Source organism: Georgenia wutianyii (assembly GCF_006349365.1).
Taxonomy (GTDB): domain Bacteria; phylum Actinomycetota; class Actinomycetes; order Actinomycetales; family Actinomycetaceae; genus Oceanitalea; species Oceanitalea wutianyii.
Genome location: NZ_CP040899.1, coordinates 2,345,308 through 2,402,527, shown reverse-complemented (window position 1 = coordinate 2,402,527; position 57,220 = coordinate 2,345,308). Strand labels below are relative to the sequence as shown.

At 72.9% G+C, this 57,220-nt stretch carries 53 protein-coding genes, 1 tRNA gene and 3 rRNA genes (1 of these 57 cut by a window edge); 48 read left to right on the top strand and 9 right to left on the bottom strand.

Annotated elements, in window-relative coordinates; genetic code table 11:
- The 6 genes from argH to rrf form a co-directional block, all read left to right on the top strand.
- Nucleotides 1-1,399: the 3' portion of an argininosuccinate lyase gene (argH, locus tag FE251_RS10605; RefSeq protein ID WP_139071919.1), read on the top strand. 38 nt of this gene lie to the left of the window's left edge; 1,399 of the gene's 1,437 nt are visible here — the last part of the coding sequence; the start codon falls outside the window, past its left edge; the stop codon is at nt 1,397-1,399.
- On the top strand, nt 1,396-2,010 hold the full coding sequence (locus FE251_RS10600; protein ID WP_139071920.1) for a DNA-3-methyladenine glycosylase: 615 nt from the start codon (nt 1,396-1,398) through the stop codon (nt 2,008-2,010). Before argH ends, FE251_RS10600 begins: the two co-directional genes overlap by 4 nt.
- 149 nt (nt 2,011-2,159) lie before the next feature.
- Nucleotides 2,160-3,428 (top strand): tyrosine--tRNA ligase, encoded by a 1,269-nt coding sequence (gene tyrS, locus FE251_RS10595; RefSeq protein WP_139948742.1) that lies wholly within the window; start codon nt 2,160-2,162, stop codon nt 3,426-3,428.
- Between the two features lie 711 nt (nt 3,429-4,139).
- Nucleotides 4,140-5,661: ribosomal RNA gene (locus tag FE251_RS10590) — 16S ribosomal RNA — on the top strand.
- A gap of 299 nt (nt 5,662-5,960) precedes the next feature.
- Nucleotides 5,961-9,075 (top strand): 23S ribosomal RNA (locus FE251_RS10585).
- Nucleotides 9,076-9,152: 77 nt separating this feature from the next.
- Nucleotides 9,153-9,269, top strand: a 5S ribosomal RNA gene (gene rrf / locus FE251_RS10580).
- The 16S, 23S and 5S rRNA genes sit together here, the layout of an rRNA operon.
- Before the next feature lie 5 nt (nt 9,270-9,274).
- Here rrf and FE251_RS10575 read toward each other — a convergent pair.
- On the bottom strand, nt 9,275-11,032 hold the full coding sequence (locus tag FE251_RS10575) for a hypothetical protein (RefSeq protein ID WP_139948741.1): 1,758 nt from the start codon (nt 11,030-11,032) through the stop codon (nt 9,275-9,277).
- A 12-nt stretch (nt 11,033-11,044) separates the two neighbouring features.
- Here FE251_RS10575 and FE251_RS15535 point away from each other — a divergent pair, with 12 nt between their 5' ends.
- The 13 genes from FE251_RS15535 to FE251_RS10510 all read left to right on the top strand — a co-directional run bounded on the left by FE251_RS15535 (nt 11,045) and on the right by FE251_RS10510 (nt 25,435).
- The gene (locus FE251_RS15535) at nt 11,045-12,430 is read left to right on the top strand and encodes a hypothetical protein (RefSeq protein WP_168202708.1); all 1,386 of its coding nucleotides are present in this window, start codon (nt 11,045-11,047) and stop codon (nt 12,428-12,430) included.
- On the top strand, nt 12,427-13,497 hold the full coding sequence (locus FE251_RS10565) for an HAD-IIA family hydrolase (protein WP_139072107.1): 1,071 nt from the start codon (nt 12,427-12,429) through the stop codon (nt 13,495-13,497). The genes FE251_RS15535 and FE251_RS10565 overlap by 4 nt, the downstream gene beginning before the upstream one ends.
- 90 nt (nt 13,498-13,587) lie before the next feature.
- Complete coding sequence (locus FE251_RS10560; protein WP_139072108.1) at nt 13,588-13,785, top strand: hypothetical protein; 198 nt, start codon at nt 13,588-13,590, stop codon at nt 13,783-13,785.
- A 1-nt stretch (nt 13,786) separates the two neighbouring features.
- Nucleotides 13,787-14,611 carry a TlyA family RNA methyltransferase gene (locus FE251_RS10555; protein ID WP_139072109.1) on the top strand — a complete coding sequence of 275 codons (825 nt, stop codon included), beginning with the start codon at nt 13,787-13,789 and terminating at the stop codon, nt 14,609-14,611.
- Nucleotides 14,608-15,450, top strand: a complete 843-nt coding sequence (locus FE251_RS10550) for an NAD kinase (protein WP_139072110.1) — start codon at nt 14,608-14,610, stop codon at nt 15,448-15,450. Before FE251_RS10555 ends, FE251_RS10550 begins: the two co-directional genes overlap by 4 nt.
- Nucleotides 15,447-17,129 (top strand): DNA repair protein RecN, encoded by a 1,683-nt coding sequence (gene recN / locus FE251_RS10545; RefSeq protein ID WP_139948740.1) that lies wholly within the window; start codon nt 15,447-15,449, stop codon nt 17,127-17,129. The genes FE251_RS10550 and recN overlap by 4 nt, the downstream gene beginning before the upstream one ends.
- Nucleotides 17,126-18,337, top strand: coding sequence for a putative cytokinetic ring protein SteA (steA, locus tag FE251_RS10540; protein WP_139072112.1), 1,212 nt, complete (start codon nt 17,126-17,128; stop codon nt 18,335-18,337). Before recN ends, steA begins: the two co-directional genes overlap by 4 nt.
- A 7-nt stretch (nt 18,338-18,344) precedes the next feature.
- Complete coding sequence (locus FE251_RS10535; protein ID WP_139948739.1) at nt 18,345-19,421, top strand: copper transporter; 1,077 nt, start codon at nt 18,345-18,347, stop codon at nt 19,419-19,421.
- A 29-nt stretch (nt 19,422-19,450) separates the two neighbouring features.
- Nucleotides 19,451-20,242, top strand: coding sequence for a hypothetical protein (locus FE251_RS10530; RefSeq protein ID WP_230976398.1), 792 nt, complete (start codon nt 19,451-19,453; stop codon nt 20,240-20,242).
- Between the two features lie 16 nt (nt 20,243-20,258).
- Nucleotides 20,259-21,890 carry a murein biosynthesis integral membrane protein MurJ gene (gene murJ, locus FE251_RS10525; protein WP_139072115.1) on the top strand — a complete coding sequence of 544 codons (1,632 nt, stop codon included), beginning with the start codon at nt 20,259-20,261 and terminating at the stop codon, nt 21,888-21,890.
- A gap of 13 nt (nt 21,891-21,903) precedes the next feature.
- Entirely contained in the window at nt 21,904-22,983 is a 1,080-nt protein-coding gene (locus tag FE251_RS10520) for a glycosyltransferase family 4 protein (RefSeq protein WP_139948737.1), read from the top strand.
- A gap of 14 nt (nt 22,984-22,997) precedes the next feature.
- The gene (locus FE251_RS10515) at nt 22,998-24,809 is read left to right on the top strand and encodes a CTP synthase (protein WP_139948736.1); all 1,812 of its coding nucleotides are present in this window, start codon (nt 22,998-23,000) and stop codon (nt 24,807-24,809) included.
- A gap of 2 nt (nt 24,810-24,811) precedes the next feature.
- A complete protein-coding gene (locus tag FE251_RS10510) occupies nt 24,812-25,435 on the top strand; it encodes an NUDIX domain-containing protein (protein ID WP_407925295.1) in 624 nt (207 codons plus the stop codon).
- 4 nt (nt 25,436-25,439) lie between these two features.
- On the opposite strand, the gene FE251_RS10505 is transcribed toward FE251_RS10510, so the two are convergent.
- Entirely contained in the window at nt 25,440-26,117 is a 678-nt protein-coding gene (locus tag FE251_RS10505) for a DNA alkylation repair protein (protein ID WP_139948735.1), read from the bottom strand.
- 2 nt (nt 26,118-26,119) lie between these two features.
- On the bottom strand, nt 26,120-27,091 hold the full coding sequence (locus FE251_RS10500) for a COX15/CtaA family protein (RefSeq protein WP_230976397.1): 972 nt from the start codon (nt 27,089-27,091) through the stop codon (nt 26,120-26,122).
- A gap of 117 nt (nt 27,092-27,208) precedes the next feature.
- Here FE251_RS10500 and FE251_RS10495 point away from each other — a divergent pair, with 117 nt between their 5' ends.
- From FE251_RS10495 to FE251_RS10445, 12 genes are all read left to right on the top strand, one after another.
- Entirely contained in the window at nt 27,209-28,531 is a 1,323-nt protein-coding gene (locus FE251_RS10495) for a glutamate-5-semialdehyde dehydrogenase (RefSeq protein WP_139072120.1), read from the top strand.
- A 75-nt stretch (nt 28,532-28,606) separates the two neighbouring features.
- Complete coding sequence (locus FE251_RS15530) at nt 28,607-28,762, top strand: hypothetical protein (RefSeq protein ID WP_168202595.1); 156 nt, start codon at nt 28,607-28,609, stop codon at nt 28,760-28,762.
- A 2-nt stretch (nt 28,763-28,764) separates the two neighbouring features.
- On the top strand, nt 28,765-29,400 hold the full coding sequence (gene nadD / locus FE251_RS10490; protein ID WP_139072121.1) for a nicotinate-nucleotide adenylyltransferase: 636 nt from the start codon (nt 28,765-28,767) through the stop codon (nt 29,398-29,400).
- A gap of 17 nt (nt 29,401-29,417) precedes the next feature.
- Nucleotides 29,418-30,614: a hypothetical protein gene (locus FE251_RS10485; RefSeq protein WP_139948734.1), complete on the top strand. Its 1,197-nt coding sequence runs from the start codon at nt 29,418-29,420 to the stop codon at nt 30,612-30,614.
- Complete coding sequence (gene rsfS, locus FE251_RS10480; RefSeq protein ID WP_139072123.1) at nt 30,604-30,996, top strand: ribosome silencing factor; 393 nt, start codon at nt 30,604-30,606, stop codon at nt 30,994-30,996. The genes FE251_RS10485 and rsfS overlap by 11 nt, the downstream gene beginning before the upstream one ends.
- Nucleotides 30,993-31,607, top strand: a complete 615-nt coding sequence (locus FE251_RS10475; protein WP_139948733.1) for a histidine phosphatase family protein — start codon at nt 30,993-30,995, stop codon at nt 31,605-31,607. Before rsfS ends, FE251_RS10475 begins: the two co-directional genes overlap by 4 nt.
- A gap of 131 nt (nt 31,608-31,738) precedes the next feature.
- Nucleotides 31,739-31,811, top strand: a tRNA-Ala gene (locus FE251_RS10470).
- A 123-nt stretch (nt 31,812-31,934) separates the two neighbouring features.
- Nucleotides 31,935-32,252 (top strand): ArsR/SmtB family transcription factor, encoded by a 318-nt coding sequence (locus FE251_RS10465; RefSeq protein ID WP_139072125.1) that lies wholly within the window; start codon nt 31,935-31,937, stop codon nt 32,250-32,252.
- Nucleotides 32,245-32,685, top strand: coding sequence for an SRPBCC family protein (locus FE251_RS10460; protein WP_139072126.1), 441 nt, complete (start codon nt 32,245-32,247; stop codon nt 32,683-32,685). Before FE251_RS10465 ends, FE251_RS10460 begins: the two co-directional genes overlap by 8 nt.
- 33 nt (nt 32,686-32,718) lie before the next feature.
- Complete coding sequence (locus FE251_RS10455; RefSeq protein WP_139948732.1) at nt 32,719-32,904, top strand: nuclear transport factor 2 family protein; 186 nt, start codon at nt 32,719-32,721, stop codon at nt 32,902-32,904.
- Nucleotides 32,901-33,221: a TfoX/Sxy family protein gene (locus FE251_RS10450; protein WP_168202707.1), complete on the top strand. Its 321-nt coding sequence runs from the start codon at nt 32,901-32,903 to the stop codon at nt 33,219-33,221. Before FE251_RS10455 ends, FE251_RS10450 begins: the two co-directional genes overlap by 4 nt.
- Before the next feature lie 99 nt (nt 33,222-33,320).
- A complete protein-coding gene (locus tag FE251_RS10445; RefSeq protein ID WP_139948731.1) occupies nt 33,321-34,178 on the top strand; it encodes an aldo/keto reductase in 858 nt (285 codons plus the stop codon).
- Between the two features lie 8 nt (nt 34,179-34,186).
- Here FE251_RS10445 and FE251_RS10440 read toward each other — a convergent pair whose 3' ends face one another.
- On the bottom strand, nt 34,187-35,944 hold the full coding sequence (locus FE251_RS10440) for a lipase family protein (RefSeq protein ID WP_139948730.1): 1,758 nt from the start codon (nt 35,942-35,944) through the stop codon (nt 34,187-34,189).
- Between the two features lie 86 nt (nt 35,945-36,030).
- Between FE251_RS10440 and FE251_RS10435 the strand changes: the two genes are divergently transcribed.
- From FE251_RS10435 to FE251_RS10410, 6 genes are all read left to right on the top strand, one after another.
- Nucleotides 36,031-36,720 (top strand): NAD-dependent deacylase, encoded by a 690-nt coding sequence (locus FE251_RS10435; protein ID WP_139072130.1) that lies wholly within the window; start codon nt 36,031-36,033, stop codon nt 36,718-36,720.
- Nucleotides 36,721-36,764: 44 nt separating this feature from the next.
- A complete protein-coding gene (locus FE251_RS10430; RefSeq protein ID WP_139948729.1) occupies nt 36,765-38,495 on the top strand; it encodes a sensor histidine kinase in 1,731 nt (576 codons plus the stop codon).
- Between the two features lie 108 nt (nt 38,496-38,603).
- Nucleotides 38,604-39,185, top strand: coding sequence for an alternate-type signal peptide domain-containing protein (locus tag FE251_RS10425; protein ID WP_139948728.1), 582 nt, complete (start codon nt 38,604-38,606; stop codon nt 39,183-39,185).
- A 43-nt stretch (nt 39,186-39,228) separates the two neighbouring features.
- On the top strand, nt 39,229-39,735 hold the full coding sequence (locus FE251_RS10420; RefSeq protein ID WP_139948727.1) for an alternate-type signal peptide domain-containing protein: 507 nt from the start codon (nt 39,229-39,231) through the stop codon (nt 39,733-39,735).
- A complete protein-coding gene (locus tag FE251_RS10415) occupies nt 39,732-40,631 on the top strand; it encodes a hypothetical protein (RefSeq protein ID WP_139948726.1) in 900 nt (299 codons plus the stop codon). Before FE251_RS10420 ends, FE251_RS10415 begins: the two co-directional genes overlap by 4 nt.
- 3 nt (nt 40,632-40,634) lie before the next feature.
- Nucleotides 40,635-40,970 (top strand): Hpt domain-containing protein, encoded by a 336-nt coding sequence (locus FE251_RS10410; protein WP_139948725.1) that lies wholly within the window; start codon nt 40,635-40,637, stop codon nt 40,968-40,970.
- Nucleotides 40,971-40,976: 6 nt separating this feature from the next.
- Here the strand turns inward: FE251_RS10410 and FE251_RS10405 are convergent, their stop codons facing one another.
- Nucleotides 40,977-41,693 (bottom strand): response regulator transcription factor, encoded by a 717-nt coding sequence (locus FE251_RS10405; protein ID WP_230976625.1) that lies wholly within the window; start codon nt 41,691-41,693, stop codon nt 40,977-40,979.
- A 104-nt stretch (nt 41,694-41,797) separates the two neighbouring features.
- Here FE251_RS10405 and FE251_RS10400 point away from each other — a divergent pair, with 104 nt between their 5' ends.
- The 4 genes from FE251_RS10400 to FE251_RS10385 all read left to right on the top strand — a co-directional run bounded on the left by FE251_RS10400 (nt 41,798) and on the right by FE251_RS10385 (nt 46,065).
- Complete coding sequence (locus FE251_RS10400; RefSeq protein ID WP_139948724.1) at nt 41,798-42,598, top strand: fructosamine kinase family protein; 801 nt, start codon at nt 41,798-41,800, stop codon at nt 42,596-42,598.
- A gap of 41 nt (nt 42,599-42,639) precedes the next feature.
- Nucleotides 42,640-42,984, top strand: coding sequence for an ArsR/SmtB family transcription factor (locus FE251_RS10395; RefSeq protein ID WP_139948723.1), 345 nt, complete (start codon nt 42,640-42,642; stop codon nt 42,982-42,984).
- 21 nt (nt 42,985-43,005) lie between these two features.
- Nucleotides 43,006-43,983, top strand: a complete 978-nt coding sequence (locus FE251_RS10390; RefSeq protein WP_139948722.1) for an SRPBCC family protein — start codon at nt 43,006-43,008, stop codon at nt 43,981-43,983.
- Nucleotides 43,984-44,106: 123 nt separating this feature from the next.
- Nucleotides 44,107-46,065 (top strand): collagen-binding domain-containing protein, encoded by a 1,959-nt coding sequence (locus FE251_RS10385; RefSeq protein WP_179954753.1) that lies wholly within the window; start codon nt 44,107-44,109, stop codon nt 46,063-46,065.
- A gap of 40 nt (nt 46,066-46,105) precedes the next feature.
- Here FE251_RS10385 and FE251_RS10380 read toward each other — a convergent pair whose 3' ends face one another.
- On the bottom strand, nt 46,106-46,792 hold the full coding sequence (locus FE251_RS10380) for a TetR/AcrR family transcriptional regulator (RefSeq protein ID WP_168202706.1): 687 nt from the start codon (nt 46,790-46,792) through the stop codon (nt 46,106-46,108).
- A gap of 66 nt (nt 46,793-46,858) precedes the next feature.
- Here FE251_RS10380 and FE251_RS10375 point away from each other — a divergent pair, with 66 nt between their 5' ends.
- The 5 genes from FE251_RS10375 to FE251_RS10355 all read left to right on the top strand — a co-directional run bounded on the left by FE251_RS10375 (nt 46,859) and on the right by FE251_RS10355 (nt 51,727).
- Nucleotides 46,859-47,788, top strand: coding sequence for a metal ABC transporter solute-binding protein, Zn/Mn family (locus tag FE251_RS10375; RefSeq protein WP_139948720.1), 930 nt, complete (start codon nt 46,859-46,861; stop codon nt 47,786-47,788).
- A complete protein-coding gene (locus FE251_RS10370) occupies nt 47,785-48,528 on the top strand; it encodes a metal ABC transporter ATP-binding protein (protein ID WP_139948719.1) in 744 nt (247 codons plus the stop codon). The genes FE251_RS10375 and FE251_RS10370 overlap by 4 nt, the downstream gene beginning before the upstream one ends.
- Nucleotides 48,521-49,390 carry a metal ABC transporter permease gene (locus FE251_RS10365; protein ID WP_139073766.1) on the top strand — a complete coding sequence of 290 codons (870 nt, stop codon included), beginning with the start codon at nt 48,521-48,523 and terminating at the stop codon, nt 49,388-49,390. Before FE251_RS10370 ends, FE251_RS10365 begins: the two co-directional genes overlap by 8 nt.
- Nucleotides 49,387-50,391: a metal ABC transporter permease gene (locus tag FE251_RS10360; RefSeq protein WP_139073767.1), complete on the top strand. Its 1,005-nt coding sequence runs from the start codon at nt 49,387-49,389 to the stop codon at nt 50,389-50,391. The genes FE251_RS10365 and FE251_RS10360 overlap by 4 nt, the downstream gene beginning before the upstream one ends.
- A gap of 67 nt (nt 50,392-50,458) precedes the next feature.
- Nucleotides 50,459-51,727: an MFS transporter gene (locus tag FE251_RS10355; protein ID WP_223147532.1), complete on the top strand. Its 1,269-nt coding sequence runs from the start codon at nt 50,459-50,461 to the stop codon at nt 51,725-51,727.
- 3 nt (nt 51,728-51,730) lie between these two features.
- Here the strand turns inward: FE251_RS10355 and FE251_RS10350 are convergent, their stop codons facing one another.
- Nucleotides 51,731-52,459, bottom strand: a complete 729-nt coding sequence (locus FE251_RS10350) for an SDR family NAD(P)-dependent oxidoreductase (protein ID WP_139073768.1) — start codon at nt 52,457-52,459, stop codon at nt 51,731-51,733.
- Nucleotides 52,460-52,597: 138 nt separating this feature from the next.
- Between FE251_RS10350 and FE251_RS10345 the strand changes: the two genes are divergently transcribed.
- Together FE251_RS10345 and FE251_RS10340 are read left to right on the top strand one after the other, a co-directional pair.
- Complete coding sequence (locus FE251_RS10345) at nt 52,598-53,653, top strand: zinc-dependent alcohol dehydrogenase family protein (RefSeq protein WP_139948718.1); 1,056 nt, start codon at nt 52,598-52,600, stop codon at nt 53,651-53,653.
- 516 nt (nt 53,654-54,169) lie between these two features.
- A complete protein-coding gene (locus tag FE251_RS10340) occupies nt 54,170-54,376 on the top strand; it encodes a hypothetical protein (RefSeq protein WP_139073770.1) in 207 nt (68 codons plus the stop codon).
- A gap of 25 nt (nt 54,377-54,401) precedes the next feature.
- Here the strand turns inward: FE251_RS10340 and FE251_RS10335 are convergent, their stop codons facing one another.
- Nucleotides 54,402-55,085 (bottom strand): hypothetical protein, encoded by a 684-nt coding sequence (locus tag FE251_RS10335; protein WP_230976396.1) that lies wholly within the window; start codon nt 55,083-55,085, stop codon nt 54,402-54,404.
- Nucleotides 55,086-55,131: 46 nt separating this feature from the next.
- Nucleotides 55,132-57,186, bottom strand: coding sequence for a serine hydrolase (locus FE251_RS10330; protein WP_139948717.1), 2,055 nt, complete (start codon nt 57,184-57,186; stop codon nt 55,132-55,134).
- Nucleotides 57,187-57,220 lie beyond the last annotated feature (34 nt).

The window sequence follows — 57,220 nt, the reverse complement described above, 5'->3', positions numbered from 1 at the left end:
CAGCGGTGGGCCGGCCGACGCGCTCACCGAGCTGTCGCGCTCCACGCAGTTCGACTGGCGGCTCGCGCGCCACGACATCGCCGGCTCCCGGGCGCACGCCCGTGCGCTCGCGGGTGCCGGGCTGCTCGACCAGGCAGAGCTCGACGGGATGCTCGCGGCGCTCGACCGCCTCGAGGGCGACGTCGTCTCCGGCGCCTTCGGGCCGCGGCCGGAGGACGAGGACGTGCACACCGCGCTCGAGCGCGGGCTCATCGAGCGGGCCGGGCCCGCGCTGGGCGGCAAGCTGCGCGCGGGCCGCTCCCGCAACGACCAGATCGCCACGCTCGTGCGCTCCTACCTGCGCGAGCAGGCGCGGCTGCTCGCCGGCGGGGTGCTCGACGTCGTCACGGCCCTCACCGAGCAGGCGGCCGCCCACCCGGGCGCGGTCATGCCGGGGCGCACCCACCTGCAGCACGCCCAGCCGCTGCTGCTGGCCCACCACCTGCTCGCCCACGCGTGGCCCCTGCTGCGTGACGTGCAGCGGTGGGTGGACTGGGACGCCCGCGCGGCGGTCTCGCCCTACGGCTCCGGCGCGCTCGCCGGCTCGTCCCTCGGGCTGGACCCGCGCGCCGTCGCGGCGGACCTCGGCTTCAGCGACTCGGTGGAGAACTCCATCGACGGCACCGCCGCGCGCGACGTCGTCGCCGAGTTCGCGTTCGTCGCGGCCATGGTGGGCGTCAACCTCTCGCGGATCAGCGAGGACGTCATCATCTGGGCGACCAAGGAGTTCGGCTTCGCCCGGCTCGACGACGCGTTCTCCACCGGCTCCTCGATCATGCCGCAGAAGAAGAACCCCGACGTCGCCGAGCTGGCGCGCGGCAAGGCCGGGCGCCTCATCGGCGACCTCACCGGTCTGCTCGCCACGCTCAAGGGCCTGCCGCTGGCCTACAACCGCGACCTGCAGGAGGACAAGGAGCCCGTGTTCGACGGCGTCGACACGCTCTCGGTGCTCCTGCCTGCGGTCTCGGGCATGGTCGCCACGCTGACCTTCGACACCGCCCGCATGGCCGAGCTCGCGCCCCAGGGGTTCTCCCTGGCCACCGACATCGCCGAGTGGCTCGTGCGTGAGGGGGTCGCCTTCCGCGACGCGCACGAGATCGCGGGGGAGTGCGTGCGGGTGTGTGAGGCCGCGGGCAAGGAGCTGTGGGACCTCACCGACGACGAGCTCGCCGCGATCTCCCCGCACCTCACCCCGCAGGTGCGTTCCGTGCTCAGCGTCGAGGGCTCGGTCGCCTCGCGCAACGGCCGCGGCGGCACCGCCCCGGACCGGGTCGCCGAGCAGCTCACGGCCGCGCGGGCCGAGCTCGCGCGGCTGCGTGAGTGGGCAGGGACCCAGCCCGGGGGGCCGGCCACCGCGTGACGACGCTCGACCTCACCGCCCCCTCCCTCGAGGTGGCACCCCGCCTCCTCGGCGCGCACCTGACGGTGCGCTCGGAGGAGGGGGCGGTGACGGTGCGTCTCACCGAGGTCGAGGCCTACGACGGCGCCGACGACCCGGGGTCCCACGCGTACCGGGGCCTCACCCCGCGCACCGAGGTGATGTTCGGCCCGGCGGGCCGGCTGTACGTCTACTTCACCTACGGCATGCACTGGTGCGCGAACGTCGTGTGCGGGCAGGACGGGCGCGCGAGCGCGGTGCTGCTGCGCGGCGGGGAGGTCGTCGAGGGCCTGGAGCTCGCGCGCTCCCGGCGCCCGGCCGCCCGACGCGACGTCGACCTCGCGCGCGGCCCGGCCCGGATGGCCCAGGCACTCGGGCTCACCGGCGCCGACAACGGACTGGCGCTCGCTGCCGGAGGGCGGGCCGAGCTGGCCGCCCCGGCGGACGTGGTCCCTGAGCCGGTGACCGGACCGCGGGTCGGGGTCGCCGGGCCGGGTGGGGACGGCGAGGTGTTCCCGTGGCGGTTCTGGCTGCCCGGCGAGCCGACCGTCTCGGTCTACCGCCCCGGCACCCGCCGCCCCCGCCGCACCTGACAGCACTCCCGCCCCGCCGTCTCCCGCCGCCGCCTCCGGCCGGCACCTCCCGCCGAGAGCTGGATCGTGCACCGGCACGGCGGGAGGAGGGGGCACACTAGATGCCGGGGCCGACGCCCGGCCCGACCGACCCAGGAAGGTACGCACACGTGAGTGACATCCTCGAGGAGCTGGAGTGGCGAGGGCTCATCGCCCAGACCACGGACCGGGACGCCATCGGCGCCGCCCTCGCCGCAGGACCCGTCACCTACTACTGCGGCTTCGACCCCAGCGCGCCGAGTCTCCACCACGGGCACCTCGTCCAGCTCATCACGCTGCGCCACCTCCAGCTCGCCGGCCACCGGCCGATCGCGCTGGTCGGGGGAGCGACCGGGCTCATCGGTGACCCGCGGATGTCCGGGGAGCGCACACTCAACGACCGCACCGTCGTCGCCGAGTGGACCGACCGGCTCCGTGCCCAGATCGAGCCGTTCCTCGACTTCGAGGGCGACAATGCGGCCCGCATGGTCAACAACCTCGACTGGACCTCCGGGCTGAGCGCGATCGACTTCCTCCGGGAGGTCGGCAAGCACTACCGGCTCGGCACGATGCTCGCCAAGGACACCGTTGCGCGGCGCCTCGCCAGCGACGAGGGCATCTCCTTCACGGAGTTCAGCTACCAGATCCTCCAGGGCATGGACTTCCTCGAGCTCAACCGCCGCTACGGGTGCACCCTGCAGACCGGCGGGAACGACCAGTGGGGCAACCTGCTCTCCGGTGTCGAGCTCGCCCGCAAGGCCGACGGCACGACGGTCCACGCCCTGACGACGCCGCTCATCACCAAGGCCGACGGCACGAAGTTCGGCAAGACCGAGGGCGGGGCTGTCTGGCTCGCCCCGGACATGATGAGCCCCTACGCCTTCTACCAGTTCTGGCTCAACACCGAGGACGCCGACGTCGAGCGGTTCCTCAAGATCTTCACATTCCGCACCCGGGAGGAGATCGCCGAGCTCACCGCCGCGGTGGCAGAGCGTCCGCAGGCCCGCGAGGGACAGCGCGCCCTGGCCCGCGACGTCACCACCCTCGTCCACGGCGCCGACGCCACCGAGCGGGTGGAGCGCGCGTCGCAGGCGCTCTTCGGACGGGGAGAGCTGACCGACCTCGACCCCCAGACGCTCGGGCACGCGGTGGCCGAGCTGCCGCGGGGGGAGGCGGTCGTGGGGGAGTCCAACGTCGTCGACCTCCTCGTGGCGACCGGTCTTGCGAACGGGCGCTCCGCCGCCCGTCGCACGGTGGCCGAGGGCGGTGCGTACCTCAACAACGTCAAGGTGACCGACGAGGACCGGGTCCTCGCCCCGGAGGACCTGCTCGCCGGACGCTGGGTGCTGCTGCGCCGCGGTCGGCGCAACCTCGCCGTCGCCGAGGTCGCCGCTCCCTGATCCAGCTCGCACCACCAGATGCCCGCCGGCACGCCCGGCGGGCATCTGTCGTACCCGGGGGACCGCGCCGCCCGGGTGGTACCGGGGCGCGCAGTCCGCCACCGGGGCGCCGCGCCCTGTGAACGAGGTCTCAGGGGCGAGATCTGGGCACAGGTCGCGGCGTCGACGCCGACGAAGGGCAGAAAAGTGCAGGTCACGCGGGGTTTCGGTGGCCGGCGGAACCAGGCTGGAGGCGGTTTGACGTCGGTGTGGGGACGACGTAATGTTTCACCTCGTTGCCCCCCAGGGAGACACGGACACGAGGCCGAGAGGCCGGTGGCCGGTCCCGGAGAGGCAGCCCCTCACAGTGACCGCGGTTCGACCGCGGACGGCTGAGGGCCCGGAGGCGGGGATCACACCGACTGAAGTTGTGTGTGGGAACGCCGGCGGGTAAAGTTGAACGGCCAGCCCCGGACGGGGAGGCGACCAGCAGGTCCGTCTTCCGCGGTGTGTGTCTGTTTCTTGAGAACTCAACAGTGTGCCAAGTTTTTTGATGCCATTTGGATCTGATGGCGTCCGGTCTTTCGGGGCTGGGTGTTTGAGGGTCTGTTTGTTTGGTTGCCTGCTCGCGGTTTCCTTTCCGTGGGTGGGTTTGCCTGGATTGCCTGCCGGCTCTTGTGGTTGGTGGGTGTCTTCGTATGGTTGTTACCCCTTCGGGGGTGGCGCTAGACATTTACGGAGAGTTTGATCCTGGCTCAGGACGAACGCTGGCGGCGTGCTTAACACATGCAAGTCGAACGATGATGCCCAGCTTGCTGGGTGGATTAGTGGCGAACGGGTGAGTAACACGTGAGTAACCTGCCCCTGACTTCGGGATAACTACGAGAAATCGTGGCTAATACCGGATATGACGCGTGCCCGCATGGGTGTGTGTGGAAAGATTTATTGGTCAGGGATGGGCTCGCGGCCTATCAGCTTGTTGGTGGGGTGAAGGCCTACCAAGGCGACGACGGGTAGCCGGCCTGAGAGGGTGACCGGCCACACTGGGACTGAGACACGGCCCAGACTCCTACGGGAGGCAGCAGTGGGGAATATTGCACAATGGGCGAAAGCCTGATGCAGCGACGCCGCGTGAGGGATGACGGCCTTCGGGTTGTAAACCTCTTTCAGTAGGGAAGAAGCCTTCGGGTGACGGTACCTGCAGAAGAAGCGCCGGCTAACTACGTGCCAGCAGCCGCGGTAATACGTAGGGCGCAAGCGTTGTCCGGAATTATTGGGCGTAAAGAGCTCGTAGGCGGTTTGTCGCGTCTGCTGTGAAAACGCAAGGCTTAACCTTGCGCCTGCAGTGGGTACGGGCAGACTAGAGTGCGGTAGGGGAGACTGGAATTCCTGGTGTAGCGGTGGAATGCGCAGATATCAGGAGGAACACCGATGGCGAAGGCAGGTCTCTGGGCCGTTACTGACGCTGAGGAGCGAAAGCATGGGGAGCGAACAGGATTAGATACCCTGGTAGTCCATGCCGTAAACGTTGGGCACTAGGTGTGGGACCCATTCCACGGGTTCCGTGCCGCAGCTAACGCATTAAGTGCCCCGCCTGGGGAGTACGGCCGCAAGGCTAAAACTCAAAGGAATTGACGGGGGCCCGCACAAGCGGCGGAGCATGCGGATTAATTCGATGCAACGCGAAGAACCTTACCAAGGCTTGACATACACCGGAAAAGTGCAGAGATGTGCTCCCCGTAAGGTCGGTGTACAGGTGGTGCATGGTTGTCGTCAGCTCGTGTCGTGAGATGTTGGGTTAAGTCCCGCAACGAGCGCAACCCTTGTCCTGTGTTGCCAGCGGGTTATGCCGGGGACTCATGGGAGACTGCCGGGGTCAACTCGGAGGAAGGTGGGGATGACGTCAAATCATCATGCCCCTTATGTCTTGGGCTTCACGCATGCTACAATGGCCGGTACAAAGGGCTGCGATACCGCGAGGTGGAGCGAATCCCAAAAAGCCGGTCTCAGTTCGGATTGGGGTCTGCAACTCGACCCCATGAAGTCGGAGTCGCTAGTAATCGCAGATCAGCAACGCTGCGGTGAATACGTTCTCGGGCCTTGTACACACCGCCCGTCACGTCATGAAAGTCGGTAACACCCGAAGCCGGTGGCCCAACCCTTGTGGGGGGAGCCGTCGAAGGTGGGACTGGCGATTAGGACGAAGTCGTAACAAGGTAGCCGTACCGGAAGGTGCGGCTGGATCACCTCCTTTCTAAGGAGCTCACCACATCCTCGCCCGCTTCGTCGGGGCCTACGGGGGTGTCAGGTGCCACGCGGATGCCGAACGAGTGTCCGGTGGTTGCTCATGGGTGGAACATCGAAGGCTTGGCATGCTGTTGGGTCCTGAGGGAACAGGCGCCCGCGCCGGCCGTATGGCTGGTTGTGGGGGTTGTTGTCTCGACCGTGACCGCCTTCTGCTCGCCCCTGGTGCCCGTTGTGGTGTGGGGTGGGGGTTGGTCGGTGGGTTGCTTGAGAACTGTACAGTGGACGCGAGCATCTTTGATCTTTTGTGGTCAAGTTATTAAGAGCATTCGGTGGATGCCTTGGCACTAGGAGCCGAAGAAGGACGTGGTGGCCTGCGATAAGCCTCGGGGAGTTGGCTAACGAACCGTGATCCGAGGATGTCCGAATGGGGAAACCCAGCCGGGGTCATGCCCGGTTACCCGCGCCTGAATGTATAGGGCGTGTGGAGGGAACGTGGGGAAGTGAAACATCTCAGTACCCACAGGAAGAGATATTCCGTGAGTAGTGGCGAGCGAAAGCGGATGAGGCTAAACCGGGGGTGTGTGATAGACGGCAGTCGTTGCACCTCCGGGGTCGTGGGACCCGCCAACCAGGCCTGCCGGCCCGGTAGGGAGTGAGAAAGCGTCGTCATAGTCGAACGGTCTGGGAAGGCCGGGCACAGAGGGTGAGACCCCCGTAGACGAAATGGTGGCGCCTCCCGGTGGGGATCCCGAGTAGCACGGGGCCCGTGAAATCCCGTGTGAATCTGGCAAGACCACTTGCTAAGCCTAAATACTACCTAGTGACCGATAGCGGACAAGTACCGTGAGGGAAAGGTGAAAAGTACCCCGGGAGGGGAGTGAAATAGTACCTGAAACCGGATGCTTACAATCCGTCGGAGCCTCCGTAGCTGGGGTGACGGCGTGCCTTTTGAAGAATGAGCCTGCGAGTTAGTGGTATGTGGCGAGGTTAACCCGTGTGGGGAAGCCGTAGCGAAAGCGAGTCCGAACAGGGCGATTGAGTCGCATGCTCTAGACCCGAAGCGAAGTGATCTACCCATGGGCAGGTTGAAGCGCGGGTAAGACCGCGTGGAGGACCGAACCCACTTAGGTTGAAAACTGAGGGGATGACCTGTGGGTAGGGGTGAAAGGCCAATCAAACTTCGTGATAGCTGGTTCTCCCCGAAATGCATTTAGGTGCAGCGTTGCGTGTTTCTTGCCGGAGGTAGAGCACTGGATGGCCGATGGGCCCCAACAGGTTACTGACGTCAGCCAAACTCCGAATGCCGGTAAGTGTAAGCGCAGCAGTGAGACGGCGGGGGATAAGCTTCGTCGTCGAGAGGGAAACAGCCCAGACCACCGGCTAAGGCCCCTAAGCGTGTGCTAAGTGGGAAAGGATGTGGAGTTGCACAGACAACCAGGAGGTTGGCTTAGAAGCAGCCACCCTTGAAAGAGTGCGTAATAGCTCACTGGTCAAGTGATTCTGCGCCGACAATTTAGCGGGGCTCAAGCACACCGCCGAAGCCGTGGCACTGACACATGTTCCTCAGCTCTCGCCTACGGGCGGGTGTTCAGGGGTGTTGGTGGGTAGGGGAGCGTCGTGTGGGAGGTGAAGCTGCGGGGTGACCCAGTGGTGGATCCCACACGAGTGAGAATGCAGGCATGAGTAGCGAAAGACGGGTGAGAAACCCGTCCGCCGAATGACCAAGGGTTCCAGGGCCAGGTTAATCCGCCCTGGGTAAGTCGGGACCTAAGGCGAGGCCGACAGGCGTAGTCGATGGACAACGGGTTGATATTCCCGTACCGGCGAAACACCGCCCATACCGAGCCCGGTGATGCTAACCGCCCAACGCCGTCCTTGTGCCCTTCGGGGCCGGGGCCGGCCGCGCGCGGAACCCGAACCGGTATTAGGTAAGCGTATTAACAGGGGTGACGCAGACAGGTAGCCACCGCGTGTTTTATGGCTATGCACGTCCAAGGGAGCAGGGCGAGGTCCAGGCAAATCCGGACCTCATACAGCCTCAGACCTGATGGTGACCGCGAATGCGGGAAGCAGGGTGATCCTATGCTGCCAAGAAAAGCCTCGACGCGAGGTGTTAGCCGCCCGTACCCTAAACCGACTCAGGTGGTCAGGTAGAGAATACCAAGGCGATCGAGAAAATCACGGTTAAGGAACTCGGCAAAATGCCCCCGTAACTTCGGGAGAAGGGGGGCCTGAGGGGTGAAGCCACTTGCTGGCTAGCCCTTTCGGGCCGCAGAGACCAGGGAGAAGCGACTGTTTACTAAAAACACAGGTCCGTGCGAAGTCGCAAGACGATGTATACGGACTGACGCCTGCCCGGTGCTGGAAGGTTAAGAGGACGGGTCAGCCCTTCGGGGCGAAGCTCAGAATTTAAGCCCCAGTAAACGGCGGTGGTAACTATAACCATCCTAAGGTAGCGAAATTCCTTGTCGGGTAAGTTCCGACCTGCACGAATGGCGTAACGACTTCTCCGCTGTCTCAACCGTGAACTCGGCGAAATTGCACTACGAGTAAAGATGCTCGTTTCGCGCAGCAGGACGGAAAGACCCCGGGACCTTTACTATAGCTTGGTATTGGTGTTCGGGACGGCTTGTGTAGGATAGGTGGGAGACTGTGAAGCAGCCACGCCAGTGGTTGTGGAGTCATCGTTGAAATACCACTCTGGTCGTTCTGAACATCTAACCTCGGTCCGTAATCCGGATCAGGGACAGTGCCTGGTGGGTAGTTTAACTGGGGCGGTTGCCTCCCAAAATGTAACGGAGGCGCTCAAAGGTTCCCTCAGCCTGGTTGGCAATCAGGTGTCGAGTGTAAGTGCACAAGGGAGCTTGACTGTGAGACTGACAGGTCGAGCAGGGACGAAAGTCGGAACTAGTGATCCGGCGGTGGCTTGTGGAAGCGCCGTCGCTCAACGGATAAAAGGTACCCCGGGGATAACAGGCTGATCTTGCCCAAGAGTCCATATCGACGGCATGGTTTGGCACCTCGATGTCGGCTCGTCGCATCCTGGGGCTGGAGTAGGTCCCAAGGGTTGGGCTGTTCGCCCATTAAAGCGGTACGCGAGCTGGGTTTAGAACGTCGTGAGACAGTTCGGTCCCTATCCGCTGCGCGCGCAGGAAACTTGAGAAGACCTGTCCCTAGTACGAGAGGACCGGGACGGACGAACCTCTGGTGTGCCAGTTGTTCCGCCAGGAGCATGGCTGGTTGGCTACGTTCGGAAGGGATAACCGCTGAAAGCATCTAAGCGGGAAGCCTGCTTCAAGATGAGGTTTCCACCACCCTCGGGTGGGAAGGCCCCCAGCAGAACACTGGGTTGATAGGCCGGATGTGGAAGCACGGCAACGTGTGAAGCTGACCGGTACTAATTGGCCGACAACTTCACCACAACTATCAGGTCTTGTGATGACGCGTCCACTGTACGGTTCTGGAGCCACCCACACACGGGTGACATCTCCATAGAGTTACGGCGGTCATAGCGAAGGGGAAACGCCCGGTCCCATTCCGAACCCGGAAGCTAAGCCCTTCAGCGCCGATGGTACTGCGTGGGAGACTGCGTGGGAGAGTAGGACGCCGCCGAACACCCATTACCGTGTGGGCCGCAACCCTTGGGGTGCGGCCCACACGTGTTTCACCCACGGGTGTGCTTCAGGAAGGAAGCGATGAACGACCACAACGAGAACGAACGACGTGGCGAGGATCGTCCAGGGGCGCACCAGCGTAATCCCCGTGGTCGCGCCGCCGGACGTCCGTCGAGCGGCGGCAGCGCGCCGCGCTCCGGCCGGCCCTACGAGAAGGGCGGTCGCCCCGCACGGGGCGGCAGCACCGCACGCGGTGACCGCCCGCGTTGGAGCGGCGACCGCACGACCGACGCAGGTCGTGGCAGTGCGCCGCGTCGCGACGGCCGTGACGACCGGCGCCCGCCTGCCGGCGACCGCCGTGACAACGAGCGCGGGCAGCGCAGCTTCGGCGACGACCGCCCGCGGCGTCAGGGCGAGGGGTACCGCAGCGGCGGTGCCGGGCGTCCCGACGAGCGTCGCGGCAGCGAACGAGGCTTCGACCGCGGAGACCGGCGTGAGGGTGGCTACAACCGCCCCGCCGAGGGCCGTGGTGGCGAGCGTCGCGACAGCGGTTCCCGTGACTTCAACCGCGGCGAGCGTCGTGAGGGCGGCTACGGCCGCCCCGACGACCGTCGTGGTGGCGAGCGTCGTGAGGGTGGCTACGGCCGTCCGACCGAGCGTCGCGATGGCGCTTCCCGTGACTTCAACCGCGGCGAGCGTCGTGAGGGCGGCTACGGCCGTCCGACCGAGCGTCGTGAAGGCGGTCAGAGCCGTCCGACCGAGCGTCGTGAGGGTGGTGGTTACGGCCGCCCCGACGAGCGTCGTGGTGGCGAGCGTCGTGAGGGTGGTTACGGCCGCCCGACCGAGCGTCGTGAAGGCGGTCAGAGCCGTCCGACCGAGCGTCGTGAGGGTGGTGGTTACGGCCGCCCCGACGAGCGTCGTGGTGGCGAGCGTCGTGAGGGTGGTTACGGCCGTCCGACCGAGCGTCGCGATGGCGCTTCCCGTGACTTCAACCGCGGCGAGCGTCGTGAGGGCGGCTACGGCCGCCCCACCGAGCGTCGCGAAGGCGGTCAGAGCCGTCCGACCGAGCGTCGTGAGGGTGGTGGTTACGGCCGCCCCGACGAGCGTCGTGGTGGCGAGCGTCGTGAGGGTGGTTACGGCCGTCCGACCGAGCGTCGCGAGGGTGGCTACGGCCGTCCGACCGAGCGTCGCGATGGCGGTTCCCGTGACTTCAACGGCGGTGAGCGTCGTGAGGGCGGTTACGGCCGTCCGACCGAGCGTCGCGATGGCGGTTCCCGTGACTTCAACCGTGGTGAGCGTCGTGAGGGTGGCTATGGCCGTCCCACGGAGCGTCGCGATGGCGGTTCCCGTGACTTCAACGGCGGTGAGCGTCGTGAGGGCGGTTACGGCCGTCCCACGGAGCGTCGCGAGGGCGCTCCCCGCAGCTTCGACCGTGGTGAGCGTCGTGAGGGCGGCTATGGCCGTCCGACGGAGCGTCGTGAGGGTGGTCAGGGTCGTCCGACCGGGGGTCGTGAGGGTGGCTTTGGCCGTCCCGACGAGCGTCGTGGTGGCGAGCGTCGCGAGGGTGGCTTCGGTCGTCCGACCGAGCGTCGTGAGGGTGGCTATGGCCGCCCCGACGACCGCCGTGGTGGCGAGCGTGGCGGCCGCCGTGAGGGCGGCTACGACCGCTCGGCAGGCGGTGGGCACCGCACCGGTGGAGGTTTCGACCGGTCCGGCCCGCGGCACGCGTCCGACCAGGCGCCTCATGACGAGGAACTGCGTCACCCCGCGCCCCCCGTGGACGAGGACGTCATCCCCCAGATGCTCGACAAGGCCGCGCGGTCACGTCTGCGCACCCTGTCCAAGCTGAACTCCGACTGGGTGGCCGTCCACCTGGTCATGGCCGGCCGGACGCTCGACACGGACCCGGAGCTCGCCTACGAGCACGCGTCCGCAGCGGTCCGGCGTGCCGGTCGCGTCGACGTCGTGCGCGAGGCACTGGCCCTCACCGCCTACGCGACCGGACGGTACGCGGAGGCGCTGCGTGAGGTCCGTACGGTGCGCCGTCTCAGCGGTGTCGACGCGCACCCCGCGATCGAGGCCGACTGCGAGCGTGGCCTCGGACGCCCCGAGCGCGCGCTCGCGGTCATCGCCGAGGCCAAGGGGCGCGAGCTCAGCATCGAGGAGGCCGTCGAGCTCACCCTCGTCGAGAGCGGTGCACGAGCCGACCTCGGCGAGCACGACGCCGCGCTGCTCGTCATCGACAAGCTGCTCCCGCGCGTCCGCGAGCCCGAGTACCGCCGCCGGCTGATGCTCGTCCGCGCCGACAGGCTCGAGACCCTCGGTCGCACCGACGACGCCGCTGAGGCGCGGGCCGCCGCCGAGGCGATCGCACCCCAGGAGGAGGACGACGTCGTCGTCCTCGACCTCGGGGACGACGATGACGAGCAGGCCACGCCGGCGTCCGTCGCCGAGGCTGACGCGCCGGAGGACGACGAGCCGGAGGACGACGAGCCGGAGGACGACGAGCCGGAGGACGACGAGTCCGAGGCCGATGAGTCCGAGGCCGATGAGACCGACGAGGTCGAGTCCGAGGACGATGAGGCCGAGGACGTGTCAGGGGTCGACGAGCTCGAGGCCGGCGAGCCTGACGAGGTCGAGCCGGAGGACGACGAGCTCGAGGAGGAGGCCGAGGAGGTCGAGGTCGAGGTCGTCCTCGTCGAGGACTCCGCGCCGGACGCCGCGGTCGTCGACGTCGAGTCCGTGCCCGAGGCCGAGGTCGTGATCGAGGAGTCCGTCGAGATCGAGGAGTCCGCCCCGGACGCCGAGACGGTCGACGTGGAGTCGGACGTCGAGGTCGTGGACGCTGACGACGCCGAGGAGCCGCAGGTCGACGAGTCGGCCCCCGAGGCGGAGATCGTGGTCGAGGAGTCCGAGGTCGAGGTCGTCGAGGAGTCCGCGGTCGAGGCCGAGGAGACCGCCGAGGTCACCGACGCGGTCGAGGCCGAGGAGACCGCCGAGGTCACCGACGCGGTCGAGGGCGAGGAGACCGCCGAGGTCACCGACGCGGTCGAGGCCGAGGAGACCACCGGCCCCGACACCGTCGAGGAGGACCAGGAGTCCGACAACGGCTCCGAGCAGCTCGACCTCTTCGCGGACGGTGACCTGGAGGACCGCCGGTGACCGCGACGCTCATCGGTTCGCCGCCGCCGTGCGACGTCTACGACGTCGGTCTCTACGACCTCGACGGCGTCGTCTACCTGGGGGCCGAGGCGGTGGTCCACGCGGCCGACGCGATCGCGGCGGCCGCCGAGCGTGGCCTGCGTCCGCTGTACGTCACGAACAACTCCTCCCGTGAGCCGGAGGAGATCGCCGCCCAGATCGACGGCTTCGGCGTGCCCTGCTCACCCGAGCAGGTCGTCACCTCCGCCCAGTCGGTCGCCCTCCTCCTGCAGGAGGTGCTCGAGCCCGGCGCCCGCGTGCTGCCCATCGGCGGCCAGGGGCTGCGCACGGCGCTCGAGCACGCCGGCTTCACGCTCGTGGCGAGCGCGGCCGACGCGCCGGAGGCCGTCGTCCAGGGCTACGCCCCGCACCTGAGCTGGCACGACCTCGCCGAGGCCTCCTACGCGATCGGCGCCGGCGCGCGCCACGTCGCGACCAACCTCGACGGCTCCATCCCCAAGGAGCGTGGGGTCGCCCCGGGCAACGGCGCGCTCGTGCGCGCCGTCGTCGAGGCGACCGGCGTCCAGCCGCTCGCGTCCGGCAAGCCGCTCCCGGCGATCTTCCGCCAGGCCGCCGAGCGCGTCGGCGCGCAGAACCCGATGGCCATCGGTGACCGGCTCGACACCGACCTCGAGGGCGCCCGCGCCTCCGGGATCCCCGGCCTGCTCGTCCTCACGGGCGTGACGAGCGCCCGTGACGCCGTCCTCGCACCGGCGCACCAGCGCCCGTCGATGCTCGCCACCGACCTGCGCGGGCTGCTCGAGCGGCACCCCGAGCCCAGGCACGTCGACGACGAGGGCTGGTGGAGCTGCGGCGCCGCCGTCGCGCGCGTCGACGACGGCACCCTCGTCCTCGTCGACGACCCCACCGGCCCGCTCGGCCCCTCCGGGGAGCAGCGGCTCTCCGGTGACCGGCCCGCCCGGGTGACGCTCGACGGGTGGCGCGCACTGTGCGTCGCCGCCTGGGACGCGGCGGACAGCGGCCGGCCCGTCCAGCCGCAGGACGTCCCGGCGCTGACGATCGGCTGACGGCGCGCCGTGCCAGGTGTTCCTGGCACGGCGTCGCCCCCCGCCGCGTCGGGCGCGGGTAGCCTGACCGGCACGGCAGGAAGGTGACCCATGAACGACAGCACGCAGGCCGCGTCCGCGGCCCCTCGGCCCGCGCCACCGCGTCCCGGACCGGACGCGCCGCCCGCCCCCGTGCCCGAGCTCGCCGAGCTCGACACCCTCGCCGACCGTCCGCTGACCGAGCAGCTCGCCGTCCTGGACACCGTCCACCGCGCGCTCGCCGCCCAGCTCTCCTCCGCAGAGTCCTGACGTGGCGCGTCTCGTCCGGGTCGACGCCGAGCTCGTCCGCCGCGGCCTCGCCCGCTCGCGGCAGCACGCCGCCGACCTCATCGCCGCCGGCCAGGTCCTGCTCGACGGCGGGCCGGTGACCAAGCCCGCTCGCCAGGTCGACCCTGCCCAGGCGCTGCGCGTCGTCGCCCCCGCCGAGGAGGAGTACGTCTCCCGCGGCGCGCACAAGCTCGCCGGCGCGCTCGACGCGCTCGGGTCCGAGGTGCCGGTCGCCGGTCGCCGCGCCCTCGACGCCGGCGCCTCGACGGGCGGGTTCACCGACGTCCTCCTGCGCCGCGGCGCGGAGCACGTCGTCGCCGTCGACGTCGGCTACGGCCAGCTCGCCTGGTCCCTCCAGCAGGACCCGCGCGTCACCGTCCTCGACCGGACGAACGTGCGCACCCTCGACCCGGAAGCCGTGGCCCCGGCGCCCTCGCTCGTCGTCTCGGACCTCTCCTTCATCTCCCTCACCCTCGTCCTGCCGGCACTGGCGGCAGCGGCGGCGCCCGACGCCGACTTCCTCCTCATGGTCAAGCCCCAGTTCGAGGTCGGCCGCGAGGCGATCGGCAAGGGCGGGGTGGTCCGCGACCCGGCCCTGCACGCCCACGCGGTCCGCACCGTCGCCGACGCCGCGCAGGCGCTCGGCCTGCACACCTTCGCCGTCGAACCCAGCCCGCTGCCCGGTCCCAGCGGGAACGTCGAGTACTTCATAGGCTTGCGCCGTGACCCCGACCGCGCCCACCCGCCCGAGGAGCTCGACGCCGTGATCGCCTCAGCCGTCGAGCGCCGCCCTGAGGTGGCGCCGTGAGCCGCAGCGTCCTCATCGTCCAGCACGCGTGGCGCGAGCAGGCGGTGACCGCGGCGGCCGACGTCGAGCAGAGCCTGCGCGCCCTGGGCATCGAGCCCGTCCACGAGCTCACCCCGGGCGTCGACCCCGAGCTCGTCCTCGTCCTCGGTGGGGACGGCACGCTCCTGCACGCCGCCGAGCTCGTCCGGGGCCGCGACGTCCCGCTCCTCGGCGTCAACCTCGGCCACGTCGGCTTCCTCGCCGAGGCCGAGCCGGACAGCCTCGGTGAGGTCGTCCAGCGCATCGCCGACCGCGACTACACCGTCGAGGAGCGGATGACCATCGACGTCGAGGTGCAGACCCCCCAGGGGGAGGTCCACCACGGCTGGGCGATCAACGAGGCGACCATCGAGAAGGTCGACCGCTCCGGGGTCATCGAGCTCGCCCTCGGCGTCGACGGGCGCGGCCTGTCGACGTTCGGCTGCGACGGCATCGTCATCGCCACCCCCACCGGCTCGACCGCCTACGCCTTCTCCGGCGGGGGACCGGTCGTGTGGCCCGACGTCGAGGCCCTGCTCGTCGTGCCGATCGCCGCCCACGCACTGTTCTCCCGGCCGCTCGTCGCCGGGCCGCGCTCCGTGCTCTCCGTCGAGGTCCTCGAGCGCAACCTCTCCGGCGGGGACGTGTGGTGCGACGGGCGCCGTCAGCTCCCCGCGCCCGTCGGCTCGCACATCGACGTGCGCCGCGGCCGTGAGCCCGTTCGGCTCGCGCGCATCGAGCCGACCCCCTTCTCCGGGCGGCTCGTCGCGAAGTTCAACCTGCCCGTCACCGGCTGGCGCGGAGGGAGGAAGGACCCGTGATCGAGGAGATCAGCATCGAGAACGTCGGTGTCATCGCCTCCGCGCGCCTCGAGCTCGGTCCCGGCTTCACCGTCATCACGGGCGAGACCGGTGCCGGCAAGACGATGGTCCTGACCGGCCTCGACCTCCTCCTCGGCGGGCGCGGGGACCCGGCGGTCGTGCGTACCGGCACCGACCGCGCCGTCGTCGAGGGCACGTTCGTCGTCGACGAGGACGTCGCGCGGCGCGTCGAGGAGTCCGGCGGGACCCTGGACGACGACGCCCTCATCCTCGCCCGCACTCTTCCCGCCCAGGGCCGCTCACGGTCCTTCGCCGGCGGGCGCAGCGTGCCCCAGGCGTTCCTCGCCGAGCTCGCCGCCGACCTCGTCACCGTCCACGGCCAGTCCGACCAGCTGCGGTTGCGCGCCCCGGCCCGTCAGCGTGCGCTCCTCGACTCCTTCGCCCGCACCGGCGCGCTCCTCACCGACTACCGCGGGACGTGGCAGCGCCTCACCGACGCGCGCACCCGGCTGGAGGAGTGGCAGGCACGCAGCGACGAGCGCGCCGGCGAGGCTGCCCGCCTGCGTGCCGGCCTCGAGCTCCTCGAGGCCCTCGACCCGCAGCCCGGCGAGGACGACGAGCTGCGCGCCGAGGCAGAGAAGCTCGGCAACGTCGAGGAGCTGCGCGAGGCCGCGGGCCGTGCCCACGCCGCGCTGTCCGGGGCGGGGGAGGGCGCCGAGCTGGACGCCACCGTCCTCGTCGACGAGGCCCGGCGGTCGCTGGAGGTCTCCGACCCCGAGCTGTCCGCGCTCGCCGCCCGGCTCGCCGAGGTCGCCTACCTCCTGGCCGACATCGGCACCGACGTCGGTGCCTTCCTCGCCTCCCTCGAGGCCGACCCCACCCGGCTGCAGACCGTCCACGAGCGTCGCGCCGCCCTCAAGGACGCCGCGCTGCGCCTCGGCGTCGAGGGCCCCGACGCCCTCACCGAGTGGTCGGCCGCCGCGGCCGCCCGGCTCGCCGAGATCGACGGGCCCCAGGACGGCGGCGCGGCCCTGCGCGAGGAGCTGGCCTCGCTCACGGCGCGCCTCGAGGCCCTCGCCGCGGAGCTGACCGCCGCCCGCACCGAGGCGGCGGCCCGGCTCAGCGCCGCCGTCGACGCCGAGCTCGCCGGCCTCGCGATGCCCGGTGCCCACCTCGACGTCGCGCTCACGCCGCTTCCCGAGCCCGGTCCGTGGGGCGCCGAGAGCGTGGCCCTCCTCCTCCAGCCGCGCCCCGACGCCCGGCCCCGGCCGCTGGGGGACGGCGCATCCGGCGGTGAGCTCTCGCGCGTCATGCTCGCCCTCGAGGTCGCCGTCGCCGCCCCGGACACCGCCCCGGCGGTGCGCCCCACGTTCGTCTTCGACGAGGTCGACGCCGGGGTGGGCGGCAAGGCGGCGATCGAGGTGGGACGCAGGCTCGCCGGGCTCGCCCGGGTCGCGCAGGTCGTCGTCGTCACCCACCTGCCCCAGGTCGCGGCCTTCGCCGACACGCACCTGGTCGTGACGAAGTCCACGGGTGAGGCGACGGTCACCGACGTCCGGCGCGTCACCGGCGCCGAGAGGGAGCAGGAGCTGGCCCGGATGCTGTCCGGCCAGGAGGACTCCGACGTGGCACGCCGTCACGCCGCAGAGCTCCTCGATCGTGCCGTCATGGCACCATGACACGCGTGAGATCTCTCTTCGGCCGTCGCGCACGCCCCGACACCGGTCCGGGCGTGTCCGGAACCGTCCGGGTCGATGCCCGGACGAAGAACCTCACCAAGCGGCTGCAGCCGGGTGAGATCGCCGTCATCGACCACGTCGACCTCGACCGTGTCTCGGCCGAGGCGCTCGTCGCCTGCCGGCCCGCGGCCGTGCTCAACGCCGCCCGCTCGACGTCGGGGCGCTACCCCAACCTCGGCCCGGAGATCATCGTCGCCGAGGGCATCCCGCTCGTCGACGACCTCGGCAGCTCGGTGATGTCGCTGCGCGAGGGCCGCACCGTGCGCGTGGACGACGGCGGGGTGTACTCCGGCACGGTGCTCGTCGCCGAGGGCACCGAGCAGACCGAGGAGACCGTCGCGGCAGCGATGGCAGAGGCGCGCGAGGGCCTGTCGGTCCAGCTCGAGGCGTTCGCCGGCAACACGATGGACTACCTCAACCGGGAGCGTGAGCTCCTCCTCGACGGCGTCGGCGTGCCCGAGGTGCACACCCCGATCGAGGGCCGGCACGTCCTCATCGTCGTGCGCGGCTACCACTACAAGGAGGACCTGGCGATGCTGCGGTCCTACGTCCGCGAGTACCGTCCCGTCCTCATCGGCGTCGACGGCGGCGCCGACGCGATCCTCGAGGCGGGCCTGCGCCCCGACATGATCGTCGGGGACATGGACTCGGTCTCGGACAGCGCGCTGCGCTGCGGGGCGGAGATCGTCGTCCACGCGTACCGCGACGGGCGTGCTCCGGGCCTGTCCCGCGTCGAGCAGCTCGGCGTCGACCACGTCGTCTTCCCCGCCACGGGCACGAGCGAGGACGTCGCCATGCTCCTCGCCGACGACAAGGGCGCCGAGCTCATCGTCGCCGTCGGCACCCACGCCACGCTCGTGGAGTTCCTCGACAAGGGCCGGGCGGGCATGGCCTCGACGTTCCTCACCCGGCTGCGGGTGGGCTCCAAGCTCGTCGACGCCAAGGGCGTCTCCCAGCTCTACCGCACCCGCATCTCCACGTGGCAGGTCGTCTTCCTGGCCCTCGCCGGCCTGCTCGCGATCGTCGTCGCGGTGGCCACGACGGAGTTCGGGCAGACCCTGTGGCTGATCATCATGGCGCGGCTGGACGGGCTGTTCGCCGGAATCAAGGACCTGCTGGGGATAGCCCCGGCCGCGCCCATCTCGTAGGAGCACCGTGATCGACTTCCGCTACCACCTCGTCTCGCTCATCGCCGTCTTCCTCGCGCTCGCGCTCGGGATCGTGCTCGGCGCCGGACCGCTCAACGAGCCGCTGGGTGACCAGCTCACCGGTCAGGTCGAGGAGCTGCGCGAGGACCGGGACCGGCTGCGCACCGAGCTCGAGGTCAGCGAGGCCGAGGTCGAGCAGCGCGACCAGTTCATCGACGAGCTCGCCGCCGCCACCCTCGGCTCGCGCCTCGAGGGACGCGCGGTCGCCACCGTCGTCCTGCCGTCGGCCAACTCCGACGACGTCGCCGACGTCCGCCTGCGGCTCGAGCAGGCAGGCGCCACGGTCACCGGCCAGGTCCAGGTGACCGAGGAGTGGACCAACCCCGACAGCGCCGCGTTCCGCTCCAGCCTCGCCGGCCAGATCCTCGGCTACCTCGACCCGGTGCCGGCCGACGGCGCCGAGCCCGGTGTCATCCTCGGCACGGCGCTGGGTCAGGCGCTCACCCGCAGCGACGCCGAGGGCGCGCCCACCGCCGACGCCCGCACGCTCCTCGAGCTCCTCGCCGACGCCGGGCTCGTCGAGGTCGTCGACGACCCCACGCAGGCCGCCAACGCCACCGTCGTCATCGCCCCGCGCAGCGAGGAGACCGGCCCGGAGGAGAGCATGGAGCCGGCCGACCTCGAGACCCGCGAGCAGCGGCTGGCCGAGGAGGTCGAGCTCGTCCGCGGTCTCGCCGAGACCGGCGAGGGCAGCGTCGTCGCCGGCTCGGCTGCCACCGCGCTCGACCTCGTGAGCGCCATCCGCGCGGACTCCACCGCCGTGGAGACCGTGACGACCACCGACTCCGTCTCCGAGATCACCGGCCGCCTCAACGTCCCGATGGCCCTGGCCGTGGCGATCTCCGGTGAGGTCGGCCAGTTCGGTGTCGGCGCCGACGCGACCGCAGCCGTGCCGCCCGCCGTCTACCTCTCCCCGCCCGCCTCGCCGCAGCCGGAGGAGACCGCCGACGGCGCCGAGGGCAGCACCGAGGACACCGGCGGTGACGCCGGGACCACCGAGGACGAGACGGCGGACGCCGCCTGATGTCCCGGCTACGTGCTGCCCTGCTCGGCGTGACCGCCGCCGGCGCCGCGACCGCAGCGCTCGAGGCCCGGCCGCCTGGCGGCCGGGCGCGCTGGGAGCGGACCAACTACGCCGGGCGCACGGTCAGCCTGCTCGGCGGGCTCGCGCAGGCCGCCGGGGTGAGCCTCGCGCTCACCGGCGCGGGCCGGACCGGGGCCGCCGCAGCCGTCGCCGCGGGCGCCGGGGGTGCCCTCGGTGCCGTCGACGACCTCACCGAGCGCGAGGGCGACCGACACGTCAAGGGCCTGCGCGGTCACCTCACGGCGCTGGGCCACGGCCAGGTGACCACCGGGACGCTGAAGATCGCCGGCATCGGCGGCGGCGCGGCCCTCGCCGCCCTCCTCCTGCCCGCGCGCGGCCGCGGCCCGGTCACCCGGCTCGTCGACCGCGGCACCAACGCTGCGCTCATCGCCGGGTCCGCCAACCTCCTCAACCTCCTCGACCTGCGCCCCGGGCGGGCGCTCAAGGTCACCTGCCTCGCCGCGGGCGGGCTCACCCTCGCCGGTGGACCGGGCGCGCCCGTCGCCGCCACCGTCCTCGGGACGGCGGCCGCCGGGCTGCCCGACGACCTCGCCGAGCGCACGATGCTCGGCGACACCGGCGCCAACGCGCTCGGCGCGGGCCTGGGCACGGCGCTCGCCGCCCACCCCTCCCGGCTGCTGCGCGCCGGCGCGCTCGCCACCGTCGTCGGCCTCACGCTGCTCAGCGAGAAGGTGAGCTTCTCCCAGGTCATCGATCGCACGCCGGTGCTGCACGCCGTCGACAGCTGGGGCCGGCGGTGAGCGTGGTGGCCGGCCGGTGACCGAGACCCGGCCCGGTCGTCTCGGCCGCGTCCTGTCCGGGGTCGCCGGCGCCGCGGGGATGCTCGCGGCGATCACGGTGCTCTCCCGCGCCGTCGGGTTCGTCCGGTGGTTCGTCCAGTCCGCCACCCTCGGGGACTCGGCGACAGCGAACGCCTACTCGACGGCGAACATGCTGCCCAACGTCCTGTTCGAGGTGGCGGCGGGCGGGGCGCTCGCGGGCGCCGTCGTCCCGCTGCTCGCGGCGCCGCTCGCCCGGCACCTGCGCGCCGACGTCGACAAGATCTCCTCCTCGCTGCTCACCTGGACGCTCCTCGTCCTCGTCCCGCTCGGAGCGCTCGTCGCCCTGCTGGCCGGCCCGATCGTCGCGCTGCTGCCCGACTCCGTCGGCTCCGACGTCACCACCCAGCGCGAGCTCGCGACGTTCTTCCTGCGCGTCTTCGCGATCCAGATCCCGCTCTACGGCATCGGCGTCGTGCTCACCGGCATCCTCCAGGCCCAGCGGCGCTTCTTCCTCCCGGCGATCGCGCCGCTCGCGTCGAGCGTCGTCGTCATCGCCACCTACCTCCTCTTCGGGCTGCTGTCCCAGGGGCTGGCCGACGACCCCGAACGGCTCTCGAGCGCCGCCCTCGACTGGCTCGCGTGGGGCACCACCCTCGGCGTGGCCGTCATGAGCCTGCCGCTGCTCCTGCCCGTGCGGCGCAGCGGGGTGCGGCTGCGCCCGGCCCTGCGCTTCCCCGAGGGCGTCGGCCGCCGGGCACTGAGCCTCGCCGCGGCCGGGCTCGGGGCGCTGCTCGCCCAGCAGATCAGCGTCGTCGTCTTCCTCCTCCTCGCACGCGGCGGGGGAGTGGAGGGCACGATCACCATCTGGCAGTACGCGCAGGCGGTGTACTTCCTGCCCTACGCCGTGCTCGCCGTGCCCGTCGCCACGGCCGTCTTCCCGCGCCTCGCCGAGCTCGCCGGGAGCACGGACCGCCGGGCCTTCGCGACGATGGCGGTCGGCTCGACCCGGGCCGTGCTCGCCGCCTCGTTCGTCGGCGCCGGCGTGCTCGGTGCGGTCGCCCCGGGCGTCACGGCCGTCTTCTCGCTGCGCGGCCCGATGGACGGGATGACGGTCGCGGTCACCTGGCTCGCGCCCGCCGTCGTCGGCTACGCCCTCGTCTTCCACGTCTCGCGCTGCCTGTACAGCCTGGACCGCGGCCGGGCCGCGGTCGTCGCGACCGCCGCGGGCTGGCTCACGGTGAGCGTCGTCGCCGCCGTGCTCGTGTCCCTCACCGCCCCCGACGGCGGCGACGGACCCGCCACCCTCCGCTCCCTCGCGCTGGGCACCACCGCCGGGATGACGGTCGCCGGGGTCGCGCTCCTGTGGGCGCTGCGCCTGGCGCTCGGGGCCGGCACGTCGTTCGGCGGGCTGCTGCGCACCCTCGCCGTCGGGACCGTCGCGGCCGCCGCCGGGGCGCTGGTCGGCCGGCTCGTCACCGACGCCGTGCTCGGCGCCGTCGAGCCGCTCCTCCTGTCCGGCCTGCTCGCCTCCGCGGCGGGCACCCTCGCCGCAGCCGCGGTCGCCGGGCTCGCCGTCCTCGCCGCCGACCGCGGCGCGTTGCGCACGACGGCCTGGTCCGGGGCGTGACAGGGTGGGACGCATGCGGATCGTCCAGCTGACCTCCACGAGCGCGGGCGGGGTGGCCCGCCACGCTCGTCAGGTGGCCGGGCTCCTCGCCGGAGCCGGGGACCAGGTGCTGCTCGCCGGGCCCGCCGACGTCGTCGCCGACTCACCCGTGCCGACCGCCGTCGTCGACATCGCCGACCGGCCCCGGCCCAGCGACCTGGCCGCCCTGCGCCACCTGCGCCACGTGCTCGCCGGCGCGGACGTCGTCCACGCCCACGGCCTGCGCGCCGGCGCCGCCGCCGTCCTCGCCACCCGCGCGTGGCGTGACCGGCCGGCCGTCGTCGTCACCCTGCACAACCTCCCCGTCGGAGGGCCCAAGGTGCAGGCCGTCGCCGCCGTGCTCGAACGGGTCGTCGCCCGCGGCGCCGACCTCGTCCTCGGGGTGAGCGGGGACCTCGTCGCCCGCGCCACCCGGCTCGGCGCCCGGTCCGAGCGAGCGCTCGTCCCCGCGCCGGCGCGCCGCGCGCAGGGCGCCGTCGACCCCGGCGCGCGTGACGCGCTGCGCGCCGACCTCGGCCTCGCGCCGGGGGAGCGGCTCGTGCTCACCGTCGGCCGCCTCGCGCCGCAGAAGGGCCTCGGCCTGCTGTGCGACGCCGCCGCCGAGCTCGCCCGCAGCGGCGCCCCGCTGCGCTGGGTGGTCGTGGGGGACGGGCCGGGCGAAGCCGGCCTGCGCCGCCGGGTCGTGGACGAGGGCCTGCCGGTCGTCGTCGCCGGCCGCCGGGAGGACGTCCCTGCGCTGCTCGCCGCAGCCGACCTCGTCGTGTCGACCTCGACCTGGGAGGGCCAGCCGCTGGCCGTCCAGGAGGCCCTCCAGGCCGGGCGCGCCGTCGTCGCGACCGACGTCGGTGGCACCCGCGAGGTCACCGGCGACGCCGCCGTCCTCGTCGCGCCCGAGGCCGGCCCGCTCGCCGCCGCCGTCGCCCGGCTCGTCGCCGACGACGACGCCCGGGAGAAGCTCCAGCGGGCCGCACTGGCCCGCGCCGCGGAGCTGCCCACACCCGTCGACGTCCTCGCCCAGCTCCGCCGGTGCTACTCGGCGGTCCGCTCCGACTGATAAGGTGGAACTCCGTGGTCACCCTTCACCGCTCAGGCGGAGACTCAGTCCCTCGGCACATCTTCGTCACCGGCGGCGTCGCGTCGTCCCTCGGGAAGGGACTGACGGCCTCGAGCCTCGGTCAGCTTCTCCGCGCGCGCGGCCTCCGCGTGGTGATGCAGAAGCTCGATCCCTACATCAACGTCGATCCCGGCACGATGAACCCGTTCCAGCACGGTGAGGTCTTCGTCACCGAGGACGGCGCCGAGACCGATCTCGACATCGGGCACTACGAGCGCTTCCTCGACGTCAACCTCTCCGGCGCGGCCAACGCGACGACCGGCCAGGTCTACTCGACCGTCCTGGCCAAGGAGCGGCGCGGGGACTACCTCGGCGACACCGTCCAGGTCATCCCGCACATCACCGACGAGATCAAGACGCGGATGCGCGCCCAGGCCCGCCCGGCCGACGGCAGCCCCGCACCGGACGTCATCATCACCGAGATCGGCGGCACGGTCGGTGACATCGAGTCCCTGCCCTTCCTCGAGGCGGCGCGCCAGGTGCGTCATGACCTCGGCCGCGACAACGTCTTCTTCGTCCACGTCTCCCTCGTGCCCTACCTCAGCGCGAGCGGGGAGCTGAAGACCAAGCCCACCCAGCACTCGGTGTCCGAGCTGCGCAGCATCGGCATCCAGCCCGACGCCATCGTGTGCCGCACCGACCGCGAGCTGCCCGAGGGCGTCAAGGCCAAGATCGCGCTCATGTGCGACGTCGACCGCGAGGCCGTGGTCGAGTGCCGCGACGCGTCCTCGATCTACGAGATCCCCGCCGTCCTGCACCGCGAGGGCCTGGACGCCTACGTCGTGCGCCGGCTCGACGTGCCGTTCCGGGACGTCGACTGGAGCGACTGGGACGACCTGCTCCAGCGGGTGCGGCACCCGCGCGACACCGTCGAGGTCGCGCTCGTCGGCAAGTACGTCGACCTGCCCGACGCCTACCTCTCGGTCACCGAGGCCCTGCGCGCCGGCGGCTTCCACCACCGGGCGAAGGTCGTCGTCCGCTGGGTCCCCGCCGACGACTGCGCCACCCCGGAGGGGGCGCGCCGCGCCCTGCAGGACGTCGACGCCGTCCTCGTCCCCGGCGGCTTCGGCGTGCGCGGCATCGAGGGCAAGCTCGGCGCGCTGCGGTACGCCCGCGAGAACGAGGTGCCGACCCTCGGCATCTGCCTGGGCCTGCAGTGCATGGTCGTCGAGTACGCCCGCAACGTCCTGGGGCTGAGCGAGGCGTCCTCCACCGAGTTCGACCCCGGCACCCCCGACCCGGTCGTCGCGACGATGGCCGAGCAGGTCGACTTCGTCGAGGGCGCCGGTGGCGACATGGGCGGCACGATGCGCCTGGGCAGCTACGAGGCGGTCCTGGAGGAGGGCTCGCTCGTCGCCGAGGTGTACGGCGCCACCCGGGTCTCCGAGCGCCACCGCCACCGCTACGAGGTGAACAACGCCTACCGCGAGGCGCTCACCGAGGCCGGGCTGCACATCTCGGGCCGGTCCCCGGACTCCTCCCTGGTGGAGTTCGTCGAGCTCGACCGCGCGAAGCACCCCTACTACGTCGCCACCCAGGCCCACCCGGAGTTCAAGTCCCGCCCGACCTCCGCCCACCCGCTGTTCCACGGGCTCATCGGTGCGGCGCTCGAGCGCCAGCGCGCCGGGCGGCTGCTCGAGGTCGAGGGGGAGTCCGCGCCGGCCGACGCCCCGTCCACCGACGAGCCGGAGCACGCCCGCACCACCGACCTCGTCGAGGAGACCGCGGCGCAGGTGGCGTCCGGCTCCCGCGAGGCGCAGGTGTGAGCCTGGCCGACCGGCGTGACGACGGCCGCGAGGTCGTCTCGCGGGACCTCCTCCACGACGGCAAGGTCTTCGACCTCGTCGCGGAGGAGGTCCGCCTCTCACCCGACGACGCCGCGCCCGTGCTGCGCGAGTTCCTCGACCACCCCGGGGCGGTGGCCGTCGTCGCGCTGCGTGAGGGGCCGGACGGGGAGGAGGTCGCGCTCGTCGACCAGTACCGCCACCCCGTCCGCGCGGTGCTCTGGGAGGTCCCGGCCGGGCTCCTCGACGTCGCGGGGGAGGACTACCTCACCGCGGCGCAGCGCGAGCTCGCCGAGGAGACCGACCTGCGGGCCGGACGCTGGGACGTGCTCGTCGACTACTTCACCACCCCCGGCGGCTCGACCGAGTCGCTGCGGGTCTACCTCGCGCGCGACGTCAGCGAGGTGCCCGAGGGCGAGCGGCACTCCCGCGCCGACGAGGAGCGCGACATGACGGTGCGGTGGGTGCCGCTCGACGACGCCGTCGCCGCCGTGTACGACGGGCGCCTGCACAACCCGAGCGCCGTCGTCGGGATCCTCGCGACGGCGGGCGCCCGCGCCGCCGGCTGGACGCCGCTGCGGCCCGCCGACGCGCCCTGGTTCCGCTGACCCCCTAGCGCAGCGCCTCGCGCCGGGACGGCGGCGAGAGCCGCTGCCCGTACCCGGCGACGAGGTCGCGGACCCAGGCCGCGGCGGCGTCGTCGAGGTGGGCGTACTGGCGCAGCGCCCACCCGATCGCCTTGCGGACGAAGACGTCCGGGTCGGCGAGGTTCGGCTCGATGACGTCGACGAGCAGGCGGCGGTCGGTGTACTCCTTGGACCGCAGCTGGGACAGGATCGCGGCCCTGCGCAGCCACCGGTCCTCCTCGCGTGCCCACGCGCGCAGGTCCTCGGCGGTCTCGTGGTGGGCGCGCAGCACCGCCCCGACGAGGTGTGCCGCGGTCTCGTCGACGAGGTCCCACCACGCGCCGGTGACCACGAGGTGGCGGTAGAGCGGCAGCGAGGCCTCCGCCCGCGCGTGCTCGGGGGCGCTGCGGGCCACGCCGAGCGCGGCGTAGCGCTCCTCCCGGAACTCCGCGCCGTCCCACAGCGCCTCCACGGCCGCCGACCACTCGGCGTAGCCGGGCGCGGGCCGCCCGCGGACCACGCCGCGCACGAGCGTGCGGACCGTGGGGACCGCCAGCCCACGGAAGGGCAGGGCGGAGCGCATGTAGCGCTGCTGGGCCGCCGCCCGCACGGGATCGCCCGCCGCCGACCGCACGGCGTCGCGGACGGCGGCGGCGAGGTCCATCGCTACGGGGTGGGCAAGGGCTCGGGCTGCCGCGTGGACAGCGCGCCGACGGCGTGGACGATCGCCACGACCGTGAGCGCCGAGCCGAGCATGTGGATCCCGACGAGGAGCTCGGGCAGGCCGGTGAAGTACTGGACGTACCCGATGAGGCCCTGGAGCAGGGTGACGGCCATCAGCCAGCCCCACGCCCGCAGCGCGGCCCGGTTGCCCTCACGACGCGCGAGGAGCAGGCCGACGACGACGATCGCGACGAACACCCACACGACCGCGGCGTGGACGCGGGAGATGAGGGCGGGGTCCAGCGCCCAGCGGTAGGGCTCGGTGGCGTCACCGGAGTGCGGGCCGGCGCCGGTCGTGACGACGCCGAGGACGAGGAGGGCGACGCCGACGGCGACGAGCAGTCCGCCCAGCATGCGCAGGCGCGGGGAGGAGGCGGGGCGCACGGGGGCGTCCGGCGCGGCGAGCCGCAGCAGGAGGTAGGTCGAGACGGCGACGAGCGCCAGCGAGATGAGCATGTGGGAGCCGACGATCGCCGGGTGCAGGTCCACCCACACCGTGACGCCGCCGACGAACGCCTGGAGGGCGATGCCCGCGAGCGGCAGCCAGGCGAGGCGCCTGAGCGCGGCGGGGCGCGAGGCCGTGGGCTCGCGGCGGTAGACCGCCCACACGAGGGCGAGGGCGATGACGCCGAGCACACCGGTGAGCGTCCGGTTGCCGAACTCGATGGCCTCGTGCATGACGCTCTCGCCGTGGAACGTCGGGGTGAAGGAGCCCGGCTGGCACAGCGGCCACTCCGAGCAGCCCAGCCCGGAGCCGGTGAGCCGTACAGCGCCCCCGGTGACGATGATCCCGATCTGCGCGAGGAGGTTGGCGATGGCCAGGCGCCACGTGAGGGGGTCGACGAGCGCGTCGCGAGGACGGCCGCCGGGGGCGGCGGGCGGGGCGGACACCGGGAGAGGACGTGCGGAGGTCACGCCCACAGCGTACGTCCCGTCGCGGGCAGCCCGGGAAGGTCGCGGCGGGCGGGGGCGCAGGGCCCGTGGGCGAGACGCGCCTACCAACTGTCGGCGCCGCGCCCTACGCTGGTCGGCATGACGGACACGCCTGTGCTCGAGCCTGCTCACCTCGTCGCCGCGTCCGCGCCCGTCCCGGACGTGCGTGGCGCCGTCGAGGCGACGGCGCGCGCGGCGAAGGCCGCCTCCCGGGTCCTGGCCACCGCGACCCGCGCGACGAAGGACGCCGCCCTGCACGCCATGGCCGACGCCCTCGTCGCCGCCTCCGGCCGGATCGTCACCGCGAACGCCGAGGACCTCGCCCGCGGCCGGGCGAACGGCATGAAGGACTCCCTCCTCGACCGGCTCGCCCTCACCGACGAGCGGATCGTCGCGATCGCCGACGCCCTGCGCGAGCTCGCGGCGCTGCCCGACCCCGTCGGTGAGGTCGTCCGTGGCTCGACGCTGCCCAACGGCCTCACACTGCGCCAGGTGCGCGTGCCGATGGGCGTCGTCGGGATGATCTACGAGGCCCGTCCGAACGTCACCGTCGACGCCGCGGGCCTGGCGCTGAAGTCCGGCAACGCCGTCATCCTGCGCGGCGGCTCGGCGGCCGCCTCCTCCAACGCCGTCATCGTCGAGGTGATCGGCGAGGCGCTCGCCGGCCAGGGACTGCCGCCCGAGCTCGTCCAGTCCATCGACGCGCACGGGCGGGCCGGCGCCGTCGAGCTCATGCGGGCCCGCGGGCTCGTCGACGTCCTCGTCCCGCGTGGCGGCGCGGACCTCATCCAGACCGTCGTGCGCGAGTCCCTCGTGCCGGTCATCGAGACCGGCGTGGGCAACTGCCACGTCTACGTCGACGCGCTGGTGGACGTCCCCCAGGCGGTGGCGATCGTGCTCAACTCCAAGACCCAGCGCACCGGGGTGTGCAACGCCGCCGAGACGCTCCTCGTCCACCGCGACTCCGCCGAGCGCTTCCTGCCCGTGGCGCTCGCCGCGCTCGGGCAGGCGGGCGTGCGCATCCACGCCGACGACGCCACCGCGCTGCTCGCACCGGCAGGGGTCGAGGTCGTGCCCGCCACCGAGGAGGACTGGGCCACCGAGTACCTCAGCCTCGACCTCGCGGTCCGGGTGGTCGAGGACCTCGACGCTGCCATCGAGCACATCGGACGCTGGTCCAGCGGGCACACCGAGGCGATCTGCACCACGGACCTGCGTGCTGCCGAGCGTTTCACCCGCGAGATCGACTCCGCCGCGCTCATCGTCAACGCCTCGACCCGCTTCACCGACGGCAGTGAGTTCGGTCTCGGTGCCGAGATCGGCATCTCCACCCAGAAGCTGCACGCCCGCGGACCGATGGGTCTGGGAGAGCTGACCACGACGTCGTGGATCGTCGTCGGCGACGGTCAGCTGCGCCAGTAAGGTCCCGTGACGGCCCCACCAGGTGCGCCGTGGGAGAATGTCCAGGATGTCTCGACGGAAGGAACACCGCCCATGATGAGCTCTCTCGTGAACCTCGCCCAGCAGACCGAGGAGCACGCGACCCAGCTCCCGATGCCGGCGTGGCTCTACGGCGTCATCGCGTTCGCGATCCTCATGCTCCTGCTGCTGGTCACGGTGTCCTACCGCAACGTGCGCACGCGTCACGCCTGAGGATGACCGAGCGCCAGGCGCACCGGATCGGGGTCATGGGCGGCACCTTCGACCCCATCCACCACGGCCACCTCGTGGCCGCCAGTGAGGTGGCCGACGTGTTCTCCCTCGACCAGGTCCTGTTCGTGCCCACCGGCGAGCCGGTGTTCAAGCAGGACCGCGAGGTCACCGCGGCGGAGCACCGCTACCTCATGACGGTGATCGCGACGGCGTCCAACCCCCGGTTCAACGTCTCGCGGGTGGACATCGACCGTCCGGGGCTGACGTACACGATCGACACCCTGCGCGAGCTGCGCTCCACCTATCCGGACGCCGAGCTCTTCTTCATCACCGGGGCGGACGTCCTGCCGGAGATCCTCAGGTGGAAGGACGCCGACGAGCTGTGGTCCCTGGCCCACTTCGTCGGGGTCAACCGGCCCGGGCACCACCTCGACGACACCGGGCTCCCGAGCAGCGGGGTCTCGCTCATGGAGGTTCCCGCCATGGCGATCTCCTCGACCGACTGCCGCGACCGGGTCCGGGCGGGCATGCCCGTCTGGTACCTCGTGCCCGACGGCGTGGTCCAGTACATCCACAAGCACGGCCTGTACCTGGCCCCGGCCTCCGAGCCAGGGCCGCTGGCCGCCGCCACGACGTGAGGAAGGATGAGTCACCGATGGGTGAGGGGACGGAGCGTCCCGTTGGGGAGCGACGCCGCCGGCGTGAGGCCGAGCGTGCCGCCGAGGTCTCCAGCACCCCACAGCCGCTGACCCGGCGCGAGCTGCGCCGCCGGCAGGCCGAGGAGGCCGCTCGCCTCGAGGCGATCGCCACGGGAGAGCTGCCGGCCGAGGAGCTGGCCGAGCGGATGCGCGAAAGAGGCGTGAGCACCACCGCGGGATCTGCGCCGTCGGCGGCTTCCGCGCCGTCCGCGCGCCCCGCGGGGACCGCCGCGCGTCCTGCCGTGCCGTCCACCGGCGTCTCCGCAGGTCCTGCCTCGTCGGCCGGAAGTGCGGCAACGTCGGCTGCGCCGGCTGCCCCGACCACCCCCGTGTCCCCGCCGGCCCGGCCCGCGTCCCCGCCCGCGGGATCGACGCAGGGCTCGTCGCCCAGCACCGCGGTCACGGCCGGTTCCGCGCCGTCGGGGCCGCGCCTGCCCAGCCGCCGTTCGCTGCGCGAGCTCGCGGAGGAGGCGGACGCGTCGACCACGCGTTCCGAGCAGCCCCAGGAACGCACCGCGACCGGTCGGCGTCCGGTCGTCCGCACGCCGAGCACCGCCGTGGGCATGCGGGCCCTCGACTCCACCGGCCGGCTCACCGGGATCCAGCCCGTCGTGCGTCCCGACACGCCTCCGGGTGGCCAGGAGCTGCCCCCGCCGCTGACCGACTGGAGCCAGAGCTTCACCATCGAGCTCGACGTGCCCGCCCGCACCGCGCGCGACGCCATGGCCATCGAGCCTGCTCCCCGCACCCCGGCCGAGGAACAGACGCCGCACGTCGAGGACGAGCGCCCCGCCGCGGCGGAGACCGCCGACCACGTGGACGAGGACGACGTCGAGTACCCGCTCCGCCCGAAGTGGGTGGCCATCGACCACATCTCGGCGAGCAGCGCCGACGAGGACGCTCCCTCCGAGCCCCTGCGGCGCACGCGACGTGAGCGTCCGGACGAGCCCGCCCCCGCGCCGCGGCGCGACAACCCCGCGGTCACCGTCGTCAAGATCGCCGTGCTCGCCCTCGTCGCGCTCGTCATCGGCGTGCTCATCTGGCTGCTCGCCACCGAGGCCTTCGCCGAGGGCACGACGCCGGCGCAGGCCGCCACCACCACGACCATCACCACCCCCACCACCCCCCACCTCAAGGAGACACGTGCCCGCTGACGAGAGATCCCGCCACCTGGCCGTCGTGGCCGCCCGCGCCGCAGCCGACAAGAAGGCCGAGGAGATCGTCGCGCTCGACGTCAGTGAGCAGCTCGTGCTCACCGACGCGTTCGTCGTCGCCTCCGGTGCCACCGACCGGCAGGTGCGCGCCATCGTCGACGCCGTCGACGAGGCCATGCACAAGGAGGGCGCACGTGCCGCGCGGAAGGAGGGGGTGTCCGAGGCGCACTGGGTGCTTCTCGACTACGGGGACATCATCGTCCACGTGCAGCAGTCCGAGGACCGCGAGTTCTACGCCCTCGAGCGGCTGTGGAAGGACTGCCCGGTCATCGAGCTGCCCGCCGACCTCAACGAGGACGACGGCGCCGACTCACCGGCATGACCGGTCCCACCATCGTCCTGTGGCGTCACGGGCAGACGGCGTACAACGCCGAGGCCCGGCTGCAGGGGCAGTCGGACATCGAGCTCAACGAGACCGGCGTGGCCCAGGCGCGGGCCGCTGCGGCGAGCCTCGCCGAGCTCGGCCCCACCCGGATCATCAGCTCCGACCTCAGCCGCGCCATGCGTACCGCGCAGGAGCTCGGTGAGCGGTGCGGCGTGCCCGTCGAGCCCGAGCCGCGGCTGCGCGAGCGGTCCTTCGGCGTCTGGGAAGGGCTGACCCACGCGGAGATCGAGGGCGGCTGGCCCGACGCCTTCCGGGCCTGGCGCCAGGGCCGCGAGCCCGAGGGCATCGGCGCCGACACCCGGCGTGAGGTCGGGGAGCGGGTCGCGGCCGCACTGCTCGAGGCGGCAGCCGGCCTCGGGGAGGACGGCGTGCTCGTCGCCGTGGCCCACGGCGCGGCGATCACGCTCGGCCTCTCCGAGCTCCTCGGCCTCGACCCCGGCGAGTGGTTCGGCCTCGGGGGACTCGACAACTGCGCGTGGGCGATCGTGCAGCCCGACCCGGGCCGCCGGCCCGGGTGGCGGCTCACGGCGCACAACCTCACGGCCTGACCGGTCGGCGGACGGGGGAGGGATGTCGCCTCCCTCGCCGCCGACACGCCGCTGACGGCGATGTGGTGCTCACCACCGTGCTGGGATTGGTCAGCAGGGTCCGCCGTCGTCTAGACTCGAACACGCAACGAGGGGCTATGGCGCAGTTGGTAGCGCGCTTCCATGGCATGGAAGAGGTCGGGGGTTCGAATCCCCCTAGCTCCACAGACGAAGAACCCGGACACCCGCAGAGGGTCCGGGTTCTTCGCTTTCCCGGGCGCAAGAGCCACTCACGACCATATGTACAAACGCTCGTTTGTGCTAGCGTGGACGCGAGGGGGTGAGGTGATGGCACAGACCGCCGACCTCGACGTCGCGCTCAAGGCACTCGCCGACCCGAACCGGCGCGCGATCCTCACCGTCCTGCGGCCCGGCCCCCACGCCGTCGGCGCGATCGCCGAGGAGGTCGGGCTCTCCCAGCAGACCGCCTCCCACCACCTGCGCGTGCTGCGCGAGGCCGGGCTCGTCGTCGGTACCCGCGAGGGCCGCCGCCACCTGTTCGCCGTCGACACCGGCGGCCTCGACGCGGTCCGCGCCTTCCTCGACGACTTCTGGCCGAGCCGGCTGGCCGCCCTCAAGGCGGCCGTCGAGGGTGACCGTGGCTGAGTACCGCGACTCGGTGGAGATCGCCGCGCCGCCCGAGACCGTCTTCGACTACCTCGTCACCGAGGCGGGCATGACCGCCTGGATGGGGCAGCACGCCACCCTGGACCCGCGCGCCGGCGGCCTGTTCGCCGTCGACGTCGCCGGTCACCCGATCCGCGGCCGCTACGTGCACGTCGAGCGGCCCGTGCGCGTCGTCGTCTCGTGGGGGATCGCCGGGAGTGAGGAGCTCCCGCCCGGGACGTCGACCGTCGAGTTCCGTCTCGTGCCCACCGGGGCCGGGACCCGCGTCGACCTCACCCACTCCGGCCTGCCACAGGCCGCCGTCGCCGGCCACGCCGACGGGTGGACCCACTTCCTCGCCCGGATCGCCGTCGCGGCGGCGGGCGGTGACCCCGGTGCCGATCGCTGGCGCCCCCTCGGCGAGGAGCCCTGACCGCGTAGCACCCCACAGCGAGGGAGCACCGCCATGAACCCCCCACCCGCCCGCGACGTCGTCACGGACTACCACCGGGCCTGGACGTCGGGCCGCGTCGAGGACGCGATGAGCCTCGTCGCCGAGGACGTCACCTGCCGCGCCCCCGGCGTCGACCTCGTCGGGATCGAGGCCTTCGACCGGCTGTCCTTCGGACCGCCCGACGGCGGTGCCCGGTGACCGCGCAGGCCGAGACCGCCGACCGGGTCCGGGCGCTGCTCGCCCGCGAGAAGGCGGTCCGGGAGGTGGCGATGTTCGGCACCCGCTCGTTCATGGTGCGCGAGCAGCTCCTCGTCGGTGCGCTGCGGACCGGAGGCCTGCTCGTGCGGGTCGACCCGGACCGCCACGGCGAGCTCACCACCCGGCCCGGGGCGCGGCAGGCGACGATGGGCACGGGCCGTGACATGGGCGCCGGCTGGATCGAGGTCGAGCCCGAGGCGCTGTCCGGCGCAGGGCTCGCACTCTGGGTCGACGTCGCCCTCGCGCGCCGCGGGTGAACGGTCCGGGTCGACGCGCGCTCCGGACACCGTGTCCGTAGCGTTGTGGCCGTGCGCCCCGCACGGCGCAGCGGTCGCGACGCCGAAGGGAGCGGACACGTGAGCATCCTGGAGGAGACTGCCACCCTCGCCAACGGGGTGCCCATCCCGCGGCTCGGGCTGGGCACGTGGTTCATCGAGGACGGCGCGGCCGCCCAGACCGTGCGGGACGCGGTCGCGATCGGGTACCGGAACGTCGACACCGCGCAGGCCTACGGCAACGAGCGCGGCGTCGGCGAGGGCGTGCGCACCAGCGGCGTCGCGCGCGAGGAGCTGTTCGTGTCGACGAAGCTCGCGGCGGAGATCAAGGAGTACGACGCCGCGGTCGCGGCGATCGAGAAGTCCGTGGCCACGCTCGACGTGGGCTACCTCGACCTCATGCTCATCCACAGCCCGCAGCCGTGGGACGACTTCCGCGGCGGGGACTACGCCGAGGGCAACCGACAGGCGTGGCGCGCCCTCGAGGAGGCCTACCGGGCCGGCACGATCCGGTCCATCGGGGTCTCCAACTTCCTCCGGGCCGACATCGAGAACCTCCTCGCCCACGGCACCGTCGCCCCGCAGGTCAACCAGATCCTCGTCCACGCGGGCAACACCCCGAGCGAGCTGATCGCCTACTGCCAGGACGCGGCGATCCTCGTCGAGGCGTACTCCCCGATCGCCCACGGCGAGATCCTGGGTAACGAGCGGGTGGGTGCGATCGCCGACAGGTACGGCGTGAGCGTCCCGCAGCTGTGCATCCGCTACACCCTCCAGCTCGGCACCGTGTCGCTGCCGAAGACCACGAACCCGGATCACATGCGGTCCAACGCCGACGTCGACTTCGTCATCAGCGAGGAGGACATGGAGGCGCTGCGGAACCTGGACGAGCGCGACTACGGCAGGTCCGGCGTGTTCCCCGTCTACGGCGGACGCTGACGGAGGAGTCAGCTGCCAGGGCACCCCGCCGGCGCCGGCACCCCGGCGAGACGGTCCGCCGTCCACGCGAGGAGCTCGGGCACGAGCGGGGAGTCCGCGGCGACGAGGGAGAGGTGGTCGCGGCCGGGGTAGGTCCGGTGGTCGACGCCGACCCCCGCCGCACACAGGCGCTCGACGTACCCGCGCTGCACCTGAGGGGTGATGAGGGAGTCGGCACCGCCCTGCGCGAGGAGCAGCGGAGCGGTGATCGTCGCCGGCGGCTCGTTCTGGGCCAGCCGCTCGCCGAACGCGCCGCTCGCCGGGTCGGCGGCGAGGATGGTCGGCTCCTGGGACACCGCCAGCGCGGTGAGGACCGAGGCGAGCACACCCGGTGAGGCGAGGCAGCGCTGCGCCATCTGCCGGACGACCACCTCGGCGCCGGGCCGGACGTACTCGCGGTAGGTGACGTCGTCGTACTCGGCGGTGTACGCGGCGGCGACGAACGAGGCGATGACGCTGCCCCCGGGCGCGTCGGCGAGGCTGCCGACCAGCCCGCGCAGGTCGCTCGCCGGGGCGAGGGCGGCCACCCCGGCGATGTCGAGCTCCGGGGCGTACTCATCGACGACGGCGCCCGACCACAGTGCCGCACCGCCTCCCTGGGAGTGGCCCCACAGCACTGCCTGCTCGCCGAGGTCGGCCTCCTCGAGCTCGGCGGCCGCCCGGACGGCGTCGAGCGACGCCGTCGCCGTGTCCGGGCCGATGAGGTAGGGGTGCGGTCCGGCGGTGCCCAGGCCGAGGTAGTCCGTGGCGACGAGCGCCCACCCCCGGTCGAGGACCTCCGGCAGGACGAGCAGCGCGCCGGACTCGAACGGCTCGGCCGCGAGCGAGGGCGCGCAGTGCTGGGCGACGCCCGTCGTCCCGTGGCTCCACCCGATGACCGGCCACGGGCCCTCGCCCTCGGCGGGCACGACGACGAGCCCGCTGGCGACGGCGGCGCTGCCGTCACCGCGGGTGGTCGTGTACAGGATTCGCCAGCCGGTGCCGCCGGGAGGCACACCGCGGGTGAACGGCTCGGCCCGGACGAGCCGGCCCGGGTCGTCGGGCAGGTCGCGCGGCGCGGCGTAGAACGGGTCGGTGACGGTCGAGCCCTCCCGCAGGACGGCGCTCGCGGCGACGGCACCGACCGCGACGACGACGGCGAGGACCGCGGCGACCGCCCGGCCGCGCGGCCGACGGCCGCCTCGGGGTGCGGGGGAGTGGCGGGCGCCGAGTGTCGCCCAGCCGAGCGCGAGCCCGGTCATGAGCAGGCGGGCGCCGAGCACGACCGACACGGCGAGGGCGGTGATGTCCGGCCACACGAGCGCGAGCACCCCGAAGACGACGCCGGCCACGCCGAACGCACCGTCGGCGACTCGGTCGTTGGTCGAGGTGTCACGGCGGGCGGCGGCGACGAGCCGTACCGCGCCGTCGAGCACGAGGCCGATGCCGACGGTGAGCGCGAGGAGGCGGACGGTGAGCCCGGGCAGCAGGAGCACGACCGCGCCGGCGGCGGCCCACAGCACGCACGTGGCGACGGCGCGCCACGACCCGGCGCGCCCCGTGACGAGCTCGGTGAGGCCCTGGAGCAGCAGACCTGCGCCGATGACGAGCGCGAGCACGCCCAGTGAGGTCGCTGGGCGCAGCAGCGTGAGGACGCCGAGCACGACGAGGACGACGGCGAGCGCGAGGCGCAGCCAGGCGGGCGCGGCGCCGACGAGGTGGCGGATCCGGCGCAGTGGAGGTCTCACGACCACACCGTAGCGGCGCGCCGGGTGTGCAGGATCCGGCGCTCGGCGGGGGAGGAGGGGAGTGAGAGGGGAGTCATAATGTCGGGGTGCGGGTTGTGGTGCTCACGGGAGCCGGGATCTCGGCGGAGTCGGGCGTGCGGACGTTCCGGGACGACGGCGGGCTGTGGGAGGGCCACGACGTCAACGCCGTCGCCACGCCCGAGGGCTTTGCCCGCGACCGCGAGCTCGTCCAGCGCTTCTACGACGCCCGCCGGCGCTCCCTCGCCCACGTCGAGCCCAACCCCGCCCACCTCGCCCTGGCCCGCCTCGAGGAGGAGCTCGGGGAGGACCTGCTCGTCGTCACCCAGAACGTCGACGACCTCCACGAGCGCGCCGGGTCACGGCGCGTGGTCCACATGCACGGGGAGCTGCTGCGTGCCGCGTGCGAGGCGTGCGGGTCCCGCCCCCGCTGGGAGGAGGACCTGCTGCCCTCACCGCCCTGCCCGGTGTGCGGCGCGCGGGCGCTGCGCCCCGACGTCGTGTGGTTCGGCGAGGTGCCCTACGAGCTCGACCGCATCGGCCGCGCCGTGAGCGGGTGCGACCTGTTCGTCTCCGTCGGGACCTCCGGCTCCGTCTACCCCGCCGCCGGGTACGTCTCGCTCGCCGCGAGCAGCGGGGCGCACACCCTCGAGCTCAACCTGGAGCCGAGCGAGGGCTCGCGCTTCTTCGACGAGGTCCGCACCGGGCCCGCCGGGCGCCTCGTGCCGGAGTGGGTCGAGGAGCTGCTCGGCGGCTGAGCGGGCGCCACGGTGGCCCCGGGGGCTGCCCGTAGGCTCGGCGGATGTCCGGTCACCACGTCCCCGCCCCCGCCGACGGCGGCCACCACCGTTTCGTCGTCCTCGGCCGGCAGCTGCCGTTCACCGGTGTCTTCGGCGTGCTCGTCGTCGCGGTCATCCTCTGGCGTGAGCACGCCGAGCTGCTGCCCGGAGCCGTGCTCGTCGCGATCGGCATCAGCGCGGTGGCGACCGTCCTCGCCGCCGCCGCGCCCTGGCCCCGCCTCCCGCGGTGGGCCGAGGCCACGGTGCCCCTGCTCGACATGGCCGCCGTCGTCGCACTCCTGAGCAACGGGACCCGCGCCTCGGTGCTCATCGTCCTGCCCGTCCTGTGGCTGGCCCGGATGGGCCGGACGGGCACGGTGGTCGCGGTCCTCACCGGGGTGGCCGCATCGACGAGCGTGGACGTCGTCACGGCGCTCGACCGCGGCGCGCTGGTCATCGGACCCGACAACGCCTCGCGGTTCTTCATCGTGCCGGCGGTCGTCATCGCGGTGGCCTGCTACCTCGGCTTCGCCGAGGACCGTGCAACCAGCCGCAGCGCGCTCCTCGCGAGGCAGAACGCGCTCGTCGCGCGCCTCCTGGAGGAGACGTCCCAGGACCGGGCCCGCCTCGAGGGCGTGCTCGACACGATCGACGCGGGCGTCGCCGTCGTCGGCCCGGACGGCCGGATCGTCGTCGCCAACCGCTCCCTCGAGACGGTGACCGGCGGGCGGGCGGTCCCCGGGGCCCCGATCACGGTCATCGCCGAGCACCTCTACCTGGCCGACGGCCTCACCCCCGTGGGTGAGGAGCGGCTGCGCAGCGTCGCGTCCGGTGAGGCGGTGGACCGGCGGGTGGTGTGGTGGGCGCCGGCGGCCGACGAGCGCACCGCCTTCCGTGTCTCGGCGGGCCCGCTGCCCGGCCCGGACGGGCGCAGCGACGGCGCCGTCCTCGCCCTCCACGACGTCACCGGCGAGCTGCAGGCGCTCTCCGAGCGCGAGGACTTCGTCTCCTCGGTCTCCCACGAGCTGCGCACCCCGCTCACCTCGGTGACCGGCTACCTCGAACTCGCGCTCGACGACCCCGACCTCCCACCCCACCTGCGCACCTACCTCGACGTCGCCGACCGCAACGCCGGGCGGCTGCGCATCCTCATCGACAACCTCCTCACCGCCGCCCGCACGGGTGCCGACGTCGCCTCCCGCGAGCCCGTCGACCTGCGGTCCGTCGTCGCCGACGTCGTGGAGTCCCAGACCCCGCGCGCGGACGACCGGGACATCACCGTCGAGGTCGCCGCGGAGGGCGACGCCGTCGTCGCCGGCGACGTCGGACGCCTCACCCAGGTGGTCGACAACGTCGTGTCCAACGCCGTGAAGTACACCCGCCCCGGCGGCCACGTGCGCATCGAGCTCGTCGGCGCGCCGAGCCGGCGCGTGCGGCTCACCGTCACCGACGACGGCCCCGGGATCGCCGCCGACGCGCAGCAGCGCCTGTTCTCACGCTTCTACCGCGCGCCCGAGGTGCGCAACGGCCCCGTCCAGGGCACGGGCCTGGGCCTGCACATCAGCCGGCAGATCGTCGAGGCGCTCGGCGGCACCATCGCCCTGCGCTCCGGGCCCGGCAGCGGGACGAACGTCGACGTGCTCCTCCCCGCGTGGAACGACGACAGGCAGGTCGCCGGACCGCGCCCGCCGCGCCCCGAGCGGACGCACGAGGAGGACGTGGCACCCGCCCCGGCCGGGCCGGAGCGATCCTGAGGAACTCCTGAGGTCGGCCCGCGGGGACGCGCAGGGGTGGTTGAGGTGGGCGCGGGAGTGTGTGGTCAGTGCCGGGGAGTCCGGCTCCTGACCTGAAGGGCATCGATCATGATCTCTCGTTCCTCCGCTCGCGTTCGTCATTCCTCCGCCGGCTGGAAGGCCGTGGCGGCCGCCGGTGTGGGGGTGGTGCTGCTGGGTGCCGGTGGCGTGACCTTCGCACAGTGGTCCGACACCCAGGCCGCGGCCGTGGACACCGCGATCCGCTCCGGCGTGCTGGACCTGGAGGGCGGGACGGGCTCGTGGACCAACGTCGTCGGCACGGACGTGACGGCGGCCGTGGCCGCGGCCCGCTACGAGGTCGTGCCGGGGGATGCGCTGACCTACCGCGAGACGCTGTCGGTGGAGGCCAGCGGGGACCTGCTGCGGGCCGCGGTGTCGCACAACCTGCGCGAGCTGGGCGGGGACGGGGAGCTGCGCGGCCGCCTGGCGGCGTCCTCGGCGATGAGCCTGAACGGACAGCCCGTCTCCGGTGCCTCGGCCCCGGTGGTGGCCACCGGCGCGGACCAGACGGTGGAGGTGTCGGTGACCGTGACGTTCGACGAGACCACCGCCGGCCTGGTCGGGCAGGGACAGAGCGTCAACCTCGGCGGGCTGGACGTCACCCTCACCCAGACCCCCGTCGTCGGCTGACCCACCCGACACCCCACCCGCCGTCCCGGAGAGGAGGACCACCGTGCCCAGCAGACTCACCCGCGCCGCCGTCGCCGCAGGCCTGGCCACCGTCCTCCTCTCCGGCGGTGGCACGACGCTCGCCGGCTGGAACGACGCCGAGCAGCGTGACCTCGCGGCGGTGAGCGCGGGCGAGCTCAGCGTGGAGCCGCTCGCCGCCGCGACCGTCGTCCTGCGGCCGGGCACCACCCAGCCCCTGCCCGCAGGCACCGCCCTCGTCCCGGGCGACGTCGTCCGCGTGACCTCGACCGTCCGGGTCGCGGCCTCCGGTGACCTGCTCACCGGCCGCCTCGCCCTCGACACCACCGCCCTGCGCGGCCTCGGTGGTGCGACCGTCATCGTGACGACGCCGCTGCCCGGCGCGGGCCCCCACCGCTGGACCGTCACCCCCGAGCACGACGGCGCCCGGACGACCGCCGTCGTCGAGCTCACCGTCCCGGCCGGTCTCCCGCAGCACACGACGCTCGACGCCGGCGCCCTGCGATGGACCCTCACCCAGGAGATGCCATGACGGTCGAGCGGCCCACCGCCGTCGTGCTCCTCCTGGCCCTCCTCCTCGGCGGCGCCCTCGTGCTGCGCCCCTCGGGCACGACGCTCGCGGCATGGAGCGACGAGGTCGTGGTCACCGTCCCTGCGCTGCGCACCGGGGGAGTGCGCGTCGACGTGGCGCCGTCGGGCTCGACGAGCGCCACCATCGCGATGTCCGGTGACGTCCACGGGACCTGGCAGCCCAGCGCCGTGCGGGTGGGTGTGGACGGCCGCGCCCTCACCGGCAGCGACCTCGCGGGCTCGACGATCGAGTACCGCCTCGCCACGGCGGGCGGCACCTGCCCGAACGGCGGCGCCCCGGCGTTCACCGCGAGCCCGAGCGGCGCGGGAACCTCCTTCACCGTCACCGGCCAGCAGATCACCGGGGCCCGGACCCTGTGCCTCACCTTCGTGCCCTCGGACAAGGTGCGCGCCGAGCTGGGCGGGCGCGCCCTGTCCTTCGCGACGAGCGTCACCGGCCTGGCCGCCGGCTCCTCGGCGTGGACCGCCTCCACGGCGTGGTCCGCCACCCAGCAGCTACCGGCGGCTCCGCGCGTCACCGGCCCCACCTGCTCCCGCGGCTTCCTCAACCAGTTCGTCACCCTCTCCTGGGAGTGGGACCGCGCGGGCCTGGCGCAGAACGCCGCCCGCTTCAGCCTGCAGGTCGACGACCGCGGGACCTGGCGCGAGGTCGGCACCGCGCCGGTGAGCAGCCGGCCCTCGGCCACCCTGAGCCCTTACCAGTTCGACGTCGTCACGTTCGACACCTACTCGGTCCGGGTGGTCGCCGTCCTGGCCGACGGCACGACGATCCCCTCCTCGACGACGGTGAGGGTCCGCGTCGAGCGGGTCGGCGTCGGCGCGGCGTACTGCGGCTGACCGGTGAGCGGCGACGTGCTCGACCCGGCGGCCCTCGCCCGGCTGCGCGCCGACGTCGGCGCCGCGGCGGCGGAGGGGATGGTCGACCACTTCCTCGCCATGCTCCCTGAGCGGGTGGAGCGGGTGCGCCGCGCCGTCGCCGCGGGGGAGCCCGCCGAGCTGCGTGACGCCGCGCTCAGCCTGGGCTGCTCGGCCACCATGCTCGGCGCCCACGCCCTCGCCGACGCCTGCGCGCGCTCCCGCACCGCCACGGGTGAGGCGGCGCGGGCCGTGCTCACCGAGATCGACGGAGGCGCGGCGGCGACCGTCGCCGCGCTCACCGGCCCCGAGCGGGCCTGAGTCGGCTCAGCGCGGGTCGCCGAGGCGGTAGCCGACGCCCCTGACCGTCTGGACGTGCCGCGGGTTGGTGGCGTCCTCACCGAGCTTGCGCCGCAGGTTGGCGACGTGGACCTCCACCGAACGGTGGTCGGCCTCGCCAGGCTCGGTCCCGGTGTCATAGCTGTCGGACCAGACCGAGCGCGCGAGCTGCGACTTGGTGAGCACCCGCCGCGGGTTGACCAGCAGCGCGGCGAGGATGTCGAACTCGCTGCGGGTGAGCACGAGCGGCGCCCCGGCGAGCTCGACGACGCGGGCGTCGCGGTCCAGCCGCAGCTCCCCGTGGGAGAGCACGGCGTCCTCGTCGGTGCCGGGCACGGCCGGCGCGACCCCGGCGGCCCGCGGACGGCGGAGCATCGCCTCGATCCGGGCGCGCACCTCACGCGGCCGGAACGGCTTGGTCACGTAGTCGTCGGCCCCCGCCTCGAGGCCGAGCAGGGTGTCGATCTCGTCGGCGCGGCCGGTGAGCATGAGGATGTAGGCGTCGGAGAACGCCCGGATGCGGCGCGCGACCTCGAAGCCGTCGAAGTCGGGCAGGGAGATGTCCAGGGTGGCGACCACCGGCTGGTGCTCGCGCACCGCCTCGACCCCTGCCTCGCCGGTGGACGCCGTCGCCACCGTGAACCCTGCCTGCACGAGGGTGGTCTCCAGGAGGAAGCGGATGTCCGCGTCGTCCTCGATCACCACTGCCGTGCCTCGCCCGCCCGTGTCCGTCACATGTCGACCTTAACCTCCCGCCCGACCGGGGGACCCGCCTCGCCCACGCGCCGCGCGCTTGCCACGATGGCCCGATGAGGATCTTCCACAAGACCGACGACCCCGAGACGCTGCGGTTCGAGGCGGCCGGGCTGCGCTGGCTCGCGGACGCGACGGACCAGGGCGGCGCGCCCGTCGTCGAGATCCTCGGGGAGGGAGAGGGCTGGCTGGACCTCGTCCACCTGCCCGCCGCGGAGGCGACCGCCGAGGGGGCGGCCGCCTTCGGGCGTGGGCTGGCCCGGACCCACGCCGCGGGCGCGCCGTCCTTCGGCTGCGCCCCGCCCGGCTGGAGAGGGCCGGTCCCGCGCAGCTCGGGCCCGATGCCGCTGCACGACCACGACGCCGCGCCCGTGCACACGCGCTGGGCCGACTTCTACGCCGAGGAGCAGATCCGGCCCTACGTGCGGCGCGCGGTGGCGAGGGGAGCCCTCGACGAGGACGGCGCCCGCGTGCTCGACCGGGTGGCCGACCGGCTCGCGGCAGGGGACTTCGACCACGACCAGCCCGCCCTCGTCGGACCGCGGGCGGCGCGCCTGCACGGGGACCTGTGGGGCGGCAACGTCGTGTGGACGCGGGGCGCCGACGGTCCGTGCGGGGTCCTCATCGACCCGGCGGCACACGGTGGGCACGCCGAGACGGACCTCGCGGCGCTCGACCTGTTCGGGGTGGACCGGCTGCCCGACATCCTCGCCGGCTACCAGGAGGTCTCGCCGCTGGCGCAGGGGTGGCGCGAGCGGGTGGGGCTGCACCAGCTGACGATGCTGATCATGCACGCAGTGATCTTCGGCGGGTCCTACGGGCCGCAGACCGTGCGCGTCGCACGGCGGTACGCCTAGGGGGTTGACGTGGGCACGGGGCGGGCATAACGTACAACCAAATGGTTGTACGTTGCGAACGGCCCGCCCTGGCCGACGACGAGATCGACCGGATCTTCCGGGCGCTCGCGGACGCCACCCGGCGCGACATCGTCCGGCGCACCCTCACCGAGGAGGCGTCGGTGTCCGAGCTGGCCGCTGCGTACGACATGTCGTTCGCGGCCGTGCAGAAGCACGTCGCCGTCCTGGAGGGAGCGGGCCTGGTGACCAAGGAACCGCAGGGACGTGAACGGCGCGTGCGGGGCAACCCCGACACGCTGCGGCAGGCCCAGCAGCTGCTGGACCAGTACGAGCAGATCTGGAGCGGTCGGGTCGCCCGGCTCGACGCGCTCCTCACCGATGAGTGACCGCCCCTGAGAGGCACTGCCATGCCACTGACCTCCGTCGACAAGGACCTCGACGCCCTGACCCTGACCATCGTCGCCGACTTCCCCGTGCCCGTGCGCCGGGTGTGGGACGCCTACGCCGACCCCCGCCGGCTCGAGAGGTTCTGGGGGCCGCCCGGCTACCCCGCGACCTTCACCCGCCACGACCTCGTCCCCGGGGGCCGGTCGACCTACTACATGACCGGCCCGGACGGGGAGCGCTCCCACGGCTACTGGGATTTCCTCGCCGTCGACCCCGGGCGCTCGTTCGAGGTCCGGGACGGCTTCACCGGTGCCGACGGGGAGCCCGACCCGGACATGCCGACGATGCTCATGACCACCCGCTTCGAGGAGGCCCCGGGCGGCTCGCGCGTGACGACGACGACGCACTTCCCCGGGGTGGAGGACCTCGAGAAGCTCCTCGCCATGGGGATGGAGGAGGGCATGGTCTCCGCCCTCTCGCAGGTGGACGACGTCCTCGCGGACCTCGCCTCCTTCGCTGCCGACCGGAGCGCCGAGGCGCAGCTCCTCGGGGACACGCAGGTGCGGGTCGCTCGGCTCGTGCGCGGACCGGTCGAGCTCGTGTGGCAGGCACACCACGACCCCGACCTGCTGCGCCGCTGGATGCTCGGCCCGGACGGCTGGACCATGCCGGTGTGCGAGGTTGCCCGGTCCGTCGGTGACACCTACCGCAACGAGTGGGAGCAGGAGGGAGGAGGGGAGCGGTTCGGCTTCACCGGCGAGCTCCTGGAGTCTGTCCCGCCCTGCCGTGAGGTCACCACCGAGCGGATGATCGGGACCGACGGGCCGGCCACGCTCAACGAGCTCACGCTCACGCCCGTCGCGGACGGCACGCTGCTCGTCCTCGTCGTCACCTACCCCGACGCGGCGACCCGCGAGGCCGTCCTCGCCACCGGCATGGTCGACGGCATGGAGACGAGCTACGCCCGCCTCGAGTCCGAGGTGCTCGCCCGCGTGTAAGGGGCCCCTCCCTGCGCGGCGACGGTGGCTAGACTTCCGTCTAGCCGGGGCTAGACTGCCGTCTAGCCGTCCCGCTACGACGGCTGTCGTGGCGGGACCTTCCGCCGTCGGAGGGAGATCCTCTTGGGCCGACATGTTCGCGTCCGCCCGGGACGTCAGCGGCAGGGGGTCGCGCTCGTCTCCGCGGCCGCCATCGCCGTCGCCGGGTTCGGGATGCTCGGCGCGGGACCCGCGCAGGCGGAGCCGAGTTCGTTCAACCCGTTCGCGCTCGCGAACGGGTTCACCGTCGTCGCCCGCGGCGACGTCACGCTGAGCAACAGCGAGCTCGAGGGGTCGATCGCCGTCCTCGGCGAGCTGTCCTCCGGGAACCAGAACGGCTACCCCGTCGTCCACCAGGCCGCCGGCACGCCCGACTACACGGTGCCCACCGTCGACGGCGTCCCCGTCCGGGTGCTCGCCGAGCGCTACGTCGGCACCGGCGCGCTCGACGTCTCCAACCGCGACGACTCCGGGACCATCGCCCCCGGGTCGCCCGAGGCGACGGCCGTCGTCCGGCTCGTCGACGTCACCAACCTCCGGGCGAGCGCCCGCGGCGGGGGCCTCGGGCCGGCCGCCGGCTCCGACTTCCTCCGCCTCCTCAACGACGCGGTGCCCAACGCCGACCAGACCGGCAAGATCGACCTCAAGACGGTGCCCTTCGCGGGCGCCTCGACCGCCGACGTCGCCACCGAGCGGCCGAGCGTCGAGGCCTACTTCGCAGGGCTCGAGGACGGGGTCGCCCGGGCCAACCAGTGTCTCGCCGACCTCCCCGGAGCCGGGGAGGACCTGGTCCGGCAGGCCACCGTCGAGCAGCGGGACGGCTTCGCCTACCTCTCGGGCCTGGCGACCGACCGGCCCAACCTCGTGGCGTACGAGGACCTCGTCGGGCGCACGGTCAAGCTCGAGGGCGCGGCCGCGAGCTACGCACCGACCGAGCAGGCGCCCCTCGTCATCGACGTCCCGGCAGGCACGGACCGCCTCCAGCAGGTCCGCATCGAGGGCTGGTCCTCGGCCTCCTCCGCCCAGCAGTCCTACGCCCGCCACATCATGTACGACCTGTCCGGTCTCAGCGGCGAGGTCCTCGTCGACGGGGTCGAGCTCGGCGCCATCTGGGCGCCCGAGGTCGACCTGATGTTCAGCTCGCACGTGACGACCAACGGTCAGTGGGTCGCCCGGCGGGTGACGACGACCGGCGGTGGCGAGATCCACCACCACGGCTTCACCGGCCAGCTGCCCTGCGACGTGCCTGCGGACCCAGACCCCACGGACCCGGTGGACCCGGACCCGACGGACCCGACGGACCCGGTGGACCCGGACCCGACCGACCCGGTGGACCCGGTGGACCCGGACCCGACCGACCCGACGGACCCGGTGGACCCGGACCCGACCGACCCGACGGACCCGGTGGACCCGGACCCGACCGACCCGACGGACCCGGTGGACCCGGACCCGACCGACCCGACGGACCCGGTGGACCCGGACCCGACCGACCCGACGGACCCGGTGGACCCGGACCCGACCGACCCGACGGACCCGGTGGACCCGGATCCCACGGACCCGACGGACCCGGTGGACCCGGACCCGACCGACCCGACGGACCCGGTGGACCCGGACCCGACCGACCCGACGGACCCGACCGACCCGACGGACCCGACGGACCCGGTGGACCCGGACCCGACGGACCCGACGGACCCGGTGGACCCGGATCCCACGGACCCGGTGGACCCGGACCCGACGGACCCGGTGGACCCGGATCCGACCGACCCGACGGACCCGACGGACCCGGTGGACCCGGACCCGACCGACCCGACGGACCCGGTGGACCCGGATCCCACGGACCCGACGGACCCGGTGGACCCGGAGCCGACGGTCCCGGCGGCGGACAGTGACGTGAACACCGGCGAGGCCGCGACCCAGCGGCCGGCGGCAGCCCTGGCCAGCACCGGTGTCGAGCCGGCGGGGTCCGCCGCCCTCGCGGCACTCCTGCTGTTCGGCGGTGCCGGGCTGCTTCTCGGTCGACGCCTCACCGACGCCCGGAGGTGAGGTGGTGCGGGGGCCGGCGTCCGCCGGCCCTCGCACCACGTCAGCGGGTCATGCTCCTGCTCGGCGGGAGCGCGTCCAGCGTCCCGTTCGCCCGGCTGGACACCACCTCGTCGATGACGGAGTCGACGTCGTGGAACCCGGCGCCCGCGAGGGTGATGCGCAGGAAGCGCAACCGCGGCCGCCCAGGTCCCGTCGGATGCTGGTGGAGCCGGAACGACGCCGTTCCCAGGTTCGTGACGACGATGTGCTCGGCGACATCGGCCGGTGGCAGGGAACTGTCGCCCTCACCGGCCGCGTAGGCCTCGGCGACGAACCGCTCGGTCTCCTCGAGAAGCTCTCCCACGGCCCCCGCGAGTCGCGGGTCCGGCACCGCGCGGTCGGAGAACAGCGCCGTCGCCGCAGCGACCGCCGGGTCGCTGGTGGCCCGCGACCCGAGGTGCAGCACGAACGCGATGAGTGCGTGAGAGGGGCTGTCGGGGTAGGCCTTCCTCCCGGCGGCGACCGACGCGCGCACGGCCTCGCGCAGCGCGTCGCCCAGGGCGCTGACGAAGGCGCTCTTCGTGGGGAACTGGTGGGCCAGCGCCCCCTTCGTCAGCCCGTGTCGGGCGGCGATCGCGGAGAGGCTCGCAGCCGCGTAGCCGCACTCGAGGATCTCCGCGGCCGCCGCCTCGAGAAGGGCGGCCCGGGTCTCCTGTGCCGTGCGCTGCGGCGTGGGCTGCTCGGACATCGCGCCGATCCTACGTGCCCGGCTCCGCGGGCGGGCGTTCTGCGCAGATTCGGCTACCCTCATCGCATGAGTTCGGAGACCCGAAAACTGGCCGCGCTGGGCGTCGTCGCCCTCCTCCTCGCCGCCTGCTCCGCACCCGCCGAGAGCGCCGACGCGCGCATCGACGTCACCGTGACGACGACGCATGCCGCGGACCTCGTCAGCGCGGTGGGCGGAGAGCACGTCGACGTCACGGCACTCATGGGCCCCGGCGTCGACCCGCACCTGTACCGCGCCAGCCAGGGCGACGTGCGGGCGCTCGCCGACGCCGACCTCGTCGTCTACCACGGACTCTTCCTCGAGGGGCGGATGGAGGAGGTCCTCGAGGCCGGGGCGCTCGAGCGCGTCGTGGCGCTGACCGACGCGCTCCCCGCCGATGACCTCCTCGCCTCGGCCGACCACCCGGGCCAGCACGACCCGCACGTGTGGTTCGACCCCGAGCTGTGGGTGCAGGTGGTGCCCCCGCTCGTCGCGCAGCTGAGCGACCTCGCCCCCGAGCACGCCGAGGACTTCGCCGCAGGCGGGCAGGAGTACGTCGCGCAGGCGCTCGCCGCCCACGCCGAGGCCACCGCCCTGCTCGACGCCGTCCCCGAGCGCTCCCGCCTCCTCGTCACCTCGCACGACGCCTTCGGCTACTTCGGCCGCGCCTACGGCCTCGAGGTGCGCGGCGTGCAGGGGCTGTCGACCGAGGACGAGGCGGGCGTCGCCGACATCCGGCGCCTCGTCGACCTCCTCGTCGAGCGTGGGGTGCCCGCCCTGTTCACCGAGTCCAGCGTCTCCCCGGCGAGCATCACCGCCGTCCGCGAGGCCGCCGCGGACCGCGGCTGGACGGTCGAGGTGCCCGAGGAGGGCCTGTACTCCGACGCCCTCGGGGAGCCCGGCACGCCCGCCGGGACCTACGCCGGCATGCTCCTGGCCAACGCCGAGCTCGTCGCAGGCGCGCTGGGGCCGCGATGAGCGCCCCGCTGTCGGTCCACGGGCTCACGGCCGCCTACCGCGAGGAACCGGTGCTGTGGGACGTGTCCTTCACCGTGCCCGAGGGCCGACTCGTCGGCGTCGTCGGCCCCAACGGTGCCGGCAAGACGACGCTGCTCAAGATCGCCATGGGCCTCCTGCGGCCGGTCGCCGGCACCGTGCGGGTCTTCGGCCGGCCGCTGGAGCGCGGGCGCCGGGACGTCGGCTACGTCCCGCAGCGGGGAAGCGTCGACTGGGACTTTCCGACGAACGCGCGCGACGTCGTCGAGATGGGCACCTACGGGCGCCTGGGCTGGCTGCGCCGCCCCGGCCCGGCCGAGCGGCGCACCGCCGAGCGGTGCCTCGAGCGCGTCGGGATGCTCGACCTCGCCGACCGGCAGATCGGGGAGCTGTCCGGCGGCCAGCAGCAACGCGTCTTCCTCGCCCGGGCGCTGGCCCAGGACGCGCGCCTCTACCTCGCCGACGAGCCGTTCGTCGGCGTCGACCACCCCACCGAGCGCGTCGTCGTCGACCTCCTGCGCGAGCTCCGCGACGAGGGGCGGACCGTCGTCGTCGTCCACCACGACCTCGCCACCGTGGCCGAGTACTTCGACACCGTCGTCCTGCTCAACCGCGAGCTCGTCGCCGCCGGCCCCACGGCCGAGGTCTTCACCGCGGAGAACATCGCCCGCACCTACGGCGGGGCAGCCCTGCCCTTCGAGGGGAGCGCGCGCGATGGGTGAGGTCGCCGGGATGCTCGGGGACTACACGCTGCGCACCGTCGCCCTCGGGGCGGCCGTCCTGGGGCTGCTCGGCGGCACGCTCGGCACCTTCGCGGTGCTGCGCCGCCAGAGCCTGCTCAGCGACGCGCTCGCCCACGCGACGCTGCCCGGCGTCGTCCTCGGGTTCCTCGTCACCGGCACCACGTCCGGCCCCGGCCTCATGAGTGGCGCGGCCGTGACGGCGGCGCTCGCGGCCGGGCTCGTCCTCCTCGTCGTCCAACGCACGCGCGTCAAGCAGGACGCCGCCCTCGCCCTCGTCCTGTCGGTGTTCTTCGGCGCCGGGACCGTGCTCCTCACCTACGTCGCCGGCACCGGGGCGTCCGGGCAGAGCGGCCTGGACCGCTTCGTCCTCGGCCAGGCCGCCAGCCTCGTCGCCTCCGACGTGCGCGTCATGGCCGCGGTCACGGCGCTCGTCCTCGCCGTCGTCGCCCTCACGTACAAGGAGCTCAAGCTCGTCGCCTTCGACCCCGCCTTCGCCCGCGCCGTGGGCTACCCGGTGCGGTGGGTCGAGGCGCTGCTCACCGGTCTCCTCGTCCTGGCCATCGTCGTCGGGATCCAGACGGTCGGCGTCGTCCTCGTCGCGGCCCTGCTCATCACCCCAGCCGCCGCGGCGCGGCAGTGGACCGACCGGCTCCCGGTCATGCTGGTCCTGGCCGCGGTCCTCGGGGCGGTGAGCGGGGCGAGCGGGGCGGTGCTCAGCGCGACGACCACCGACCTGCCCACCGGTCCGCTCGTCGTCCTCGTCGCGACCGGTCTGCTCCTGCTGTCACTGCCCGCCCGGCGCCTGCGCGGACACCGGCGCCGCACGGGGGTGGCGGCGTGAACGTCGACCTCGTCATCATCGTCACCGCCCTGCTCGTCGTCGCGCCGTGCGCGCTGCTCGGCTGCGTCCTCCTGCTGCGCCGCAAGGTCATGGTCGCCGACGCGATCTCCCACGCGGCGCTGCCCGGCATCGTCGTCGCCTTCCTGCTCACCGGCTCGTTGGGCCCGCTCGCCGCCGTCGCCGGCGCCGCGGCGTTCGGGCTGCTCACCGTCACCCTCGTCGACCTCCTCGAGCGCAGCGGCACGGTCCACGGCGACGCCGCCACCGGCATCGTCTTCACCGGGCTGTTCGCCCTCGGGGTACTGCTCGTCGCCCGGTTCGGCGGCGACGTCCACCTCGACCTCGAGCACGTCCTGTTCGGCGAGATCGCCTTCGCGCCGCTCCACGTCCTCACCGTCGGGGGCGTGGACCTCGGGCCGCGCTCCTGGTGGACCACCGGCCTCGTCGCGCTCGTCGCGGTGGCGGCCGTGCTCCTGTTCTACAAGGAGCTCAAGGTGACGACGTTCGACCCCGCGCTCGCCGCCGTCCTCGGCCTGTCCCCGGTGGTCGTCCAGACCGTCCTCATGTCGCTCGTCTCGCTCACGGTCGTCGGCGCCTTCGACGCGGTCGGCGCCATCCTCGTCGTCGCCCTCCTCGCCGGTCCGGCGGCCACCGCCTACCTCCTCACCGACGGCTTCGGTCGCATGCTCACCGTCGCGCTCGGGGTCGGGGTCGTGGCAGTCCTCGGCGGGTACGGCCTCGCCGTCCTGTGGGACCTGTCGATCGCCGGGATGGTCGCCACCGTCGTCGGCGCGCTCTTCCTCCTCGCCCTCCTCGTCGCCCCGCGCCACGGGCTCGTCGGCGGGGCACTCGTGCGCCGTCGCAGGAGGCGCGAGCTGCGTCGCCGGCTCGTCACCCACGCCCGCCGCAGGCTCGGCCCGGGGGCGACGGCGGCGCAGGTCGCGGCCCGCCTGGAGTGGCCTGTCTCGCACGTGGAGCGGGTGGACGGTCCGATAGAATAGGGAGCAGGGTCTGCAGCGCTTCCGGGGTGGGAGGAGCGCAACCCCGGCTATTCCTCGTGGAGACTGTGTGTCCGTCCTGTCCTCCTATCGGCGCCTGTTCGCGCTGACTGGACCCCTGTACATCGTCATCGCCTTCCTCGCGCGCCTCCCGCTCGCGATGGCCCAGATGGGCACGCTGCTGCTCGTCGCGGGGGTGAGCGGCAGCTTCGGCAGCGGCGGCGCCGCCGCCGGCGCGTTCGCCGTCGTCAACGCGATCGCCTCCCCGGTCGCGGGCGCCCTCACCGACCGGGTGGGCCAGCGCCCCGTCCTGCTCGTCCAGTCCGTCGGCGGGTCGCTCTCGCTCATCGCGCTCGTCGTCCTCGCCGGCCAGGAGGCGCCGTGGGAGGTGCTCGCCGTCCTCGCCGGCGTCGCGGGACTCTTCCTGCCGCAGGTCGGCACGCTCGCCCGGGTCCGCTGGCGTGAGCTCGCCGGCCGCCGCGGCGGGGAGCGGTTCAAGCTCCTGTCGACGGCCTTCTCCTACGAGGGTGCAGCCGACGAGGCGTCCTTCGTCCTCGGCCCGGCGCTCGTCGGCACGCTCGCCGCCCTCGTCTCTCCCTCGGGTGCCCTCATCCTCGCGGCCGTGCTGCTCGCCGTCTTCGCCACGCTGTTCGCCCTCCACCCCACCGTTGAGCTCGTCCGCGGGCACCGCGGTGCGCCGGGCGCCCGCGGAGCGCGCATCGGCCCGCTCATCCTCGCGCTCGGGGCCGGGCAGCTCATCGTCGGCACGATCTTCGGCTCGGTCCAGTCCGGGACGACGGCGCTGGCCACCGCGGCGGGTGAGCCGGGACTTGCCGGCCTGCTCCATGCTGTCCTCGGCGTCGGCAGCGTCGTCGCGGGCCTCGCGATCGTCGTCCTGCCCGAGCGCTTCCGGCTCGCCGACCGGCTGTCCGTGTTCGCCGGCGCGATCGCGCTGCTCACCCTGCCGCTGCTCGCCGTCGACAGCCTCGGGGCGCTCGCCGTCGTGCTCGTCGTCCTCGGCCTGGCGGTCGCGCCCTACATGATCACGCTGTTCTCCGCCTGCGAGCGGGTGGCCGACCCGGGCCGGCTCGGCGCGGCGATGATGGTCCTCGCGGCGGCGACGTCGCTCGGGTACGCGCTCGGCTCGAGCACCGCGGGCCGCCTCGCCGACGTCGCCGGGCACACCGGTGCCTACCGGGTCACCGTCATCGCCGGCGCGGTCGCCTTCGTCCTGTCGCTCGTCATCCGCGCCGCCCTCCACCGCAAGGGCCGCGAGACGGAGCGGGTGCCCCACGTGACCGAGGAAACGGGCGCTGACGAGGCCACGATGATGGTCTAGCGTCTACCGACTCTCCGGGTCCAGGCCGAGCGCGGCGCGTCCGCCGTCGACCGGCAGGACCGTGCCGGTGACGAACTCGGCCGTGAGCAGGAAGGCGACGGCGTGGGCCACGTCGCGCGGCGCACCCGCGTGCCCGAGCGGGTGCAGCTCGGCCAGCAGCCGCTGCGCCTCGGGGTGCACGGCGGCGTAGGCGGCGGAGCGGGCGGTGGTTATCGACCCGAGCGCGACGGCGTTGACCCGGATCCCCTGCGGGCCGTGGTCGACGGCCGCCGCTCGGGTCAGGCCCTCGACGGCCGCCTTCGCGGTGGCGTAGGGGAGCGCACCGCGCACCGGGCGCTGCGCCTGGTGGGAGGAGACGTTGACGATCGCGCCGGGCCGGGAGTGGGAGCGGAAATGGCGCACGGCGGCGTGGCAGCCGACCACCGCGAGGTCGAGGTTGAGGGCGATGAGGGCTGCCACCTCCTTGGCGCTCGCCGTGTCGAGGGCGGCGTCGCGGAAGACGGCGGCATTGTTCACCCAGCCGGTGAGCGGCCCGTGCTGCTCGGCGAGCTCGGCCGCCGCGGCCGCCGCCGCGGGGTCGGCCGCGTCCGCGCCGAGGCTGTGCACCCGAGGGCTGGTGCTCGTGCCCGGTGCCGGGTCGAGGTTGACGACGTGGCCGATCGTCGCGAGGTGCTCGGCGATCGCGCTGCCCACACCGCCGCTGGCCCCTGTGACGACGAACGAGGCGTTCATGCACCGACGCTAGCGACGGACGGTCGAGGCCGCGCTGGCTTTTCCCGACCGGCCGTCTGGCATGGCGAGAACACCCCCGCGTGACTAGCGTCACAAGTGGGCGCGGGCCCGTGTCCGATGCGCGACGGAGGAGAAGTCATGAAGGCGCTGGTCTACCACGGTCCGGGCAAGAAGGCGTGGGAGGAGGTGCCAGACCCGACGATCCGCTCGGCCACCGACGTCATCGTCCAGGTCGACACCACCACGATCTGCGGCACCGACCTGCACATCCTCAAGGGGGACGTCCCGGCGGTGACCGAAGGGCGGATCCTCGGCCACGAGGGCGTCGGCACGGTGGTCGAGGTCGGCTCGGCGGTGAGTCGGCTCGCGGTGGGCGACCGGGTGATCATCTCCTGCATCTCCAGCTGCGGCTCGTGCTCGTACTGCCAGGAGCGGCTGCCCGCCCACTGCCTCAACCCCGAGGGCGCGCCTGGCGTGGGCTGGATCCTCGGCCACCTCATCGACGGCACCCAGGCCGAGTACGTCCGCACGCCGTTCGGGGAGAACTCGCTGCACAAGCTGCCCGAGGGGGTGAGCGACGAGGCGGGACTCTGCCTGTCCGACATCCTGCCCACCGCCTTCGAGATCGGTGTGCGCAACGGGCGCGTCGAGCCGGGTGACGTCGTTGCCGTCATCGGTGCGGGACCGGTGGGGCTGGCGGCCATCATGACCGTGGGTCTCTACGGAGCCTCCCGCGTCATCGCGCTCGACCTCGACGACAACCGCCTCGAGCTCGCCAAGCAGTTCGGTGCGACGGACGCCGTCAACAACGGCAGCCCCGGCTGGCACGAGAAGGTCATGGGCATGACCGACGGGCTCGGCGTGGACACCGCCATCGAGGCCGTCGGCGTCCCGGCGACCTTCGACGCCTCCGTCAGCCTCATCCGGCCCGGCGGCACCGTGGCGAACGTCGGCGTGCACGGCGCGCCGGTGGAGCTGCCGCTCCAGGACCTGTGGATCAAGGACGTCGCGATCACCACGGGTCTGGTGTCCGCGACGACGACGGCGATGCTCCTCAAGCTCGTCGCCCAGGGCAAGCTGACCCCGGAGCAGTTCATCACGCACCGCTTCCCGATGAACGACTTCATGGACGCCTACGACACCTTCGGCCGCGCGGCCGAGACGCGGGCGATGAAGCTGGCCATCAGCCGCTGAGCAGTGCCGCGGCCTCCCGGGCACCGGCCCGGGAGGCCGTCGCGTGCGCCCCGGAGTCGGGTTCGATCCCACCCTCCGTTCAGCTGAGAGCACCGGCTGACGCCCGGTACGGTCGATCGGGCACCGAGGAGAGGGCGGTCGACTATGTGGTTGCGACGCATCGTCGCGTCCAGCGCTATCGCGGGGGCATGTTTCCTTGCTGCTGCGTGCTCGGATGCAGATTCGCAGGCCTCGGACAGCGCCACCTCGTCAGACGAGAACCCGGCTGGGGTGGGGCCGAGCAGGGTGCCCGCTGACCTGTCCTCGGAGCCACCTGCATCAGCCGAGGAGCCATCCGCTGCGCCGGCGACCTCTGCGGAGCCCGAGCCTTCCGTCACGCCCTCGCCTGGTGACCCGGCCTACGCCTGGCCTACCAGGGACGTCGCGAAGTTGGTTGAGCCGATGGGGTGGTGGCTGAATCCCATTCCGATCCCGGAGGAGCGCGCGATTGCGGAGGCGCATCCGAGGGTGATCCTCGTGAACACCTGGTACAACGTCATTCCCGCGTCGTACTACCGGGATGCCAACGGCAACCCGTCGTTCTACCACGTCTACGAGCCGATCCCTGTGGACCCGGACTGGCCGGAGGGATCGGTCGTCATTCTCGACGCGGACACCCTCGAGATGATCGAGAGCGTCCAGGTGTACCGCACCAACGACGAGATGCTCGCCGGCGGCTACTGAGCAGCGGGGCCTGCGGGCCGGCGCGTCAGGGGAGTGAGACGGCGGCGACGACCGGGCGCCACTGCTCGGGAACCAGAGGCTCCCGGGCGGCGCGCTCGCGGCCGGCGAGCCGCTCGCAGAGCGCGATCGCGTCGGTGAGCAGGTCGCGCAGCATCCCCGAGGGGTCGGGCACGCAGGCCGTGGCCAGCCCCACCGACGCGATCTCGACGACGGCCGCCCCCGGGTGGTGCGAGCCCACCGCGCCCACCTGGTCGACGAACGCCGCGGCCCACCGCTCGGCGAGGGGGACCTGGTCCAGCGCGCGGCGGCTGGAGGGGTGGAACCGCAGGTCCTCCCGCCCCTCCCGCTCGGCGCGGCGGCGCTCGCAGGACAGGATGCCCACCGCGAGGGACCGCTGGTGGTGCTCGCTCACCACCGGCAGGGCGCGGCTCGCGGCGAGCAGCGTGAGCTCGTCGTCCCAGTGCGGGTCGTCGCTGCGCAGCCCGATGACGCGCGGGATGAGCAGGGCGAGGCGTGGTCGTTCGGCGTCGTCGGTGAGGTCGTTGACCAGCCGGGCGAGGTGCGCGAGCAGCGGGTGCGTGCACGCCGGTTTGTCGCTCCACCGCTCTCCGGCGAGGTAGGAGGCGAGCTCCATGAAGCAGGCGCCGCGCCTGGGGCTGCGGTGCTTGCCGCGCGAGAGCATCGGGAGCATCTCGATGTCGGCGTCCACGTGGTCACCTCACAGCATCTCGACAATCTGACAAGTGTGGCCCCTGTCACACCCCCGGTGCAATCGCTGGGGCGGACATCGCGCGTCCGATCTGTCCGATCTCCTCGAGGTCCCCGAGCAGGCCGAGGAGGTGCTCCGCCCGGTCGTTCAGGTCGGCGCGGGCCTCCTCGGTGAGGGTGTCGGGCCGGCGCGGGGAGTCGAGGTGGCGGACGAACCGCTCGACGGCGCGGGCGGCCGCCTCCTCGCGCCCGCCCTCGAGGTGGCGCTCGGCCTGCTCGAGCGCGGTGGCGAGCTGCCGGGCGATCGGCCCGGCCACCGCGCCGTCCTCGACGTGCGCGGCGAGCGCGCCACCGAGCGCGTCGAGGGCCGCGCCGGGGTCGACCGGCTCGGGTGCCTCGGCGCCGGTCGCGTCGACCCGCGTCCAGCCGTCCGTGGTGATCGTCGCCCGGTCGGTGAGGTCCCAGTCGTCGAAGGCCCCGGGGACCTGGATCCGGTCGACGTAGACGCCGCGGCCGGAGTAGACGTCGTCGGTGGCGTAGCGCAGCCGCAGCTCGACGTCGCCGCTGAGCCCGGCGAGGTCGAAGCGCGCCTCCCACCAGCGGCCGAGCCCGTCGCCCGAGACGGTGCCCGCCGCGGGGATCGTCGTCCCACCGGCGGTGAGCGTCCCGTCCAGGGGCTGCCAGGTCGCGCCGTCGTCGGTCGAGGCCTCGACGTGCAGGAGGTCGGTCGGCTCGGTGTGGAACCACAGGTCGAGGACGAGCTCGGAGTCGCCGGTGAGGCTCACCGGGACGCTGAGGGTGCTGTCCAGGGAGTCGCCGATGCCGGAGTACCAGGCGGCGCCGCGGGTGAAGCCGGTCATCGGGTGCGCGAGCCCGGCGGCGCGGGCGACGGCGCGGCGCACCGGGTTGATGTTGCCCCAGTCGCGGCTCGGGTGGACCCGGTTGGTCATGAGGATGGCGATGGTCTCGGTGTGCGGGTCGATGACCAGGGAGGTGCCGGTGAACCCGGTGTGGCCCGCGGACTCCGCGCTCGTGAGGACGTCGTGGTAGAACCACGCCTCGAGCTCGGGGCCCAGGCCGCGGTGCGAGGAGGACAGCTGCCCGGTGTGGTCGCGCATCATCGCCTCGACGGTCGCGGCGTCCAGGACGCGCGCGCCGTCGTAGCTGCCGCCGTTGAGGAGCATCTGGGCGAAGGTCGCGACGTCGTCGGCGGTGGAGAAGACCCCGGCGTGGCCGGCGACGCCACCCAGGCGCCAGGCGCCCTCGTCATGAACCTCGCCGTGGACGAGGCCGCGCGCGGGCGTGGCCTGGTACTCGGTGGCAGCGATGCGCGGCAGCAGCTCGGCGGGCGGGTTGTACATCGTGTCGCTCATGCCGAGCGGTCCGGTGATGTGGGCGGCGACGTACTCGTCCAGGCCCTGGCCCGAGACGCGCTCGACGATCTCACCGAGCGTGATGAGGCCGAGGTCGCTGTAGAGGTAGCCGGTGCCGGGCGTGGAGGTGGGGGCGACGTCCCAGACCCGCTGGAGCGCGGCGGCCTCGTCGGGCGCGCTCCACAGGTTGATCCAGGCGGGCAGGCCCGCGGTGTGGGTGAGGAGCTGCTCGACCGTGATCGCGTCCTTGCCGTTCGCCGCGAAGGCCGGTACGTAGGAGGCCGCGGTGTCCTGCAGGTCGACCTCGCCCGCCTCGACGAGCTGCATGACCGCGACGGCGGTGAAGAGCTTGGACAGCGAGGCGAGGTCGAAGATCGTGTCGGTCCGCATGGGGACCTGCTGCTCGGCGGGCAGCTCGGTGGTCGTGTCCGCCCAGCGCACGGCGTGCCCCACGGCGGTGCGCTCGACGACGACGCCCTCGGAGGCGATGAGCGCGACAGCGCCCGGGTAGAAGGGGGTGGGCTCACGGGTGAGTCCCTCGAGGAGCGCCGGTTCGACGGCGTCGAGGCGGTGCTGGAGGAGTCCGACCTCCTCGGCGGTGCCGTCCCGCAGCACCCGCTGCGGTGCCTCCGAACGGTCCCAGCCCATCCGGTCCTCCTCGACGCCCGCGGCCGGCAGAGCCGCCCCGAGTACCGCGACGCCGAGCGCGACAGCGAGCAACCTGCGCATGACTACCCCTCCCGTAGACGCCGGCGGCCCCGCC

Coding starts and splice junctions, on each gene's coding strand:
- FE251_RS10365 (WP_139073766.1), top strand. CDS start 48,521: ATGGGTGAGGTCGCCGGGATGCTCGGGGACTACACGCTGCGCACCGTC.
- steA (WP_139072112.1), top strand. CDS start 17,126: ATGACACGCGTGAGATCTCTCTTCGGCCGTCGCGCACGCCCCGACACC.
- FE251_RS10400 (WP_139948724.1), top strand. CDS start 41,798: ATGAGGATCTTCCACAAGACCGACGACCCCGAGACGCTGCGGTTCGAG.
- FE251_RS10505 (WP_139948735.1), bottom strand. CDS start 26,117: ATGGACCTCGCCGCCGCCGTCCGCGACGCCGTGCGGTCGGCGGCGGGC.
- FE251_RS10370 (WP_139948719.1), top strand. CDS start 47,785: ATGAGCGCCCCGCTGTCGGTCCACGGGCTCACGGCCGCCTACCGCGAG.
- FE251_RS10520 (WP_139948737.1), top strand. CDS start 21,904: ATGCGGATCGTCCAGCTGACCTCCACGAGCGCGGGCGGGGTGGCCCGC.
- FE251_RS10485 (WP_139948734.1), top strand. CDS start 29,418: ATGGGTGAGGGGACGGAGCGTCCCGTTGGGGAGCGACGCCGCCGGCGT.
- FE251_RS10455 (WP_139948732.1), top strand. CDS start 32,719: ATGAACCCCCCACCCGCCCGCGACGTCGTCACGGACTACCACCGGGCC.
- FE251_RS10495 (WP_139072120.1), top strand. CDS start 27,209: ATGACGGACACGCCTGTGCTCGAGCCTGCTCACCTCGTCGCCGCGTCC.
- FE251_RS10330 (WP_139948717.1), bottom strand. CDS start 57,186: ATGCGCAGGTTGCTCGCTGTCGCGCTCGGCGTCGCGGTACTCGGGGCG.
- FE251_RS10465 (WP_139072125.1), top strand. CDS start 31,935: ATGGCACAGACCGCCGACCTCGACGTCGCGCTCAAGGCACTCGCCGAC.
- FE251_RS10560 (WP_139072108.1), top strand. CDS start 13,588: ATGAACGACAGCACGCAGGCCGCGTCCGCGGCCCCTCGGCCCGCGCCA.
- FE251_RS10350 (WP_139073768.1), bottom strand. CDS start 52,459: ATGAACGCCTCGTTCGTCGTCACAGGGGCCAGCGGCGGTGTGGGCAGC.
- FE251_RS10430 (WP_139948729.1), top strand. CDS start 36,765: ATGTCCGGTCACCACGTCCCCGCCCCCGCCGACGGCGGCCACCACCGT.
- FE251_RS10395 (WP_139948723.1), top strand. CDS start 42,640: ATGGTTGTACGTTGCGAACGGCCCGCCCTGGCCGACGACGAGATCGAC.
- FE251_RS10390 (WP_139948722.1), top strand. CDS start 43,006: ATGCCACTGACCTCCGTCGACAAGGACCTCGACGCCCTGACCCTGACC.
- FE251_RS10375 (WP_139948720.1), top strand. CDS start 46,859: ATGAGTTCGGAGACCCGAAAACTGGCCGCGCTGGGCGTCGTCGCCCTC.
- FE251_RS15530 (WP_168202595.1), top strand. CDS start 28,607: ATGAGCTCTCTCGTGAACCTCGCCCAGCAGACCGAGGAGCACGCGACC.
- FE251_RS10425 (WP_139948728.1), top strand. CDS start 38,604: ATGATCTCTCGTTCCTCCGCTCGCGTTCGTCATTCCTCCGCCGGCTGG.
- FE251_RS10345 (WP_139948718.1), top strand. CDS start 52,598: ATGAAGGCGCTGGTCTACCACGGTCCGGGCAAGAAGGCGTGGGAGGAG.
- nadD (WP_139072121.1), top strand. CDS start 28,765: ATGACCGAGCGCCAGGCGCACCGGATCGGGGTCATGGGCGGCACCTTC.
- FE251_RS10475 (WP_139948733.1), top strand. CDS start 30,993: ATGACCGGTCCCACCATCGTCCTGTGGCGTCACGGGCAGACGGCGTAC.
- FE251_RS10415 (WP_139948726.1), top strand. CDS start 39,732: ATGACGGTCGAGCGGCCCACCGCCGTCGTGCTCCTCCTGGCCCTCCTC.
- FE251_RS10380 (WP_168202706.1), bottom strand. CDS start 46,792: ATGTCCGAGCAGCCCACGCCGCAGCGCACGGCACAGGAGACCCGGGCC.